Origin of the sequence: Haladaptatus salinisoli (assembly GCF_020614375.1) — an archaeon.
Taxonomy (GTDB): Archaea; Halobacteriota; Halobacteria; order Halobacteriales; family Haladaptataceae; genus Haladaptatus; species Haladaptatus salinisoli.
The window spans coordinates 1-54,177 of the sequence record NZ_CP085330.1; the positions used below are offsets into that span (position 1 = coordinate 1).

The window sequence follows — 54,177 nt, forward strand, 5'->3', positions numbered from 1 at the left end:
ACGGAGTTTTCCGGCTACGAGACGCCAAAGAGCGGAACACCACCACTGCTTCCGGATATCCAGAAAGATATCTGTATTTCTATCCGCATAGATAGCTATCTAGGTAGCTATCCGAATAGTTCAACCCTGTTGTCTGACGAGATTTTATGAGGGGTAAGCGTATAACGACCGACTGTATGAAACGGGCCATCACACTGTGGAGCGAATCCGGCGGGGTCGGCAAGACGACCATGGCGACCAACGTAGCCGCCGCGCTGGGACGACGGGGCGAGCGGGTGCTCGTGATAGACCTGGATCCCCAACTGGGCAGCTTGACCGACCACGTCGGCTACCAGGAGTTGAAGACCGGCGACCGGGACCATCTCGGCCACGTCCTTCTGGACGACGAGAAGGACGTTCGCTCGCTCATCGTGGAGGCGGGAGATTTCGACCTCCTGCCGTCGCACGAAGGGCTCGCGAACATCGAAAGCGAGATGGCCGCGCGAAACACCTCGCTTCGAGAGTTCCAACTTCGCTCCGCGCTCAAATCCGTGGCGGCCGAGTACGACTACTTCATCATCGATCCGCCCGCGACGCTGAACGTGCTCGTGGACAACGCGCTCGTCGCGGCGCGAAACGTCGTCATCCCCATCGAACTCACGCGAAAAGGGAGCATCTCCATCGAAGGGTTGGAAGATACGCTCGACAGCATGGAGCGCGGATTTCGAAAGTTCGACGACAGTTTCACGCTCGGAATCCTCGCCGTCGTCCCGAACGAAGTGGGCGACTCCAACATCTACCGGGACACGCGCGAGGAGTTGGAAGTCGACGGAAAACCGGTGACGCCGTTCGGCGTGCGAAAGCGCGACGTGTTGAAAGAGGCGTGGAAGAACCAGATGAGCGTGTTCGAGTTCGCGGAGAGCGACGAAACGCGCGACTTGCGCGAGTACGAACACGACCTCCTCTCGAACTTCGAGCACCTCGCTCAAATCATCGAGCACGGGACCGTCGAGATACCGGAGGTCGAAGCATGACCAAAGACGACCGCTACGGCGCGACCGACGACGACTACGGCGACGATTTCGACAGTTACGCCGCGGAAACGACTACGAGTGCCGACACCGACGCGACGAACGCGAACTCCGCGACGACCGACTCGAACACCGAGGCGCTCCCGTTCATCTTCGCCCGCAGAACCGTGAAAGCCGACCGGGAAGCAGTGCCGGTGTACGTCCAAGACGAGACCGCGGCGGAGATCGACGACCTCGAACGGGAACTGAGCCAGACGTTCGGCGGCGACAAGGTGATGGCGCTCGACGTACGCGAAGCTCTCATCCGTGCCGGACTGGAGAACGCGGACGACGTGCAACGCGTGATGGAGGAATGGGGGTACGGTCGTCGGTGACGAAGTAGCCTACGTCTTGCGGATATCTCGAAAGCTTTCTGAACATCTATCTACCAAGGTGGAAAGGTAGCTATCGAGTTAATACGGCTGTCGGAACAGATTAGCCAGCCGGTCCGGAGAAGCGAGTTCGAGAGGCGGGACAGGAGGAAGGACGGATCCTTCCGGTCGGCCGAGCCGGATTCCCCGGCGGCGTGGTCGGCCGACCGACTCGGTTCGGAGATTCGGCGGTAGCATCGAACCGACTCGCATCGATGGTTCGTGTGGCAGGCTCTCGATAATTCGTCCGAAGAATACCTTTTATTGTGCCACCGGTCGGAGAGAAGACGAAATGGGTTTTCACACGTTCGATCCGGAGCGGGCGAGCAAACTGGAGGACACGGAGCGATATCGATACGTCTCCCGCGACGAGTTGGTCGGGTATCTCGACGGGTCCGGTGGCGATATCGTCGCCGACCTCGGGAGCGGTACCGGATTCTACACTGACGATATCGCGCCCTTCGTCGACCGCGTGTTTGCCGTGGACGTACAGGAGGCGATGCACGACCGGTACCGAGAGAAGGGCGTTCCCGAAAACGTCTCGCTCGTCACGGCGGACGTCGTCGACCTGCCGTTCGAAGGCGGCGAACTCGACGCCGTGTTCTCCACGATGACGTTCCACGAGTTCGCCAGCGAGGACGCTCTGGCGGAAGTCGCCCGCGTCGTCCGACCGGACGGGCGTGCAGTCCTCGCCGACTGGAGCGCAGAGGGTCGCGGCGAGAGCGGGCCGCCGGTCGAGGAGCGCTACGCTCTCGAAACGGCGCGCGAGATGGTCGAGTCCGCCGGATTCGAAATTCGATGCGGAGTCGAACGACCGGAGACGTTCGTGCTCGTCGCCCGTCGCTGAGATGAACCGTCGATCCCTGCTCGGCGCGCTGGCGTTGGCTTCGAGCGCCGGGTGCGTCGAACATCCACTCCCGCCGCTCCGGGGCGTCGTGACGCGAAAGCGAGTCGTCGGCCCGTCGGGAGCACTGCTCGTCGTCACGCAAGACGATATCTCGGTGAGAAACCCGCGACTCGCGGACGACCTTCCGCGCGAAGGGGAGCGGGGCAACGCCTCCGTCACCGGGAAACAGCTCGAAGGACTTCCGGAGGTCGAGTTTCGGGTGAGGATTCGACACGGAAACCGAAGTTACGTCGACGGTATCGAAGCGGACGAGACGGAGGTGTATCGGACGAATCGAAGCGCGTTCAATCGACTGATGGTCGCCGACCGAATCGAGTTCCAGATCGGTGTGGTGAACCGACCGTCGCTGCTCACGCCGAGCCGCGTGGTTCGAACGGGGCGCATCGAGCGAAAGTGGGTCGTCGGCGTCCGCGAGAAGGAGACGGATCGCGGACGAAAACGGACGAAACGATACGAGTTGTTGAACGTCTCCGAGGACGGTATCGAGGCGAATCGGTCGGTTCTCGACGCCGACCGGACGGTAGGGACGAACGTCGATGCGAAGCTACGAGAACGGTTCGATTCCGTCGACTACCACCTCGTCGTCGCACACGACGGGCGTCGTCGAGTCTACCGGACGGAGCGACGACAGTTCAACCGAGCGCGGGTCGATAGGCGGAGGACGTTCGAAGTGGACGGCGAGTACGGCGGGCAGTTGGTTCGGTACGTTCAGCGGGACGCGAAGGGACAATAAATCACATTTCGCTATATTATTCCGCAGCGGTGTTCTCCGAGCATCCCGGTGTCGAAGAAGTACGTACCTTTTCCAGCCCACCCGCGGTCATCGGCGGCGGCCTCTTCGCCGGGAACTGTTCCCGCGCCGACTTCCGTATCGGCGGTCGCGCTCGTCGCCGCCGCGTTCGCCGCCGTACTGTACCTCCTCGTGGGGTTCGTTCTGCTCGGCATCGCCGTGTCGGTGGTGACTCCCTCGCTGTCCGCCGAGTCGTCCCGCGATGCCCGTTTCGCGGTGGCTCCCGCGCTGACTTCCTTCGTGGGGGCTTCCGGTCTCGGCCGTCGAACGCGAGGGGCGGCGCGTATCGAAGCGGTCCGACGCCTGACGACTACCTCGATCGGAGGTGCGCTGATCGAACCGCCGTCCGCTTCGAACGTAGCGGCTAGAGTCGGCACGGTCGGAGGACTCGCGTTCGCGGTCGTCTCCCTCGCGACCCCGTCGCCTTCTCGTCCGCAACTCGTCCCGTTTTCCGCCGTATCGCGGGACGGAGTTCCGGTCGCCCCCGTCGTCACGATCGGTTCGGTCCTTCCGGTCGTCTCGATCAGTTCGATTCCTCCGGTCGTTCCGATCGATCCGGTCATTTTGATCGTCCTGATCGTTCGGCATCGAACTCACCCGAGGGAAAGTTGGGCGCGCAGTTCCTTTGGCGTGGTGGCGCTCCGTCGAACCGCGGTTACGGCGACCGGTAGCCGACACGCCGAAGTCCGCCGAACGCTACCGCGAGCGGTCGCGGTGACGGACGCGAAACGTTCGGCTGTCACCGGGTGACACACTTAAACGTGTTCGGCCCTAACCTCAGGTAAGTCCGGTCGTCGGAGCGAGCCTCCGCGGTCGGAACGGAGCATGAACAAGGAGAAAACGTACGAGCAGTTGTACAGCGACGCCATCCCCTCGGTCGTCTCCGTCTACGTCACGCCGCGGAACGTCGCCGGACGGGCGCGGTCGGGCGCCGGGTCGGGGTTCGTCTACGACCGCGAGGGTCACATCGTCACGAATCACCACGTCGTGAGCGGTTCCGACGAAGTGGAACTCCGGTTCAGCGAGGGCGACTGGCGAACGGGACGGGTGGTCGGCCGGGACGTCGACACCGACCTCGCGGTCGTACGGGTGACCGACCTGCCGGAGTACGCGAACCCGCTCCCGATGACCGCGAACGAGCCGAAACCGGGGCAACGAGTCGCCGCCCTCGGAAATCCGATGGGTCTCGACGGAACCATCACCACGGGTATCGTCAGCGGGACGAATCGCTCGCTTCCGACGGGTAACGGGTTCGCCATCCCCGACACGGTGCAGACCGACGCCGCCATCAATCCCGGGAACAGCGGCGGCCCGCTCGTGACGCTCGACGGCGAAGTCGTGGGCGTCAACCGCGCACGGCAGGGCGACAACATCGGGTTCGCCATCTCGGCGGCCATCGCCGAGCGAGTCGTCCCCGACCTCGTCGACGACGGGTTCTATCGGCATCCGTACCTCAAGGTATCGACGCTGGACGTTTCCCCGCTCGTCGCGGAGGCGAACGGCCTTACGGAGACGGGCGGCGTTCTCGTCGTCGACGTGCGCCTCGGCCCGGCGAGCGGTGCCCTCGTGGGGTGCGAGGCGGTTCGCGTGCTCCGCGGACGCGAGATTCCGATCGGCGGTGACGTTATCGTCGGCGTAGACGACCGGCCCGTCCGCTCCCACGAGGAACTGATGCGCTACCTCATCACGGAAACCCAACCCGGCGAGGTGGTCGAGGTCGAACTCGTGAGAAACGGACGGCGGACGACCGAACCGGTAACCCTCGGAGAACGGCCGAAGGACTCCGGTCGCGGCGGCGTCAGCGTCGCCGTGGAGTGATCGTGAGCCGAGAAAACAACGGAAACGGTGGTGTTAATTCGAACCGTCGAGTGTTTCGGAAACAACGGAAATAGTGGGGTTCGACTAGCGGTCGGGGTCGAGGGGAGGCGGTAGGAGAGGGCGCTTACGGGAAAAAGACGTTGTTGCGAAGAGGACGAAGGGAGGAAAGAAGACGGTTAGAGAAAGGGGACGATTGGAGAAAGGGGACGATTGGAGAAAGAAGACAGGAGAAAGGGGACGGTTATAGGGAAGAAGACGGTTGGGGAAAGGAGACGATTACAGGAAAGAGAGGAGACTGCCAAAAAGGGAGTGGAGGCAGCCAAACAGCGGAAACGGTGGTGTCTGACGCCACGCCGTCAAGCGAAAACGAAGAGTAGTTCCGAGACGGGCCGAATTTGGCGCTGGTAGCCGAATCGGTAGCGGCGATTCGCGTCGTCGATTAGCTCTCGTTTTCTTCGACGAGCGATTGGTAGTACGGACGGATGCTCTCGTGGACGCCGGCGAGTTCGATGGTTTCTTCGAGCGCGCTGACGACGAGTTGCAGGTCCTGTTTCAGGGCGTGTTCGCGGTACTTACCGCCCGACATCCCCTCGTTTTTCTCCGTCGAGGAGATGACGCCGAGCATCGCGAGGTCCGCGAGATGGTCGCGCATTCGTCTGCTCGTGAGAGCTTCCGTGCCGATGTGGTTACACAACTGTTCGTAGCGCGGGCGGATGTCGCGCGACCGGGCGGGGGTGTTCCCCTCGGCTTCGATGGACGTGAGCGCGTAAAGGATGAGTCGGGCGTGTTGCGTGAGGTCCGCGACGCCCTCCATGATCCGGTCGCGTTCGAGTTTCCGCCGCGCCTCTTGGACGTGCTGGTCGACGACTTGTTCCGCGGCGTCCTTCCGCGCGAGGTCGCCGGCTTCGAGGAGCAGGTCGAGCGCTTGCCGGGCGTCACCGGCGTCCTGTGCACCGTAGGCGGCGCAGAGCGGAATCACGTCCTCCGCGAGCGCGCTCTCGTGGAACGCGACTTGATCGCGCTGGCGAAGCACCTTCTGCAGTTCCGTCGCGTTGTACGGCGGAAACGAGACCTCCTTCTCGCAGAGCGACGAACGAACTTTCGCCGACAGGGAGTCGCGGAACGAGAGGTCGTTGCTGATACCGATGAGTCCGATTTTGGCGTGTTCGAGGTAACCGTTGCTCCGCGCACGCGGAATCTGATAGAGGATGGAGTTGTCGTTTATGTGGTCGACCTCGTCGAGGACGATGATGATCGTTCCGCCGAGTTTGTCGAGTTCGTCCCACAGGAAACTGTACACCTGCGCCTGCGGGTAGCCGGTGTTGCTGATCTGGTCGGCGGGGTCGCGGAGCGTGTTGACGAGTCGAACCGCGACCTGATAGCTCGAATTGAGTCCATCGCAGTTGATCTCGATGACCGAAAGCGAAATATCGTCGTATCGGGCGGCGTCCTCTTGGAGCTGCTTGAGCAGGAATCGCGTCGCGGCGGTCTTTCCGACGCCGCTTTTCCCGTAGAGGAAGATGTTCGACGGTGCCTCGCCGTTGATTATCGGCTGAAGCGCGGCGTGATACTCCTCCAGTTCGTCGTCCCGACCGACGAGATTGTTGGGCGTGTACTCCTCCAGGAGAGCATCCCGATTTTTGTAGAGGGAGTTATCTCGGTCGAAACTGAACGATGACATTACCGAACCTTTTCACCGAATGGTATATAAAACTGGGCCGTCCGTTGTTTCTTCTGTTTCTCGGTGTTTAAGTATTCCGCGGGTCGAAAGGGGTGCGCTGTTTCCGATGTCCGTACCGAATTCGGTGTTCTGATTCCGTGTTCTTGTTCGATGTTTTGGTTCGGTGTTCCGGTTCGAGATTCCGATTCGAAGTTCCGGATCGACACCCGTCCTCCGCGTCGGTCTTCGTCGCCGATCCTCTTCGTTGACGGTCGTGATTTCCGCAGTTGTGATTTCCGCAGTTGTGATTTCCGCCGGTCATGACTTCTGATGTTCGAGACGTTCGATTGTCGTACGTCTGAAGGAGTGCACGACCGGAGGACGTTTCCCTTGTAGGCTCTCCCTGCGCGGAGTACGGACAAAGTACAGACGCGGCCGACTTCACCTAGCAGTCGACCGACGAGAAAGGCGGACAGCGGAAACGGCGGGGTAAGCGCGAGGTAAAAAGCGGAAAGAAGGGTTTGAAGCGGTTGCGGGGACGTATACGCGTCGAATCAGAAGGGACGCGTCTGCTCGACGTTCGGTGTTTCTCCCGTTCTTTATAAAAACACACCCGCCCCACGATTTCCTGTGTTTTGTCGGGGGGGAGGGTATGGTAGCGAAAAAAGAGCCTCTGAAAAGACGATAGTTTTATTAGGTACTCCGTTCAACCATATCCGTAGTACAAGAACATAGAGTAAGTTAAACTGAGTTCAACTAGATTATTGTTGTTTCCGTCGGCCGTCTTCCCTCCGATCGGCGGTTTTACCGTTATCGTCGGTATCGTTTCCCGCCGGTGTCGTTTCTCGTCGATATTGTTTCTCGTCGAGGCCCGCTTTCCGATTCTCGTCACCCTTCCCGCCCGACGAGAACAACGGAAACGACGGGGTGGGTGTTCGGCAACCGACGCTCGTGAACTCCGCGTTCGAATCGAACGTACGAAACGAGAGAATCGCTCACGTTCTCTCGGAATAACGCGCTCACAGCGTCTCGATCACTCCGACGCATTGCTGACGAGACTCGACTCGCGTCGTTCACCCGTTGCCGCTTATCACCGCCGCTCATCGCCGCGACTCTTCTACTTCCTATCGTCACTCGCTACCTCCCGTCGTCACTCACCGCCGTCTACCGCCGTTCGTCGCTCGTCCAATTACCTTCGACCAAACAGCGGAAATCACGGGGTCAGTGTTCCGGCAAATCGGCCCGTTACTCGAACTCCGCCCCCTGAATTCCGCCTCCTTGGTTCCATCTCCCCAGGTTCGAACCGGTCGAGAAACAGCGGAAACCGTGGGGTCGATTCGACACGAGGATGGCGACGCGACAACCGCGAACGGTTCGGACGCGGTCGATGCCGATTCGGACGCGTACGGCGCGCTCTTCGGGTGACGACTCGGTCGGGACTCCTTTCCCGGATTCGAACGACCCCCATCGTCGTCCGAGCGTCCGCATCGGAACTCGACCCTCGCTGTTCCGAACTACCGCCGTTCGAACCGTCAGACGACCGTTCTTCGACGATGCCGTCTCCGCCAGAACAGCGGAAATGATGGTGTTCGAGGAGCGCCGAACGGACACCGTCGGCGAAACGGATACTCGGCCTCGTCGCACGTTCCGCAACCGTCCGAACCGAAGCAGCCGAAGGGTCGAAGGACGAGAATCGAAGAGTCGGCAAACCGGCGAATCGGCAAATCAACAAATCGACGAAGCGGAAAATCAACAAATCGGCGAAGCGGCGAAACGACAAGTCGGAGAAACCGCAAATCGGCGGAACGGCGAAGCAGGTAACTCGAAATTCGCCGAACGATTTCCCCACCGAAACAACGGAAATCGCGGTGTCGCGGTCTCCGTCGTCGCGTTTGGAAGCTCCTTCTCGAAACCGTCGTTCGGCTCGAAAAACTCGACTCAAAACCTCTAACCCAAAAACCACCAAATCGAAAACACCGCCCGATAATCCGGCTCGAAACGACTCGAAAGGTCTCGACTCAGAGATTCTGCTCGACTTCCAAGATACGCGCGTCACACCCCTCGCAGGTCGCGGCCACGACCTCCATCGAGCGACAGCAGGATTCGACCGTCTCTTGTTCCGCCGCGATAGTGCCGCCGCACTCCGGACACGTCTCGAGGAAGATACGAAGACCGCTCAAGATGCGACTCTGGTTGTCCACGGTGAGTTCGTCCCAGTCGCCGTAGCGGCCGCTGAGGACGCGAGCAGCGGCGAGGTCGGCGACCAGCGCGGCGTGAGACTCCCACTGCCCGAGCCGTCGACCGTCGATTCGTGCGAGGAAGGCGCTGTCGTGTTCTTCGAACTCCAGATCCTCCTCGTCCGCGCCGAGGATGCGACTCAGGTCGCTCTTTTCGGCACCTTCCTCCGTGACGCGTTCCATGGCGTCGTGCCACGTCGTTCGGAACTCCTCGTCGAGACAGAGGTCGTCGATGTCTTCGCACGGGGCGATGACGTTCGCCTCGGTGAGCACTTCCTCGGGTTCGCGGTCGGTCTCCTGCGGGGCGGGCGTCGCCACCTCGTGCTTGTCGAACAGCCGCAGTAGCCGGTCGGGGAAGTACTTCTTCGTGAGCGCTGGCGTCCCTGGCACGAGATACCCGCGGAGGTAGATCGCTGCCAGACTGAAAGCGAAAAAAGCGACGCCGAGGACCGGCGTGACGAACATCAACCCCGCGCTAGCGAAGACGGCTATCGTCACGTTGACTATCGTACAGGGAGTACAGCGGTTCTCCCCCGTGTACTCCGGCTGCCGGAAACGGTCGACGAATCTCGGAAGCTCCGTACTCATTTCGTTCGCTACTATTCCGCTTCGACAATATATACTTATTGCTAAACACGTCTGAAAAAATCCGGAAAAGGCGAGAATCGGCGGAGAAGGCGAGGAAAGCGGGGAAGGCAAGAAAAGGCGGAGCAGACGAAGAAAGGTGAGGGAGGGCGAGGAAAGCGGGGAATAGACGGGAAAGAGGGGGAAAGCGGGAGAATAGACGGGGCGTCGTAAAAGGCGGACGTCGTCTCAGGCGACGGATCCGGAGACCCCCGCATCTCGCTATCACCGTTCTCGTCCCGGTTGCTACCGTCGTTCGGACGGTTCCGCACTCGGAAGGCGAATCGTCACGGCGCTCCCTCGCGGTCGGTTCGAGTCGAACGCGAGTTCACCGCCGAATTTCCCGACGACCCAGTTCGTCAACCAGAGACCGAGTCCGCTTCCGTGCTGAAGTGCCGTCTCCCGACCCTCGCTAAGCACCGACCGTTCTTCCTTCGGAATCCCCGGACCGTCGTCGGTCACGGTTACGTCTATCCACTTGCCTCGGTTCGATTCGACGGTCGCCGCCGCGATAGTAACGATGGGATTCTCCCGGTCGTTGTGTTCGACCGCGTTTTCCAGTATCTCGTTTACGACGGTATCCAGCGTCTTGTCGCCGTACACCCAGGCGGCATCCGGGAGGTCGGCGGTGAGTTTCACGTTCGGATACGATTCCCGGAGGTCGGAACAGGCGCGTTCGACGATGCCCGTGATTTCGGTGGTCGTCCTCGTTTTGCTCTTTCTGTCGAGCGTCTCCCCGATTTCGCGAGCCTTCTCGCTGACGTCGATCAGCTCGGTCGCTTTCCGTTTTATAATCTCGGCGCTCTCCGCCGTCTCCGGAATCGATTCCACGAGGTTGTCCGCGTGACCGAGTACGACGTTCAGGTCGTTCCGGAGGTTGTGGCGCAGAATACGGTTGAACACCTGAAGCCGCTGCTCTCGGCGGAGCAACTCCTGTCGCGTTCGAATCGAATTTATCGCGTACGCGACGCTGTTTCCGAACTTCGAGAGAACGCGCCGTTCGGTTTCGTCGAACGCGTGCGGGTGGTCGGCGTACACGTTCAGCACGCCGTAGACGGAATCCCCGTACTGGAGCGGAATCGCGGCTCTACAGCAGTAGTCACGCTCGAGCGTCTGTTCCCACCGTCGCTCGGGCGAGTCCGCGGCGACGTTCCGGTTGATCCGTATCTCCCCGAGTTCGACAGCGCGCGAGGCGGACTCGGACTCGGCTCCCGTCGTTTCGTCGCGGAACGCGGCGTCGGAACACCCTCCCTCGGTTTCGGCGGAGACGCGCGGAACGACCTTCCCGTCGTCCACGTCCCCTATCCACGCGTGGAGATACGATTCGGAGCCCGCGAGACGTTCGCAGACGGATTCTTCGATTTCCTCGCGGGTCGTGGCTTCGAGAAGCGACTGGCTGACGTCCCATATGAGGTCGTTGATGTCGAGCTGTCTGCGGACGGCTCGCTCGGCGCGTCGGTGGGAGACGGCGTTTTCGATTCGATTCGCGAGCGCGACGAACTGACGACGCCCCGTTCCTTTCCGGAGATAGTCGGTGACGCCGGCCGAAATCGCCTCGCTCGCCGTCTCCTCGCTCCCGCCCCCGGTCATGAGAATGAACGGAATCTCCGGGCTCGCCCGCCTGACCGCATCGAGCAGTTCGAGCCCGTTCATCTCCGGCATCTCGTAATCACTGACGACGCAGTCGAACTGCTCTCGTTCGAGGCGGGCCAGGGCCTCCGTTGGGTGGTTCTCGGTGTGAACCGTCACGTTGGGGTGTTCTTCCCTGAGGACGTTCGACGCGACCGTCGCGAAGAACTCGTTATCTTCGACGTGCAACACCCGGACAGGGCGACGTTCCATCCTACACTACTGGTCTTGCAGGTGACCGATAAATAACTTTGTCCTGTCTCCTGATTTCCAACCGATGGTATCAACTGACGGTCACCGACGGTCGTTTCCGCCGCCTCCGTCTCCTCCGCCGCTTCAACCGCGTTCGAGCGGGTTTATCCCGGCCGTTCGCGTAGGTGAAGCATGGATCCTCGAATCAGCATCGTCACGCTCGGCGTATCCGACTTCGAAGCGTCCGTTCGGTTCTACGAAGCGGGTCTCGGACTTCCGATGCGAGAACGAGCGGACGACTCCCCCATCGCCTTCTTCGAGTTGGCGGGAGCGTGGCTCGCCCTTTATCCGCGGGAACTGCTCGCCGAAGACGCGACCGTCTCCCCCGACGGAAGCGGGTTCGAGGGGGTTACGCTCGCCCACAACGTCGAATCGAAGGCGGAAGCGGACGCGGTTCTCGACGAGGCGGTCGCGGCGGGCGCGGAGCTAGTGAAACCGGCGCGCGATACCGACTGGGGAGGGTACTCCGGCTACTTCGCCGACCCCGACGGTCACCTCTGGGAGGTCGCGTGGAATCCCCACTGGGAGTTCGACGAGGCCGACGAGGCCGACTAGTCCTCGGACACCGCGTCGCCTTCCCATCCCTCGCTGTACACCGATTCGTCGGGAACCCCGATGTCCGCGAGTTTCTCCTTCGTTTCGACGACCATCTCCGGCACGCCGCAGAGGTAGAAGTCGGTGGAATCGGGGTCGGGAACCACCGCTTCGACGTGCTCTTGAACGTGTCCGGTTCGTCCCTCCCACTCCGCTTCCGAGAGCGAGTAGGCCACGGTGAGGTTCTCGTGTTCCGCTTCTAGCTGATCGAGCGTTTCGCGGTACATGATGTCCTCCTGCGTTTTCTCGCCGTAGAGGAAGGTCGCTCGCCCCTCGCCCGCTCGAAGGTACCGCTTTAGCATCGCCACCGTGGGCGTGATGCCGGTGCCGGTCGAGACGAACGCCACGTCGGTGTCGAAATTTCGGAGGTAGAGGTTCCCGCCGAGGTCCTCGATTCGGATCGTATCGCCGGGTTCCCGGTCGTGCATGTACACCGAGGCGGTGCCGTCGTCGTATCGCTTTATCGCCAGCGTGATGCTGTTCGTCCCCGGAAGCGACGTCGCGGTGTAGGGACGAACCACTTCGTCGTCCTCGTCGCCCCCTCCGCCCTCGCTGTTTCCGTCGCTGCTTCCGCCCTCGTCACCGCTTCCGTCCCCGTCGCCTTCCTTCTCCTCCGCGTCTCGTTCGAAGTGGAGGCGCGTGTGCTGGCCGGGTTCGAAATCGAACGGTTCGTCGTCGACCAACCGGAACTGTTTCACTCGCGGCGTCATCTGATGTATCGACGCGATTTCGACCTCTCGCATGGGTGATGCAAAGTCCGTGCGACCCGTAAACGAACCGGCCGAGAGCCCCCTCCCGAGGAGTTCACCGACTTCGCGGAGTGGCCGCAGGGCATAACTGCGACGGAGACTGAGCTATCCCATGGTAGACGTGTCCGACCTCCCCGACGACTTGCCCCGGAACAAACGGCGTTCCATGCGGCGAGTGCGGACGGTGAGCCGCCTGCTGGACGAGGCGTTCCGCGTCCCCGGCACGAACTTCCGATTCGGCCTCGACCCGGTTCTCGGCCTCCTCCCGGTCGGCGGCGACGCCGCCAGCGCGCTCATCTCGCTCTACATCGTCGTGGAGGCGTATCTGATGGACGTTCCCCGGCACGTTCTCGCCCGAATGGTTGCGAACGTCCTCGTCGACGCGCTCGGCGGGTCGGTACCCATCCTCGGGTCGCTCTTCGACGCCACGTGGAAGGCGAACCGCCGCAACCGCGAACTGCTCGAAAAGCACGTCGAACGCTACTGAAGTTCGCGCTCGGTTACGTCTCGTTCGCGAGGAGTTGGGCGACCGAAACCGCCGCGAACGCGGCGACGAGAATGACGCCCCAAACCAGGTCGGGAACCAACGAAATAGGTGGAACGCCGAGCCACGCCGCCGCCGCCGTCAACACGCCGACGGTGGTGATGCGGCGGTAGTAGCTGAACCACGGGACCTCGTCACCGACCTCCGACTCGTCCCCCCGCTTGGTCTCCGTCGCACCCTCTCCGTGGAGATCGAGGTAGGGGTCGAACTGGTCGGCCAGCGGCCCGCGCTCGACGATGCCGCGGCTCTTCTGGTACTCGATGATACCCTCGCTGTCCAGTTTCGGGAGGTGCGATTGGTAGAGCGCGATGTAGACGCGTTGGCGCTCGTCGGAAGTGAGCGCCTGGACCGTGGTGTCGTTCTCCCACGCGGCCACCTGTTCGGCGATGTCCCGCATCTCGACCGGGCCGTCCGTGTCCTTCAGGTAGCGCAGGGCGTCTCGGCGGCGTTGGGTCTGGAGGATGTGGAAGATCTTGTCGCGCGAGAGGGGTTCCGGACGTTCCGCTTCGGTACTCCCGAATCCGCCGGTCGTCGCCGAGTCGGATTCGACACTCATCGTCCTGCGGTCCGGTACGCGTCGCTTTCTCCTCGCCGTCTGTCGTTCAAGCCGGGATTGCCGCCGCCGTTTCTCGTTAGGCGCCGTCCTCGTCCCGGTAATCGGTCGTTTCGTTGCTCGCGTGCCATGTAGTTCAATATCTACGGTGGATTTTAAAAAGGTGTTGGGTCTGCGTCGGTGGTAAACGACCCGTTTCCGCTCCGTTCGCGCTTCGACCGTTCGGCGTTCGCTCGGCGTTCGAGACCGCTCTCCTCGTCGATCCAGTCACGAGTCTTTTAATACCTCGAAAGCGAAACTTTCTCCGACGATGGCGAGTTTCGATAGGGGAGAGTACCGGCGGGTCGTTCGACGGCTCGCGAACGACGTTCACGAGCGAATGGCCGCCGGAATGAGCACGCGCTCCGCCCTCTACCGCTCGGTCGGCGAGTGCGTCGTCGACCTCTGGAACTTCGACGTGTCGCTTCGCATCTGCGAACTCTCGGAGCGCGACCCCGAAATCGAGGTGGTGGCCGAGGTGGTCTCCGAAGACGCGAGCGACACGCACGCGGACTACGAGGTGTACGTTCGAGCGATGGCGTTCTCCGTCCTCTCGCAGGACGTCCGCGAGACGGTCGAAAACACCGTTCGGACGGACGCCGAAGTACCGAACTCCCGCGACGCGGGTGAACTCACCGAGTAAGGCAGTGCACTTACCCGTCGCGAGTCCATCCTTCCGCTATGTCCGACTCCGACCGCTCAGACGAGGAGTTCTCACCCTGTGCTAACTGCGGTGCGCTCGTCGACCTCGCCGACCACCACGCCACGGTGATCGTCGAGCGCGGCGTCACCGCCAACGAGACCGAGCGAGTGACGCTCCACTTCTGCAGCGACGACTGCTTGGAGGAGTGGACGGGACCGCTTCCGGAGTGACCGGGAGCGGTTTGCGGGCACCCGTCACGACACCCGAGTAACCGGCGCGTACCGCAAAAACGCTCTCCCTGCTTTACACGCTTTCGAATCCCACTCCCCGCATGGAGCTTCCGCGTCCCGAGTCGCCGTGGAAACGCGCCGCGCTCGTCGCGGGTGCCGTCGTCGGGTTCCTCGCGTTCTCGCTCGTCGGCTTGCCCGTCGCGCTGCTCGCGGTGGAGTTCGTCGTCGGAATCGCGGCGACGGTCGTCTCGGTACTCACCGAACCTCGTAGGGGTCGGCGTCCGGCATGAACCGCCCCAAATCGACCGTCTGCTGGTAGTCCGACGCGAGGATGGCGTTCAGCCTCGCTCGGAGTCGATCGGCGTCGCGCGGTCCCCACTCGCGCGGGTCTCGGACCGGCACGACGAGGAATCCGCGACCCTTGATTTCCTGCGCGTGGAGCGACTCCATGTCGACGTCCAACTTCTCCGCCTGCGCGGTGAACTCCCAGAGGACGTGTTCGGTCGCGCGCTCGCCGACCGGAAGCAGGACGTGCGCGGCGATGGCGCGGAGTTCCGCGTCGAAAAATCGCTCCATGTCGGCGTACTCCGAGGGAGTCGGTTTTCGACCGTCCGGAAGACAGCACATGTGGAGGTAACTCGCGAACAGGTTCGCCACCGCCGGTTCGTCGCTGTAGGCGTCCCCCAGAAAGCCCGCGTCGTTCAACACCGGTTGGAGGCGCTCGCCGACCTCGCTTCCGGTGAAGGGGACGCCGGTTTCGGCTCCGCCGTGGACGCCCGGATGGTCGCCGACGACGTGGAAATCGGCGTTCGCGTCGCCGTAGCCGAACACCGCGCTCGGTCCGCCGGGGGTACACTCGTACTCGCAGGGCGGGCGCATGCCGAACGGATTGCTCGTTCTATCCGTGACGTTCTGCACGGGACTTCGTAACACCGTGACCGTTAAAGGCGACGCGGTTTTCGGCTCGAATCGGCCGGTCGGCTTACGGGACTCGAAGTCGTATCGCCGGGGCATGGCGAACACCGACAGCGGTTCGATAGAACTGTCCCGACCGGAAGCGCGAACCGTCATTTCGGCGCTCTCGGAGTTCCAAAGCACGGGCGGCGGAACCGAGGGCGAGCGAGCCCTGAACGTCAGGGAGCACCTGAAAGAGGAGTTCGGGTTCGAGGAAGAGGAGACGCCGAGCGCGCTGTTCGAGCGGTTCGGCGAGGGATTCTTCGAGGACACGAGCAGCGAGACCGTCGCGCTGTCCGACCGCGAGGCGGAGACGACCGTCTCCGCGCTCTCGTCGTTCGAGAATCAAGCCCCCGACGAAAACCGCGAGACGCTCCGCGACGTTCGACGCCGGTTCGAAAACGAGTTCGGCGTGAGCGGCGCGCGGTAGCCTACTTCTCGCTCACTTCCAGCACCCGACCCGCCGCGATGGTCTGGCCCATGTCGCGCACCGCGAAGCTTCCCAGTTCGGGAATCTCCGAGGACGGTTCGATGGAGAGCGGTTTCTGCGGTCTGATGGTCACGACCGCCGCGTCGCCGCTCTGGATGAAGTCGGGATTCTCCTCCTCGACCTCGCCGCTCGCCGGGTTGATCTTCTGGTCGATGGCCTCGATGGTGCAGGCGACCTGCGCGGTGTGGGCGTGGAAGACCGGCGTGTAACCCGCGGTGATGACGCTCGGGTGCTGCATCACGACTATCTGGGCCGTGAACGTGTCCGCGACCTTCGGCGGGTCGTCCGCCGGACCGGCAACGTCGCCGCGACGGATGTCGTTCTTCCCGACGCCGCGCACGTTGAATCCGACGTTGTCGCCCGGTTCGGCCCGCGGTACTTCCTCGTGGTGCATCTCGATGGTCTTGACATCGCCGCTCACGTCGCTCGGCTGGAACGAGACGGAGTCGCCCGTGTTCAGGGTTCCCGTCTCGACGCGTCCGACCGGCACCGTGCCGATGCCGGAGATGGTGTAGACGTCCTGGATGGGCAGGCGGAGCGGCGCGTCCGTCGGCGGCTCAGGTTCGGGCAGGTTGTTCAGCGCTTCGAGGACGACGGCGCCGTCGTACCACGGCGTGTTGTCGCTGTGGTCGACGACGTTGTCCCCCTCCAGCGCCGAAACCGGGATGAACTCGGCGTCGTCGGTGTCGAAACGGACCTGGTTCAACAGGTCTTTCACCTCCGCGACCACCTCGCGGTAGCGGTCTTCGTCGTAATTGACCGCGTCCATCTTGTTCACGGCGACGATGAGTTCGTTGATGCCGAGCGTCCGCGCGAGGAAGACGTGTTCCTGCGTCTGCGGCTGGACGCCGTCGTCCGCACCGACCACGAGCACGGCGTTGTCGGCCTGCGACGCGCCCGTGATCATGTTCTTCACGAAGTCGCGGTGGCCCGGCGTGTCGACGATGGTGAAGTAGTACTCGTCGGTGTCGAACTCCTGGTGGGCGATGTCGATGGTCACCCCGCGCTCGCGCTCCTCGGCGAGGTTGTCCATCACGTAGGCGAACTCGAAGCCGCCCTTGCCCTTCTCCTCGGCTTCCTTCTTGTGCTGTTCGATGACGTGCTCGGGTACGCTCCCCGTCTCGAAGAGGAGTCGCCCGACCAAGGTGGACTTTCCGTGGTCGACGTGGCCGATGATGGCTAGGTTCTGGTGTGGTTTGTCTGGCATATCCCCATTCCCCGTATCTGATGTTCTCGGTCGCCAGCCACAAAAACGGTTGCGTCGAAATCGTCCGTTTCCGCACGCTAGGGGTCGAATTAACTCGCTCGCGGACGCCACCATCGCCGGAGAAAGTATTTATCACCGAACCGTGATGATGACGTTACCACATGTCCTCGCTCTCCCGGCGCGCGGTTCTCCGGTTCGGCGGTGCGACGTTCGCTTCCGGCGTGGCCGGGTGTTCCAGTCTCACTTCCTGGTCGGGACCCGATCCCCCGAAAATCGTGCATTTCGGAGCCATGAATTTCGACGACGAACCGCACACCGTCCGCGTGCTCCTCCGAAAGGACGGTAAATCGGTGTATCGGAAGTCGCTTCGCTTGAACGCCGGCGAACCGGCCGACCCTTCCGGCGGGGCGTTCGACGGGTATCCGACCGAGGCGGGTGCCGACGTCGTCTACGCGTGGCGGGACGACCAATCGAAAGAGGAGCGACGCGAACTCGATTTCGGCGACTACGGCACCGACTGCGTCGGCTTCAAAATCCTCGTCGGGTACCACGACGAACCCACTTCGGACGTTTCCATCTGGCGGACGGTGAACTGTAACGCGGACCGGTAGTACTCGGCAAATCGCCGCTCGCCGCTCCCCGCCGTTTTAAGCCGCTCACGCACCACTCTCGGATATGAAAGCCGCAGTTCTGAAAGCTTACGGCGAACCGCTTGCCATCGAGGACGTACCGGAACCCGACCCCGACGACCACGGCGTCGTCGTCGAGACCGAGGCCTGCGGAATCTGCCGGAGCGACTGGCACGCCTGGCAGGGCCACGGCGAGTGGGCGGACGACCAGGTTCCGGTCGGACAGATTCTCGGCCACGAACCCGCCGGACGGGTCGCGGCGGTCGGGGAGCGGGTCGAGAGCGTCCGCGAGGGCGACCGCATCGCGGTTCCGTTCAACCTCGGACGCGGCCACTGCGGCTACTGCCGGAACGGTCACGGCAACGTCTGCGAGAACGGCATCGCCCTCGGCTTCGAGGAGGCCGCCCCGGGCGCGTTCGCCGAACGGGTACACGTCCCCTACGCCGACTACAACGCGGTGCACCTCCCCGACGGCGTCTCGCCGGTCGAGATGGCCGGCCTCGGCTGCCGGTTCGTCACGGCGTACCACGCGCTCGCCCACCGCGTCGACCTGACGCCGGGCGACTGGGTGGCGGTTCACGGCTGCGGCGGCGTCGGCCTATCGGCGGTTCACGTCGCCGACGCGCTCGGCGCGAACGTCGTGGCGGTCGACGTGGACGACGCGAAACTCGACCGGGCGCGGGAACTCGGCGCGGACGAGACGATAGACGCCCGCGCGGAGGACGTTCCCGCGACGATTCGCACCCGTCTCGGCGGCGCGCACGTCTCCGTCGACGCGCTCGGCATCGCCGAAACGTGCCGAAACTCCGTCGATTGCCTCCGTCGTCGGGGCCACCACGTCCAACTCGGACTGACGACCGACGAGGAACGGGGCGAGATTTCCCTCCCGACGGACGCGATGACGATGCGCGAGATCACGTTCGTCGGTTCGCGCGGGATGCCGCCCTCGCGGTACGACGAACTCCTCCGGATGCTCGAACGCGGGACGCTCTCGCCCGAGAAACTCGTGACGAAGACGGTGTCGCTGGCTGACGTGCCCGCCCGCCTCGGCGCGATGAGCGAGTTCGAGACGACCGGAATCGAGGTCGTCGAGTTCTCGAACTGAGGCTACCGCGGGTCGTTCCGAGCGGTTTCAGCGAGAAAACGTAATTCACGGGTGGTCCGGGCGGAAGGTTCGGAGTACGAACTCCCCGGCCGGTCTCGGCCTCCTCCGAATCGCGCCCATCGTCCTCCTCCTGTCGGCCACTCCCGTCATCGGAATCTTCCTCATCGCGGGCGCGGCGACCGCCGACGCCGGATTGGTCGGGTGGGTCGGCATCGTCGTGATTCCGCTCGCGCTCCTCGGAATCGGACTGTACCAGCCGACCGGGGATCGGTCGAATCGGTGGCCCTCCCTCGAAGAACGGGCGTAGAAGGCGTCGCTCACACCGGCGCTTCTTCGAGACAGCGCACCTGCTCCCAGTCGCCCGACTCGTCCAGCCGGTAGAGCCGCTGGCGCGCGTCGGGGATGTACACCTCCTCTTTGACGGCACCGATCTCCGTCAAACTGTCCAGCGCGCTCCTGACCGTCCGCGCGGAGAGCCGCGACCGTTGGACGATCTCCTTTTGCGTGTGGGAGCCGTCGTACTCCAGAACTTTGAAAACGAGCTTCGCGCTCGGCGGGAGGTCGCACAAGCGAGCCAGCGTCTGCTCTTTCATGAACGGGACGACGGACGCCGACCACTAAATTACTCGCTAACTTGGAGGTAACCCAGTGTCGCTTGTGTCACCGGTAAAAGCGGAGGTTCTTTTATGGATGGCTGTGAATCATAAGGTATGCAGCCTGAACTTGCAAGTCGGGAGCGCGCGTCCGACGTAGACCTCCTCTTCTGCCGAGAGTGCGGAGAGCGTTTCGACGCCGACACCGCGACGGACGACGGCTGGCGGTATCGATGCCCGAACGACGACTGCGACGGAGAGGGGATTCGAGAGGACCTCTATCCGGTAGAGGACGTACTACCCTCCCGCCGATAATCGAGACGGCGTTCGACTATCGCTCCCGCTCGTTTTCTTTCGCGGATGCTCGATGGAAACCCTTTAAGTCGCCGCACTCCCCGGAGACGAACGTCGAATGCGGATAGACGGACTACTCATCCAGGTGCTCGCAACTCTCATGCTCGTCGCCGGGCTCTCGGTCACCGGCTACGCGCTCCTCCAACCGCCGCAGGGTGACACGACGTACACGCTCTCGGTCGAGCGGGTGAACGAGAACGAACCGGGCGTGCGCTCCGCGTCGGTGGAGTACGGCGACCTCTCGCGCGAGGCTCGCGTCGCCTTCGGGCGCGCGAAGCTCGACGGTTCGTACCGGTTCCCCGAGACGCCCCCGTCGCAGTTGGACGTCAACTCGTTCGTCGTCACCGACGACGCCGTCTTCGCGCTCGAAATCACCGAGCGCGAGCACATCACCGAGCGGATGGCCACCCTGTTCGGCGGGACGATAACCGCGCTCATCGGCGTCTTCGTCTTCGTCTCGTGGCTCGACGTGGTCAGCGGATTCCGATCCCGGACGAGCTAACTTCCGGTCAACTCCGCCACGTCTTCGACCAATCGGTCCGCGTACTCCCGTCTGATTCGGAGCGCCTCCTCGCGCGGGAGCGTCCACCCGTGTTCGATGCGGTCGGATATCGGGTGGTAGCGCGTCGTATCGAACCCCATCGTGGTCAGGTAATCCTGCACGCGAAGCGACCCGAGTCCCTCGTTGATGGCCGCGGTGCTGAGCTCTCGCACCTCGGGAAACGGCGGGATTCCTATCTTCTCCGTCCGAATACCCGTCTCACCGACGACGACGTCCTTGTACTCCGTCTGCTGGAGGAGGTTCGCGACGTCGCTCACGAGGCGCAGAATCTGACTCGGGAGGGCGGTGTCCGGCGCGCGCCACTCGACCGTCGGCGACCGGTGGCGGAGGCGAACCGGCGTCAGCACCGCGTCTTCGCGCTTGAAGTACTCGGAGAACGTCCCCGTTTCGATACCGCGCTCCCGCGCGATGAGTTGGAGGACGAAGTACTGCTCGTCGATGCGCTCTTCCCACTGGTCTTCGCTCTCGGCGTAGTCCCAGAGGTCGCGGTAGCGCGCGAACGTCGAGTGCGACTCGTAGCGATACACCGCGGCGCGCGAGGAACTCGCCAGTTTGCTCCCGTCGAAGTACGGCGACGAGGAGACGAGCGCGAGCGCCGGGTCGAGCGCCGTGAGCAGGTTCAACTGCCGAACGACGTTCCCCCGGTCGAAGTGGACGTGCGTCCCCGCGCAGTTCTTCGCGTACTCCATGTCGTCCCCGTACATCCGCTCCAGCAGTCGCCCGCGTTCGCTGGTGACGGGGAGCGATTCGCGGGCGAGCGGGGTTCCGAGCGGAACCAACGATAGGTCGCGTTCGTCCGCCGCGTCGCAGACGGTTCGCAGTATCGACCCGAACTCGCGGCGGAGTTCCTCCGCGTTCGAGACGGGCGGCGTCTGCACCTCTATCAGCGGCGCGACGAACTCGGGAACGACGTGCTCGCTCACCTCGGCGAGGCCGTCCGTGTCGGTCGCTAATTCCCCCGATTCGTCGATAACCCAGTATTCCGCTTCGAGTCCGATTTTCATCTTCCCCCTCCCCGGTCGGTGACCATCGCCGCCCACCTCGTCCCCTCCCTCTCGCACTTCTCGCCCCTCGCGTACCGCTGTGCCCGGCCTTTGGAGATTCGAACGTCACCGAACGATAGGTATTGTAGGACACTCGTCTGTTAATATCTTACGCGGATTATGTCCCTTCAGAGCCCCCAGAACGAGACGATTCCCGCCACCGTCACGACCGAGAGGAGCAACTGGAGCGGCGCGCCGATTCGGAAGTAGTCGGTGAACTTGTACCCGCCCGGCCCGTAGACGAACAGGTTCGTCTGGTAGCCCACCGGCCCGAGGAACGACGTGGAGGCGGCGAACGTCACCGCGAGGACGAACGCGAAGGGGTTCGCGCCGATGTCCACCGCCGCCTCGATGGCGACCGGAATCATGAGGACGACGCTGGCGTTGTTGCTGATGACCTCGGTGACGAGGCCCGTGGCGATGTAGAACACCCAGAGCACGGCGACGACGGGGAGGAACTTCGCGCTGGCGGCGACGAGACCGCCGAGCAGTTCCGCCCCGCCGGACTGTTCGAGCGCTATGCCGAGCGGAATGACGCCCGCGAGCAGGAAGATGACGTTCCACTCCACCGAGTCGTACAGTTCGGTGGGTCGCAGCACGCCGGTCACGACCATCGTCACCACGCCGCCGAGCGCCGTCACGAGGATGGGGAAGATGTCGAGCGCGGCGAGCGCGACCACGCCGAAGACGATGGCGAGCGCCGCCGGAATCTTGTCGGTTCGGTAGTCGGGGTCGGCCACCTCGTGCGCGACGATGAAATCCCGATTCGCGGAGAGGCGGTCGATGCTGTCCGCGGACGCCTGCACGAGCAGGGTGTCGCCGACGCGGATCGTTATCCGGTCGAGGCGGTCCCGGATGAGTTCGCCGCGGCTTCGAAAGGCGAGGACGGTGGCGTCGTACCGCTCGCGGAACGTCGAACTCTCCAGCGTCTCGCCGACGAGCGTGGAACCGGACGGAACGACCACCTCGACCAGCGTCTGCTCCTCGCCGGGTTGCATCTCCGCTTCAGACGTCGGCGTTCCGACGGGCGTCAACTCGTCCAGCGTCAGGAGCGAGCGGAGGGTCGACCGGTCGGTTCGGAGTTTGAGCACGTCGCCCGCCCGGACGGTCTTCTGGCCGAGGGGGTCGAGGAACGCCTCGTCGTCGCGGACGATCTGGAGGATGTCAGCGTCGAATATCGCCCCGTCGATGGCGTCCTCGACGGTCTCGCCGACGAACGGCGAGCCCTCTTCGACCCGCACCTCGGTGAGGTAGTCTTCCATCTCGTACTCCTCGATGTAGTCCTCCTGCGGCGGCACGCGCTCCGGCAGGAGTCGATGCCCGACGAGCAGGAGATAGAAGCTCCCGGTCACGAGGACGACGAGTCCGAGGCCGGTGAACTCGAACATCGAGAAGCCGTGGAGCGAGGGGTGCTCGTCGGCGAGGCGCGCCGCCACGTTGCTGGCGAGGATGTTGGTCGAGGTGCCGATGAGCGTGAGCATCCCGCCGAGCATCGAGGCGTACGACAACGGGATGAGCAGTTTCGAGGGTGACGTTCTCCCCTCGTGCGCGAGGTCGGTGATGACGGGAACGAGAATCGCCACGACGGGGGTGTTGTTCACGAACCCGGAGGCGGGGCCGGCGACGCCGATGGTGGCGAACAACTGCTTTCGGAGGTCGGTCCCCGCGAATTCGGCCAGTCGGCTCCCCAGTAGCTGGACGACCCCGGTCTGGCTAACGCCGGAACTCAGGATGAGCATCGCCAGCACGGTGATGGTCGCCTCGTTCGAGAACCCCGAGATTCCCTCCACCGTGTCGATTCCGGTCCACGGTTCGAGCACCATCAGCGTGACCATCACCAGGATGGCCGTCACGTCCACGGGCAACAGCTCGGTCGCGAAGAGCACGAGCGCGAGCACGACCACGGCGAACACCACCACCATGTCCGTCGTCACGCCCGCCCCGGCCTGCAACATGCTCGAAAATACGGAGGTACCTCGGAAAAAGCTTTCCAGACGACCCGCGGAAAAACGTTTTTGTAAGTTACAAGTGACGAAAACAACGGATTTGAAAAATATTTCGAGCGCTTTCGCATATCATCGAACACCGCTCTCCTTCAACCCGCGGTGAGCGTCGTCGCCGCTATCTTCGTCGGCGCGAACGTCGGCGGCTCTTCCCGGGAGTCGCTGTCGGTGCGCGCGTCGCCTTCGCGCTCGGCGCGGTCGCACTCCCGTAGGTCCGTCGTCCCCGCTCTTCGCCGCTCGTCCGGTCACTCGACCAGTCGCTCCATCGTCTCCCTCTCCCCCGGCGAGAGACCGTAGGCTCGATAGACGAGCCGGTCGATGGCGGCGTCCGTTCGCGCCAGTTTCTCGTCCAGCTCCGCGGCGCGACGGCGGGCGTCGAGGAACTCCGCCGCGCCGTCGGGCGTCGGCACGCGGAGCGATTCGAGTCGGTCGCGGAGCGAGATGGTCTTCGTCGCCCGGTCGGGGAACGCGTCGCCTTCGACCGCCGACGGGACGTACCACCTGAGCAGGTCGCGCCACGCCGCGTCGCCGTCGAACGTCAGCGCGGGAATCGGCTCGGTTTCGACGAATCCCCACGAATCGACGCCTTCGCTTCCTTCCTCTCCGCTCCCTCTTCCCTCCTCACCCCCTCCCGTCTCCCTCGCGTCCTCGCCGGGTCGATACCGCGCCGTGGCCGCGAAGACGAGTTTCCCGCCGCGTTCCTCGACCGACACCGAACCGAGTCGGAGACCGTCCCGCGCGCTCGTCGTCTCGGCCAGTATCGAGTCGCCGAGCGGTTCGGCGACCTCGCCGAACCGGGGTCCGTCCGCTTCCGGAAGTCGAACGTCGACGCCGTCCCGTTCGCGTCGGAGTTCGCCCATTCGGTTCGCGAGCGCGGCCAGCGCGTCGCGCTCGTCCGCTCCCGCAGGGACGGGCAACCGCTCAGCGAACATCGGTTTGAACCGGAGGTACCCCCCGCTGACGTGCGTGCCGCCGTACACCTGTCTGAACCAGCAGGCCGCCGCGGTCGAGTTGACGACCGCGAGGAGGTATCGAAGCGGGAGGTCGGAGCAGGGGCGCGGGCGAACGCTGTAAAGCGTGTTGAGGGCGTAGAAGCCGTCCGCGTCGTACGTCGCCGCCGGACGGTCGCTGATGTCCCGCAGCAGTAACTTCTCGCACTCGAAGACCCCTCGGTCGCGCAGGCCGCCGTACTCGTCCTCGCCGATGAGCGACGGATCGAACCGTACCCACTCGCCGTCCCACTCCAGCCCGTAGCGCGAGACGTCGCCGCCGCAGACGAGCTTCTCGCGGTCCGGCCCGGGGTCGTCCACGACGAGCTTCTCCCGCACGTTCCCGGTGTGGATTCCCTCGGTCAGCGAGACGTGTTCCCCGAGGTCGTCGTGCTCGCGCAGGAGTCGCTCGGCGACCGGGACGAAGGCGGGGTCGATGCCGACCGGAATCACCCTGTCGCCGAGTTCGTCCACGAACGACCGGGAGAGCGTCGTCTCCGTCGCTCTTCGGATCCCACCCGGCGAGTCGGCCTGCCGGACCCGAATCGTCTCGGTCGGCCCCGCGTCCGTCTCGACGGTGACGACGAGCGGGTAGACGCTGGCGTCCGCGAACACCGACGCCGCCGACACGTCGAGCAGTTCCACCAATCGGTGACGGTCGAGGAGGCGGTTCCGGAGCGTCCGCCCGTACCGCGCCGTGGTCCACTTGTTCGGAACGACGCACGCCACCCTGTCGCCGAGTTCCGCCATGCGCTCCAGAAACGGCACGTAGAGGTCGAACGACCCCGTCGCCGAGTCGTACCGCTCTTTGAGGTCGGATTTCGTCTCCGCCGGGATGTGTCGGCTCCGAACGTAGGGCGGGTTGCCCACGACCGCGTCGAATCGTCCCCCTCGGAGCACTTCCGGATCGTCGCCGGCGAGCGCGTCGCCGACCCGGAGGTTGTCGGCCGGCCAGACGCCCGTTTCCAGCCACACCGCCGACCGGGCGAGTTCGACCGCCAGCGGGTCCACGTCCACGCCGAAGACGCGGTTCTCGGCGACGTACCTCCGCGCCCGCTCCGCCGGTTCGTCGCGCGACTCCGCGAGGCGGTCGATGGCGCGGACGAGGAAGTGACCGCTCCCCATCGCGGGGTCGAGCACCCGGGCGTCCTCCGTCCCGTCGAGCGCCCGCGAGACGGCGTACTCGACCACGTCCTCCGGCGTGTAGTACGCGCCGACCGCCGCCCGGCGCGCCGGCGCGTCGACGAGCCGAACCCCGTCGTCGGTTACGGTCGGTTCGCGGTCGAGCAGGCGTTCGTACGCCCCGCCGACGTGACGGGTCGAGAGCGATTCCCAATCGACGTCGGCCGCCAGCGACGAGAGCCGCGCCTCCGTCGCCGGCGACAGCGATTCGAGTCGCTCCCGCTCCGCTTCGAGCTCCGGACCGGCGGCGAACGGCGGTTCGCTCCGCCCTCGCGCCGCCGCGAACGCCGCGACGAGAGCGCGAAACGTCCCGACCAGCGCGGCGTCGAACGCCCGTTCGATTTCGTCGTCCGGGTTCTCCGCGTCGAGTAACTCGTCCGTGACCAGTTCGAGGGCTCGCCGGACGACACCGTCCGGAATCTCCGACTCGCGTCCGTCGCCGCCGCGGAGCGCGTCCATTGGTTCCGAATCACTCCGTTGTCGGATAACTCTACTCCGCGTACAGCGAGTAGGCGATGGCGGCGAAGCCGATGACGGTGAGCGCGCTCTCGATGACGAGCACGAGGTCGCGGTTCACGGTGAACACCTGATCCGCGAGCCCCGCGAGAATCGCGCCGAGGGTGACGACGCCGAACCCCACCGCCAGGGACCGGAGCGCGGGCGACCCGGTTCGGCGGTACGCCTTGAACGCGAAGTACGTTATCACGCCGCCGAGGACGAGCGTGAGCGTCTTCAGGGCGATGACGAGTGGCGTGACGTTCATGTTTCCTTTCGCACCTCCTCCCACAGTCGTTCGAGGCGTTCGTCGGTCGTCCGCGGCGGTCGCTCTATCGTCACGTCGAACTCGCGGTCGTCCGTCAGCGCGATGTTCACGGACTCGACCGCGATTCGATACCGCGACGTGTGGTGCCCGTCTTCGCGGATTTCCGTCAGCTCCGTGACGAGCGAGGCGTCGCTCAGCGTGTCGAGCTTCCGGTAGAGCGTCGAAAGCGGGATGTCGGTCGAATCGGCGAGTTCGCGTGCTGTCATCGGGTTGTCTAGTTCCATGATAATTCGTCGGCAGGCGGGGTCATCGAGGGCGTCGAGTATATCCTGCAGTTCGGGCGCTTCGTCTGCCAAGTCCCGCACCATTCGGCCCCACCTTTCTCGGCTCGACACATAATTGGTTCGACTACTGCGAGCGTTCTCGTCCCCCGAGGATCACCGAAAAATCGCCCGAGGGAGCGGGAAACTACCCCACCATTTCCGCTGTTCACCGACGAAATCCGAGGAGTCGGTAATCGCGGTCGGGCGTGTACCCGCGGAAGAGCATGCTGTTCGCCAGCACGCTCACGCTGGAGAACGCCATCGCGCCCGCCGCGAGCGCGGGTTGCAGGAGGCCGAGCGAGGCCAGCGGAATCATCGCCGTGTTGTAGCCGAGCGCCCAGAAGAGGTTCTGTTTTATCTTCGAGAGCGTCCCCGCCGAGATGCGGACGGCTTTCAGCACGTCGCGCGGGTCGTCGCGCATGAGCGTCACGTCCGCCGCCTCGATGGCCACGTCGGTCCCGCTTCCGATGGCGGTTCCGACGAAGGCCGCGGCGAGCGCCGGGGCGTCGTTCACGCCGTCGCCGACCATCATCGCCCGCTTTCCGTCCGACTGCACCTCTTCGACCGCGGTCGCCTTCTCGTCCGGGAGCACTTCCGCGCTGACGCGGTCGCGGTCGATACCGACCCGTTCGGCCACGGCGCGGGCGGTCCGCTCGTTATCGCCCGTGAGCATGCGCACGTCCAGTCCGCGCGCTCGGAGGTCGGCGACGGCCTCTTTCGCGCCGGCTTTCACCTCGTCGGCGTCGGCGACCACGCCCGCCAGTCGTCCGTCGACCGCGACCAGCATCGCCGTCTTCCCCTCGCGTTCGAGTCGTTCCATCGCGCCCTCCGCGGGCGTCGGGTCGATTCCCTCGTCGCGCAGGAGTTTTCGATTGCCGACGAGGACGGTTCCGCGACTCGTCTCCGCCCGGACGCCGTGCCCGGGGACGTTCTCGAACGAGGTCGGCTCCTCGACCTCGACGCCGCGCTCCCTCGCACCCTCGACGACGGCTTCCGCGAGGGGGTGTTCGCTCCCGCGCTCCGCGCTGGCCGCCGCGGAGAGGACGAACTCTTCGGTCACTTCGGGGCGCGAACCGCTCTCGACCGCCTCGACGCCGCCGTCGGCCGCGGGTTCGACGGCGACCACGTCGGTCAGGCGCATCTCGCCCTCGGTGAGCGTCCCCGTCTTGTCGAAGACGACGGTGTCCACGTCCTTCACTCGCTCCAGCACGTCGCCGCCCTTGAACAGGACGCCGGTGCGAGCGCCGATGGCCGTGCCCACCATCGTCGCGGTCGGCGTTGCGAGGCCCAGCGCGCAGGGGCAGGCGATGAGCACCGCGCTGGCGAAGACGACGACCGCGAACTCGAACCGCGAGACGGCTCCGCCCGCCGCCTCGGGGCCGCCCGCGACCGGACTCCAGAGGGGGAGGGCGTTCGCGAGTCCGGCGAGCGTCTCGGGGAAGAGGTACCAGACGAGGCCCCAGAACAGCGCGTTGGCGATAACCGCCGGAACGAAGTAGGCGCTGATTCGGTCGGCGAGGTTCTGAATCTCGGGTTGGCGGGACTGGGCCTCCTTCACCGTCCGGACGATCTGCTGGAGGGCGGTCTCCTCGCCGACCCTCGTCGCCCGAACCGTGAGCGCGCCGTTCTCGTTGATGGTCGCGCCGATGACCTCGTCGCCTTCGCGCTTTTCGACGGGGACGGACTCCCCGGTGACCATCGACTCGTCCACCGCGCTCTCGCCGTCCTCGACGACGCCGTCGGTCGGAACCTTTTCGCCGGGGCGGACGCGGAGCAGGTCGCCTTCTTCGACCTCGTCCAGCGGGATTTCGCGCTCGTTTCCGTCCGAAATCACCGTCGCGGTGTCGGCTTCCAGTTCGAGCAGTTCGCGGAGGGCGTCGCTCGCCCTGCCTTTCGACCGGGCTTCGAGCCAGTTACCCATCGTGATGAACACGAGGATGAGCACCGCGCTGTCGAAGTAGGTTCCGCCGGGGACGAGATTCAGCAGGACGGCGACGCTGTAGAGGTACGCCGTGGTCGAACCGAGCGCGATGAGCACGTCCATGTTCGCCGTCCCGTTCCGCACGAGCGCCGTGTAGGAGTTCTCGTAGAACTCCCTGCCCAGCGCGACTTGCACGGGCGTCGCCAGCAGGAACTGCACGAGTCGGATATCGACGCCGAACAGCGTCTCGCCCAGAAAGTCGGGGAAAAAGAGGTGTTCGAACATGAAAAAGACCAGCGGAAGCGCGAGCACCGTCCCGAACAGCGTCAGGCGGAACTGCTTCCGAATCTCCGCGTCGCGCGCCGCTCGTCGGGCGTCTCCGTCCTCGTCCTCGGCGTCGTCCTCCCGGACGGACGCGTAACCCGCCGACTCGACGGCGTCGTAGAAGTCCGCGACGCTCGCTTCGGCGGGGTTGTACTCGACGCTCGCCTCGTCGGTGGCGAAGTTCGCGTCGGCGTGCAGGACCCCGGGAACCGCTTCGAGCGCCGCTTCGACCGACTCCGAGCAGTTCGCACAGGACATGTCCGATACGCCGACGGTCGTTCTCGCGCGAACCGGTTCGTATCCCGCGTCCTCGATGGCCGCGTAGACGTCCGCCAACGAAACCTCGTCGGGGTCGTACTCGACGGTTCCCTCGTCGGTGGCGAAGTTGACGGTCGCTTCCCGCACGCCGTCGAGCGATTCGAGCGCCTCCCCGACCGTTCCGGAGCAGTTCGCACAGCTCATGCCGCGGATTTCGAGTTGCGTTTTTTCCGTCACGGTCATCTCCTTGTCACTACCTACGGGGTTCTTATTCATGCACCTTGTCCTTTAGAAACCTCGAATAGCGATGCCAGAAACCTCCGATTCGTTCGGGCGAAGCGCCGAAATACATCACCGAAAAAACCGAAACCGGGTGTTCGCCTCGCTTCATCGGCAGTACACCGTCGTATCCGCGACGTTTTACGTAGAAACGAAGATAGCTTTCGGCGATACGTCGCGCCCTCCTCGCGTTCGCGCTCGCCCGCTCCGTCGTCACCGCCTGACGCACCTCTTTTTCGACGGCATGGGGTCGACTCCCGGTCCCGAAACCACCCGCTTCTCGGGCGACCTCGCTCCCGGGCTGTCGGCGGAAGGGATCACCGACCGCGCCGCCGGCGGCGACGCGTGGGGACCGGTTCACCGCTGCCGATTCGAGGCGACCGGCGTCGGGAACGGGAGTCGAGTACGTCGAACGGAGACGCTCGAAGCGACGAGCGTCGGCGCGACGCGGGTGACGCGGCCGCCGTGGTACGCGGAGGCGACGAAGAACACCTCGAAGCGGTGACTCACCGCTGCCCGGTCGGTGTTCGGTCCGCCATCGTCGCGGAACGCGCCTCTCGAACCGCCCGTCCGCCGAGCGCCGCCAGCAGTACCCCGACTATCGCGTCGCCCCAGAGGGGAAGCGGCCCGGCGCTCGCGACGACGAAGGGTCGCGTCGTCTGCCAGAGACCGAGCAGTCCGAGGAAACCGCCCGCCGCGATGCTCATCGACCGCCCGCGCCACGCGGAGACCGCCCCGGCGAGCGCGAGGAGCAACACCGCGACGCCGACGAGCATATCGTTCCAGAAGTTCTCGGCGAGCATCGCCTCGTAGACGACGAACGGTGCGACCAGCAACCAGATGCCGAGCGGTGCGCCCGCCACGACGGCCCTGTTCTTCCGCATTGCGTACCCTCCGAACGACGCTCCCGACGATAAGTCGAACGGCTACCGGATCAAATTAACTTTCATTAGTACAAGTACGGGTGATTTATCCGTCCGAGAGTCGTAGCGACGACCGATGCGAGACACCGCGACTCTATCGGATTCGTACACCGTCGTGAGCGAGATTCTGATGCCGAACGACGCCAACAACCTCGGACGGGCGCTCGGCGGGTCGATACTCCACTGGATGGACATCTGCGCCGCCATCGCTTCCCGTCGATTCGCCCGACGGCAGGTCGTCACCGCGTCGATGGACCACGTCGATTTCCTCGGTCCCATCGACCTCGGCGACATCGTCGTCGTCGAGGGGTACGTGTTCGAGACCGGGCGGACGAGCATGGACGTGTTGGTCGACGTTCGCGCGGAGCGACCGAGCGAAAACGAGGTGCAGGCCACCGCGACGTCGTTTTTCACCATGGTCGCGCTGGACGACGACGAACGTCCGACGACCGTTCCCGACGTCGCCTGTCCGACCGAGGACCAGGCGACGCTCCGCGACGACGCGCTTCGACAGCGTCGCGAGCGCCGGGAGTCGCTCGAAACCGCCCCTTAAGACCAGTCGAGCGACCCGGCGTCCCGGTACTCGGCGACGTTCGTCTCGAAGAAGTTCTTCTCCCTGTTCAAGTCGGTCGCCTCCGACATCCACGAGAACGGATTTTCGGTTCCGTACCGCGCGTCCATGTCGAGTTGGCGCAGTCTGCGGTCGGCGACGTACTCGACGTACTCCGCGAACTGCTCCGCGCTCATCCCGACGATTCCCTCGGGACAGGCCTCGCGGGCGTAGATCTTCTCCAGTTCGACGGCTCGCTTCACGAGCCGGTCAATCTCCGCCTCGAACTCGTCCGTCCAGACGTCGGGATTCTCTCGTCGAATCTCATGGATGAGGTCGACGCCGAACGCGAGGTGGAGCGACTCGTCGCGCATGATGTACTCGAACTGCTCGCCGACGCCGACCATCTTCCCCCGTCGTTTCAGGCCGAGCATCATGGCGAACCCCGCGTAGAAGAAGATTCCCTCCATGATGACGTAGAAGCCCACGAGGTCGCGGACGAGCGCCCGCACGTCTTCGGTCGTCTCGACGCTGAAATCGTCGCGGTCGACGGCCCGCGTCAGCTCGACGACGAACTCGTCCTTCTCGGCGATGGAAGGGATGCGGTCGTACATCCCGTACAGGTACTCGGGGTCGAACCCGAGCGAGTCGCAGCAGTAGATGAACGTGTCCGTGTGAATCGCCTCCTCGTACGCCTGTCGGAGCAGGTACTGGCGGCACTCCGGCGCGGTGACGTACTCGTAGAGGGCGAGCACGAGGTTGTTCGCGGTCAGCGACTCGGCGGTCGAGAAGAATCCGAGGTTCCACTCGACCAGCCGTCTTTCCTCGTCGCTCAGTTCGTCGCCGCTCCACTGCCGCACGTCGTCGCCCATCGGAATCTCCTCCGGGGTCCAGTTGTTGGCGACGCCCGCGCGGTAGTACTCCCGCGCCCAGTCGTAGTCGATCGGCAGTATCTTGTTCGGGTCGTGTTGGTTGTCGATGTCGAGTATCGTCATCGTTACTGGCAGGCATCGCAGGTCGGGTCTTCGACGCTCGGTAGGTCGTCCGACGCGTCGTTCGTTTCCGTCTCGTCGCTCGCTCGGCTTTCGTCGCCGGTTCGCGTCCCGTCGGTTCGGGTCTGCGTCTTCCCGTACTCGGCCGTGTCGACGGTGGATTTCTCTATCTGGCTCGCGCCGAGCGTCCGCAGGTAGTACGTCGTCTTCAGCCCGTGCTCCCACGCGAACTGGTACACGTCGTCGAGCAACTGCCCGTCGGTCGAGGGGAAGAAGACGTTGTGCGACTGGCTCTGGTCTATCCAGCAGGCTCGCCGCGCGGTCAGCCGAATCTGGTGACGCGGGTCGATTTCGAACGCGCCGCGGTGCAGTTCGCGGAGGTCGGACGGGATGGACTCTATCTCCCCTATCGAGCCGTCGTGGTACTTGATGCGGTCTACCATCTCCGCGTCCCACAGGTCGCGTTCCTTCAGGTCGTCGACGAGGTGCTCGTTGACGACGGTGAAATCCCCCGTGACGTTGGATTTCACGTACAGGTTGGAGTACATCGGTTCGATGGAGGGGGTCGTCCCCGCGATGGTCGAGATGGTCGCGGTCGGTGCGACGGCCATCGTGTTGGAGTTGCGCATCCCGTGGTCGGCGACGTGTTCGCGGACGCGCTCCCAGTCGAGGCGCTCCTCGAACTCGACCGGAATCTCGCGTCCCCGCTCCTCGGCGAGCAGTTCGACGGTGTCCTGCGGCAGGAGGCCGCGACTCCACTTCGACCCCTCGTAGCTCTCGTAAGTGCCCCGCTCTCGCGCCAATCGGGAGGAGTTCAGGACGGCGTGGTACGACACGAACTCCTGCGTTTCGCCCGCGAACTCGACGGCGAGCTCCGACCGCATCGGAATCCCCCGCTCCAACAACGCGTCGTGGAATCCCATCACGCCCAGACCGACGGGTCGGTGGCGCGCGTTCGACCGCTCGGAGTCCTCGGTCGGGTAGTAGTTCAGGTCGACGACGTTGTCGAGCATCCGCATCGCGGTTTCGACGGTGTCGGCCAACCGCTCGCGCCGGAGTCCGTCCTCGTCCACGTGCCGGGCGAGGTTCACGGACCCGAGGTTGCAGACCGCCGTCTCGTCCGTGCTCGTGTTGAGCGTGATTTCGGTGCAGAGGTTCGAAGAGCGGACGACGCCGGCGTGGTCTTGCGGCGACCGGACGTTGCAGGCGTCCTTGAAGGTTATCCACGGGTGTCCGGTCTCGAACAGGCGCGTCAGCATCGTCCGCCAGAGCTCCCGCGCCTCGACCTCCTCGTACTGCCGAAGCTCACCCCGCTCGGCCGCCCGTTCGTATGCTTCGTACCGCTCCTCGAAATCGGTCCCGTAGGCGTCGTGCAGGTCGGGAACCTCGTCCGGCGAGAAGAGCGTCCAGGTCCCGCCCTCCCGGACGCGCTTCACGAACAGGTCGGGAACCCACGCCGCCGTGTTCATGTCGTGGGTGCGGCGGCGCTCGTCGCCCGTGTTCCGTTTCAAGTCGAGAAACGCCGGGAAGTCGAGGTGCCACGGTTCGAGGTACGCGCAGGCCGCCCCCCTCCGCTTACCGGAGCGGTTGATGGCCGCGGTCACGTCGTTGCTTATCTTCAGGAACGGGACGATACCGCTCGACTCGACGCCCGTCGATTCGATGCGCGAACCGGACGCCCGGAGGTTCGTCCAGTCGGTTCCGATGCCGCCCGACCACTTCGACAGGCGGGCGTGGTCGCCGTATCGCTCGAAGATGTGGTCCAGGTCGTCGGCAACAGTCGTGACGTAGCAGGACGATAGCTGCGGTTGTGTCGTCCCCGCGTGGAACAGCGTCGGCGTCGAGGGAACGAACCGAAGCCTCGACATCGCCTCGTAGAACTCTTCCGCGCGCTCCCGTCGCTCGCTCGCCTCCTCCCGGAGGGCGAGCCCCATCGCCACCCGCATCCAGAACGCCTGCGGCAGTTCGACGGGCGCGTCGTCGATTCTGAGGAAGTATCGCTGCGAGAGCGTCTCCATCGCCATGTAGGAGAGCAGGTCGTCCCGCTCCGGTCGGAGCGCGTCGGCGAGTCCGTCGAGGTCGTACGAGAGCAGGCGCTCGTCCAACAGGTCCGCGTCGACGCCTCGGCGGACGTTCTCGACGAACGCCTCCCGGTACGCCCGTTCGTCGTCGCGCGAACCGACGACCCTGCGCCGATACCCCCGCCGAAACGCGTTCGCCGCGACGTCGTCGTACGCCGGGTCGCGCTCGATGCGCGCGCTCGCCGCCTTCGCCACGGCGTCGTACTTCTCCTCGCGGGTCGCGCCGTCGTACAGTTCCCGCTCTACTTCGCGGACGAGTTCCTCGACGGCCTCGTCCGCGACCGATTCGACCCCCGTTCGCGCCCGTTCCACTATCGAGCGAATTCCCTCGCTCGTCGTCGTGCTGTGACTCATTGGCTCCACCCTGCCCTGTCCGACGACGGAGGTATAAAGCTTTCCAACTAGACTTTCACTTTCTAAAGTCTAGTTGATTAACGTCGCGTCAGTTCGTCTCGTGTATCTTCTCGCCGCGGTTCAGTCGCTCGGCGATGACGTAGGTCTGTTCGGCCTCCCGGCGCGTCGGGAAGTGGGCGGCCATGTAGCGAGCCAGCGCGACGAGCGCCAGTTCCCGCTCGCGCTCGTCCTCGCGCAGGTCGAACTGGGCGAACGACGCTTCGAGGTTCTGGAGCGTGTGGAAACCGGCGTCCTCGCGGAGGAGTGCCCGGCCGAGCGTCCGCTTCAAGTCGGCGGGGTCGCCGCCCGCCGCGAAGTGCTCCGCGACGAGCCTCGCGGCGTCGTTCACGCCACCCTCCTCGTCGAACGTTTCGAGCAGCGTTTCGCGGAGGTCGGCGGGGTCGGCGTCCGACGACTCGACGTTCGGCAGTGGCGCGGGCGGCGTGTTCAGGAAGCGGTCGAGGTAGACGCTCATCGCGCCCGTCAGGACGCCGCGGTACAGCGCGGTCGAGCTCGCCCGCCTCGCGGCCCGCTGCACGGCGTTGTTGTAGGTGAAGGTGTGGTGGACGGTGTTCCAGTCGCTGAACTCGTTGGCCGTGCCGAACCGCGCGATTCGAACCACGGACGCGAAAGCGACGCTGTCGGCGAGTTGCTCGCAGGTCGCGCCGCCCCGAATCGCGTCCGTCAGCGCGTCGAGGCTGGCGTGCGGGTCGTCGGAGAGCAGGGTGTCCGCGAAGTCGTCGGGCTCTTCCCACGTCTCGTTCGCGCCCGCTTCGACCAGCGCCGGGAGGTCGTCGAAGACGTCGAACAGGAGGTCCGCGAGGTCGATGGGCTGGGTCCACGACGAGAGCTCTTCGCTCCGCCGAGCGTCGGTCAGCCGCGGGATGACGCTCGGCAGGACGGTCGAGGCGTGCTCCCAGCCGACGTGGTCCAGCAGTTCGAGGCTCTTGTTGACGAAATCGAAGCTGTGGCCCGCGTCGAGGTAGAGGTGGTCGGTCGCGGCGGCGTAGAGCATCTCGGCGACCCGCTCCGGTTCGAGCGTCGCGATGGCTGTTTGAAGGCAGCGTTCCGCGCCGTCGTCGTCGCGCACCTCGGCGCAGTCGCGGAACCACCGTCGGAGGCGCTCCGCGGGCACCTCCCGCGTCTCGAAGGAGGGCTGGTCGAAGTGCGGCGCTTCGCCCTGGCAGTCGGAGGCGACGTGGCGAAGCCCCGTGAACAGCGCCCGCGGGCGGTCAGCTTCCCGGAGGTCGGGGAGCACGTTCGCCATGCAGGAGTGGATGGTCAGCCCCGAACTCCAGCCCTGCTCGCGGTAGCGCGTTCCGAACTCCGCTCCGATTCGCAGGGGTTCGGACGCCGGTACGTCCTCGTTCGACAGGCCGATGACCGACTTGGCGACCACGAGGCGGAGGTTCTCCTCGAGGCCGGTTTCGAGCCGTCCCTTCCAGCGCTCTTCCGGCGGTCCGTCCGGTTCCGGGTGGAGGTCCACGTACACGCCGCCGTCGCGCTCCTCGACGGGGTACGCCTGCACGTCGTCGGCCCACGGGTCGAACGTGTCGCCGCACGAGAGTTCGAACCGGGCGTGGTGCCAGTGGCAGGTGAGAATACCGTCGTCGAGGCTACCGTCGCTCAACGGGAACCCCATGTGCGGGCATCTCAAATCGGTCACGTACGGTTTCCCCTCGTGCCAAAATGCGCCCAGAGAACGGCCGTCAACGTTGATTGCCATCTTCTCCTTTTCTTTCAGTTCTTCAATGTCAACTGCTTTTACGAAGTTATCGTTCGTCTCCGAACTCATGTTAATCACTACCATATGGGAAAGTGTAAATGTTCGCTCAAACGAATTCCTGTAAGAATACTGTGGTGATGCAAAAAAGCGTCCGTGATTCGGAAGGTGAGGAAAACTCACGGCCGTATGTCTCCCGTTCGTTGTGGTCGAACCGAAGAAAATAGCTCGTCCGGCATCGGTGAAACTCTCGGCAACTGACGGGGATTCGCGCCGAATAGAGAGGATGCATTCACGAGACGCTCAAAAAATATGGGATTTCGTCACCTCCGCCACGGACCGGCTGACGCCCACCAGCGAGGTGAGAGCGTCGTCCGCAGTGAGCGTACAGCGAGCCTCGAACGGATCGGTCGAGTCGTCGGAAACTGTTTTCCATATCGGTGGCGTGTTGCAGACGGGGTAACTATGACCACCGAAGAAAGCGAACGTCTGGCTCGGCGCATGCAGGAGGATGTTTGGAACGAGGGAGATCTGGACGCGATCGACGAGCTCCTGGCCGAAGACTTCGTCCAGCATTCCCCGTGGGAGGCGTCGGAACTGCACGGTCGGGGGGAGTTCAAACGACAGGTCGAGGAGTTCCACTCGGCGTTTCCCGACCTGGAGGGCACCGTGGACGAGGTGATCGCGGACGGTGACCGGGTCGCTAATCGGTTCACGATGCGTGCGACCCACGAGGGCGAGTTCATGGGCGTCGAACCGACGGGCGAGACCGTGGAACTCCAAGGGACGATCTTCGCTCGCGTCGAGGACGGGAAGATTGCTGAACGGTGGGTCGTCGACGACGTCTACGGTTTCCTAAAACAGCTTGGCAAAATCTCCGAGGGGTAGTCGTGCGTCCCCGATATAGCGGCTGTACCAGCGAGAATCGGGATACCCAGCGAGCCCATCTTCCGGGAGTGGTTCCCGGTACCTGTCTCTGATTTGTTCGTGGACTTCCTTTACCGCCCACGCTCGCCGTGAACGTTCGCTCGCTACACGTTACCAAACCCTTCCCTAAATCGGATTGCGTTACCTGTATGTTAGTTAGCGACGCCCTCTTGGAGTCGCTCGTACCGGTCGGCGAACTGCGACCGACACGACGGGCAACAGAAGTGGTACAGTTCGCCCTCGATGCGGGTGGACTCGCCCTCGCTCGTGACGGTGTTGCCGCACTCGACGCAGTCGGGCACGAACTCGATGGTCCCCGGTTGCGGGTTCCACTCGTCGTCCACGAGCAACTGCACGTCGTATTCGAGGACGGCGTCCTCCCCGATGGCGTCCGAGAGGAGCGTCTCGACCGCCCGTTCGCGGAGGTTCGTCTTGCAGACGAGGTGCGCGTCGGCGGTGACGAAGACGTGCTCGACGCCCTCGAACGACGCCAGCGACTCCTTGACCTCGTCGACGCGACCCGGCTTGGCGTTGACGGTGACGAGGAGCGAGAGACCGTCGGTGAGGATGTCGTGGTCGAGGTCGACCGTGAAGCGGCGGATGACCCCCAGTTCCTGCAGGCGCTCGACGCGGTCCGACACCGTCGGCGGCGAGAGTCCGACCGTCTCGGCGATTTCGTTGTACGGGCGGCGCGCGTCCTCCACGAGCAACCGAATTATCTCCCGGTCGGTGTCGTCGATTTGTCTCATTGCGCTTCGATTGAAGTGGGGTGATAAAACAGCTTTCGATATTTCGCTCCCCCCGTCGGTACAACCACTGTCTACTGTGTTCGAACACAAATTCCGCTCAGTAAATAAATGAATTATCCGACCGACGCGCGGCGAGGGAGGATTTCGCGACGAACTCGAAACGGAGAAAAAGGGCGAACGAGAACGTTCTAGCATGGTAACGACGATATCGGTCGATGGAATGAGCTGCGGTGGCTGCGAAGAGAACGTCGTCGACGCGCTCGAAGGCGTTTCGGGCGTCTCCGAGGCGAGCGCCGACCACGAAGCCGGAACCGCGACGGTCGAAGGTGACGCGAACGCCGACGAACTCGCCGCCGCCGTCGAGGACGCCGGCTACTCGGCTTCTCCCTGAAGCGTTGGTCCTTCCTCGCGCGCCTCCCTCCCTCGGTCGAGGAGCGCGCCGACGTTCACCGTCTCGCCGGTCGCTACGGACTCGTACGCCGCTTCCGTGAGCGCCGTCACCTGCAGCCCGAACCGCCCGGACACCGCAGGTTCCCGCTCGCCCTCGACCGCTTGCACGAACGCGACGAGTTTCCGCCGAGTGAGTTGGCGAAATCCGGTGGTCGATTCGTCCGCTCGGACGCGCGTCGTTCCGTCCGCGTCGACGACGGTCATCTCGCCGTCGTGGTAGTCGATGCGCCCGTCCGTCCCCCAGATGACGATTCCCTCGTGCGGGTCGTGCGCCGACCCGTCGCCGGTCACGCCGATGCTCGCGGTAATTGTCCGCCCGTCGCGTTCGAGCGTGGCGGCTAACGCGGAGTTGACGTCGACGTCGTGCCCCCGGTTGTCGGTCACCGCGGCGACGGACGCGGGGCGCGCGTCGGTCGTCCAGAGAAGCGCGTCGAGCAGGTGCGACCCGGAGTCGTACAACTGACCGCCGCCCGACAGGGAGGGGTCCGTTCGCCACGTTCCCTCCTGAATCGATATCCACTCCTGTCCGAGATAGCAGTTGACCGAGTGAACGTCGCCGATACGACCGCTCTCGACCGTCTCCTTCAGTTCGCGAAAGAGGGGGTGGAAGTGTCGCTGGTAGCCGACCTGGAGAACGCGGTCGAGTTTGCTTGCCGTCTCCACGAGGTCGACGGCGTTCTCGACGCCCGTCGCCATCGGCTTCTCGACGAAAACGTCGACTCCGGCGCGGAGGCAGTCCATCGCCTGCCGGTAGTGGAGCGTGTGCGGCGTGACGATGCTGACCCCGTCCAGTTCGTCCCCGTGCGCTTCGAGCATCGCTTCGTGCTCCGCGTACGCCGGCGCTCCGTGCGTCGATTCGAACGCTTCGCGCGACGCCGCCGAAACGTCCGCCCCTGCGACGATTTCCACGCCGTCGATGTCCGCGAGGATTTCGAGTTCGATGCTTCCGAGACCGCCGAGGCCGATAGCCCCCAGTCGCGTGCCCATACTCGTCCGCAGTATCTCGCGGTGATAAATGAATCGGATTCTGTGAACGACGGTCTCCGCCGACGAACCCCGTTTACGGACGAAATCGCCTCATCTGTCGAGGATACGTTTGTCGGCTTATCAGTCCTTCCTTTACACCTGATGACGTGTTTCGAATCGCCCAGAATACCTATTGAACGCCGCGTCGCCTAATTGATAGAAGGGTGATAAAATGGCCGATGTAGCAGTAATCCACATGGATATGATGGCGAAAGGAGGTGGAGAAGCGGTGGCGATGAACGTCCTCGAAGCGTTACAGGCCGACCACGACGTGACGCTACTGACGCTGACGACGCCCGACTTCGAGGAGCTCAACGACTACTTCAACACGGACGTCGACTCGGTTTCGGTGCGGAAGGCCGGTCACCTCGCGCCGTTCGTACACGAGACGTACGGATTGAAGTACTACGTCCTCCAGAACGCGCTTCTCAGTCGATACGCTCGGCGTCACGCGGACGAGTACGACCTGCTCGTCAGCACCATCAACGAACTCGGCCTCGAAACGGACTCCGTCCAGTACATCCACTTCCCGTTCGACTGGACGGTCAGCCTCGACAACCGCGAGCACATCTTCCACCCCACGGTAGAGGACGACTCGTTCTACGAGAAGCTCTGTACCCGAATCGCGGGCGTCAAACGGGAGGACATTCGGGCGAACACCCTCCTGGCGAACTCCCGCTGGACGGCGTCGGTCGTCGAGGACGCCTACGGGACGAAGCCCCGAGTGGTGCACCCGCCCATCGACACGAGCGAGTTCGAACCCCGCCCGTGGGAGGAGCGCGAAGACGGGTTCGTCACCCTCGGACGCATCGAGCGGAGCAAGCGCATCGCGGAGATGATCGAGATAATCGACGACCTCCGAGAGCGCGGTCACGACACCCACTTCCACGTCATCGGTCCGACGGTCGACGAGGAGTACCGAGAGGAGGTGGCGGCGATGGCGCGAGACCGTCCGTACGTCGAACTGGAGGGCGAGATTCCGCGGTCAGAACTGGTCGAACGAGTCTGCAACCACAAGTACGGCATCCACGGCAAGCGGTTCGAGCACTTCGGGATGGCCGTCGCGGAACTCGCCGCCGCCGGCGCGATTCCGTTCGTTCCGAACGACGGCGGACAGCACGCCATCGTGGACGACCGGGAGGAACTGCTCTACGAGTCGCCGTCCGACGCCGTCGAGAAGATGGACGGCGTGCTCTCGGACCCGTCGCTCCAGCGAGACCTGCGAACCCGCCCCGACGAGATACGCCGTCGGTTCGGACGAGAACGCTTCCGCGACGAGATTCGCGCCGTCGTGACCGACGCGCTCAAGGGGTCGGACGGCCGCCGCTCCGGCGTGCGGGTCGAACTACCGGACGACGTGGCCGAGAGCACCGATTAACGCCACCGCGAGTACACCGCCTCCAACGAGTCGACCGTCACCTCCCACGAGTAGTTCTCCTCGGCGTAGGTCCGGCAGGCGCGGGACGCCGACCGACGAGCCTCCGTCGATAGCTCCGCCCACGCCATCATCCGCCGCGCCAACGCCTCGGGAGCCGCCGCCTCCGCGAGCACCGGCTCCGGAACCCCGGCGTTCGATTCGAGACCGGAGAGCAACTCGACCGTCCCGCCGACCGGCGTCGCCACCGCCGGAGTTCCGCTGGCAAGTGCTTCGAGCGTCGCCAGCCCGAATCCCTCCAACTCCGTCGTCGGCAGGACGAACAGGTCCGCGGCGGCGTACGCGCTCGGCAGCGCCTCGTCCGGAACGTATCCGAGAAACGTCGTCTCGTCGGCGACGCCGAGTTCCGCCGCCGTCCGCTCCAGTTCGTCCCGGAGCGGCCCGTCCCCGGCGATGTACAGTCTGGCGTCGGGGCGGTCCGCGACGACGCGCGAGAACGCTTCGAGCAGCAGGTCGTGGCCCATCCGCGGACTGAGCCGACGCACGGTGAGAAACGACGGCGCTCCCGTCAACCGCTCGAACTCGCCCGAATCGGGCCGGAACGTCTCGACGTCGACGCCGCCCGGCACGACCTCCGATCGGGCGGCCTCGCCGTACGTCTCGCGCATTCGGTCGCGCATGAACCCGCTCAGTGTGACGACGCCCCTCGTCCGGTCGAGTACGAACCGCTCGACGGCGGTTCGAACCTTCGCGTTCAGTTCCCGACGCGCCGTCGATTCGTCGGCCTCCCGCGTCCGGATTCGGTACTCGGTCGGCCACGGACTGTGGAACGTGGCGGTTCGCGGAACCTCGTCGTCGGCGCAGAGATGCACCAACAGCGACGTGACCGGCCCCTGAAAGCTGAGCAGGTCGAACGGTTCCTTCTCGCTCGCCTCCCGGACGAACTCGTCGACGCGCCCGAGCGCCGCCGGAACCTGCGGGAGAATCTCGTCCGCCCGCCGGTCGGCGATCTCGATGTCGTACCGATACACGTCGATCCCCTCGACCGATTCGCGGCGCGGAACGTCGCCCCGCCGTCGGGTGACGACCGACGCGCGGTGGCCGCGCTCGACGAACCGTCTCGCGGTCTCGTAGACGTAGCGCCCGGTGCCTCCGGAACCGGGGTCCGGATAAAAGTCGTGGGCTCCGACGAGTACGTGCATGGTCGTCGTTCTACGTCCGCGCTCTAATGCACACCGGCCATTGCTTAGTTGACCCACCCCGCCGAATAGCAACAGGGGACTACAATGGTGGAATATGATTTCAACGACAAGGTAGCGTTCGTGACCGGCGCGGCCCGCGGACAGGGACGTTCGCACGCGCTCCATTACGCGAAACACGGGGCCGACGTGGTGGCCACGGACATCTGCGAGACGAACGAACGGTCGGGCTACGAGATGGGCGACAAGACCGAGTTGGACGAGACGGTCGAACTGGCCCGCGAGGAGGGGGCCGACGTCGTCGGCGTCCAACTCGACGTCTCGAAGGAGGGCGACGTGAAACGCGGCGTGGAGCGCGCCGTCGAGGAGTTCGGCAAGATAGACATCCTCGCCAACAACGCGGGCGTCGCGCCCGCCGCCGGACTGCTGGAGATGGACGAGGAGACGTGGGACTACGCGCTCGACGTGAACCTCAAAGGGATGTGGCTCTGCGCCAAGCACGTCGGACTCCACATGGCCGAACGAGGCGAGGGCGGACGCATCGTCAACACGTCCTCCACGGCGGGACTCGTCGCCTCGCCGGGACTCGGCCACTACACCGCCGCCAAACACGGCGTACTCGGGCTGACGAAGACGCTCGCCATCGAACTCGCGCCCCACGACGTGACGGTCAACGCCGTCTGTCCGACCGCGGTGGACACGGCGATGGTCGGCGGCATCATCGAGAACATCGACGACGACCTCGCCGAACTCGCGGAGCAGTCCGGTCCCGACAACGTGCTCGGGGATATCGTGCAACCGGAGGACGTGAGCGCGGCGTTCATGTGGCTCTCCAGCGACGAGGCGCGCTACGTGACGGGAATCGCGCTCCCGGTCGCGGCCGGGGCGACGGCGCTCTGAACGCGTCGAGCGACCCCCGAATCGGAACCCGTTCCGTGCCGGAAGGCGAACCTACTAAGCGGTCGCCGACCGACTCTCCACATGGACGACACGTACGTCGATAAGGGATTGGAGAACGTCGTCGCGGCCGAGACGCGGCTCTCGTCCATCGACGGAGAGGCCGGGGAACTCGTCATCGGCGGCTTCCCGCTCGCCGAACTCGCCGCGAACGCGACGTTCGAGGAGACCGTCTTTCTGCTGTGGAACGACCGCCTGCCGACGGCGGACGAACTCGACGACCTCCGGGACGACCTGCGGGAGCACCGCGCGATTTCCGACGAGACGCGGAACCTGCTCCGCGAAGCCGCCGACCGAGGGCAATCGGCGATGGACGCCCTCCGGATGGGCGCGGCGAGCGCCACCCTCGCCCGAACCGACGGCGAGAGCCCGGAGCGGGACGCCCTCGTCGCCGTCGCGCAACTCCCGACCGCGGCCGCCACCTACTGGCGGTACCGAACGGGAGAGGAACCGCTCGACCCGCGTTCGGACCTCGGCCACGCCGCGAACTACCTCTACATGCTCACCGGCGAGGAACCGAGCGACGCGGCGACCAGAGGGTTGGAAACGTACCTCAACACGGTCGTCGACCACGGCCTGAACGCCTCGACGTTCGCCGCTCGCGCCATCGTCTCGACCGAATCCGACGTCGTCTCCGCGGTCACCGGAGCGGTCGGTTCGCTGAAGGGGCCGCTCCACGGCGGCGCTCCCGGCCCGGTGTTGGACATGTTGTTCGACGTCCGCGACACGGGCGACCCCGAGGGGTACGTCGAGGAGACCCTCGACGCCGGGGAGCGACTGATGGGTTTCGGCCACCGCGTCTACCGGGTGCGCGACCCCCGCGCGGAGGTGCTGTCGGCCGCCGCCGAGCGGTTCTACGCGGACGACGGCGACGAGGCGTTCTTCGAATTCGCGCGGGAGTTCGAGGAAACCGCCGTGGACGTGCTGGCTGAGCGCAGACCCGATCTCACCCTGCAAACGAACGTCGAGTTCTACACCGCCGTCCTCCTGAACGGTATCGGCGTGCCCCGCGACCTCTTCACGCCCACCTTCGGCGTCGCCCGCGTCGGCGGCTGGACGGCCCACTGCCTCGAACAGCTCGAGGACAACCGAATCGTCCGCCCCCGCGCCCGGTACGTCGGGGAGACCGGTCGGACGTGGACGCCCGTCGAGAACCGGTAGCGCGGCGAGCCGATCGAACCGCGACCGCCGAACCGTTCGGTCAGTATGGGTGGGTGTCGGGCCCCTCGGGGAACGTGTACGCCGACAGCCACGGCGGCGGTTCGCGGTCTTTCGCCCACCGGAACAGGTCGCGCTTCTCGTTCGCGTAGTAGAGCCGGTACGCGTCGACGTAGTCGTCCGCTTTCCACTCGCCCGTGGCCTGCGGCGGGTCGCCGGGGTCGCCCGGCCAGTCGAGCCCCGCGATCCGGTCCCCATCGAGTCGGCGGACGGTCGCCCACGAACCGTGGAACTCGTCCTCCGTGTGGTCCCATCGATACCGCCACTCGTCGTGGGCGCGGGCCGTGTACTCGCGGAGGTACTCCCAGTTTTCGAGCGCCCGCGCGGCCCACCGCGTCAGCGGATGGTCGGGATGGGTGAAATAGAGGTCCTCGCCCTCGTATCCGCGAAGCTGCGCCGCCGTCGTCAGCACCATCGAGCACTCGAAGACGCTGCTCGTGACGTGGCGGTCGACGAGCCACCGAGTCGCCCGTTCGAGGTCCCTGTCCAGCCAGAACGCGTTGACCACGGCGGAAACTACGTCCCCGCTCGAATTATGTCCACCGGCCGGTTCGACGGAACGTCGGCGTTCCCGGATTCCCGCGGTCCTCGTAGCCGAGCGAGCGAAGCGCGTACAGCAGGTCGGTGCGGGCGTACGACTCGCGGGCGGTGACCGGCCTGCCGTCCTCGGTGAACTCGGCGGTTCGCTCGGCGACGTCGTCGAGTTCGACCGTCGGTTCGTCCTCCAACGCCAGCTCGACGGCGGCGTCCGGGCCGCCGAGGGCGTACCGTTCGACCTTCGACTCGACCCTGCTCCGGAGGTCGCGGAGCGTCCGGCGACCGCAGCGCTCCGGGCTGCGAATCTCCTTCGCGTGCTCGACCAGCCCCCGGTTCGCCGCGATCGCCTCGTCCCAGTCCTCCACGGCGCGCGCGGCGAGCGATTCGAGGGCGTCCGCGTCGGCGACGAGCGGGTGTCCTTCCGGAACGCAGTCGTATATCCACGGCTCGTCGCGCAGGAGGAGCACCTGTCCGCTGGCGGCCTGCTCGAACGGCGTCCGGGCCATCGTCTCGTACTCGCTGGCGCAGACCGCGATATCGCCCTTTTCGAGCGCCCACTCGTACGTCTCGCGGGACGCCTCGGAATGGGCGTCCACCCACTCGCGGCGGCGGTACTCGTCCGGAATCGACTCCATGCTCGTCATCAGCGTCCGAACGCCGAACTCGCGGTACAGCGTCTCCGCCACCGCCAACACCTCGTCGGCGTGTTTCTTCGACCACAGCGACCCCGCGACGTGGAGCCACTCCGGTTCGTCGCCGTACCGCTCCTCGAACCTGTCGAACTCGACGGGGCTGCCGCTCTCTATCGCCCCGTCGAGCGCGGACTCGACCACGTCCCGCCGGAGGTACTCGCTCGCATGCTCTCGAAACGCCGCCGCGTCTATCCCCGCCGTGAACCAGATGCCGTCCGCGAACGCGGTTCCGCAGAGCTCCATCCGCATCTGATAGGCGTCGCGGTATCGACAGTACCGGTACTTGAACGGCACCTGGAGGTCGTGCACGTTCGCCACCACGTCGAACGGTCGAACCTGCGCGGCCCAGTGGTCGGTGTGGTCGAGCAACCACTTCTTGAGCGTGAACCGTCCGGTTCGAAGCTGGTCTACGACCACGTCCACGTACGCCCCCTGCTCGTGGACGGCCGCTTCCAGCGCCGTCAACTGGTCCTCCGTGTAGCCGTTCTCGGTGAACATCGACCCGCGCGGGTTGTCGGCCATGAACGGTTCCGCCTCGACGAGCGTCACCCGCTCGCGGTCGGCCAACACGTCGCCCTCGTCGTAGTTCGCTCGCTCGCGCGGCGGCAGCAGCCAGTAGACGTGCATCGTCTCGTCGCGGCGTAGCCACTGTTCGACCCACGAAACGGCGTCGTTGAGCGTTCCGCTGCTGCTCGCGTCCTCCGGCCGGTACACCTCCGGAACGATGAGTACGCGCATCTCGCTGTCCTCGCGTGACGGTTTCGTACCACGGACTGGGGCTTGAATCTGCGGGCCTTCGAAACGTTTAGACGCGCACCGACCAATCTCGGGGCATGAGCGACCTGTTGGTTCGCGCGGCGCGCGGCGAGCGCACCGAGCGACCGCCCGTCTGGTTGATGCGACAGGCCGGACGGTACATCCCCGAGTACCGCGACATCCGCGAACGATACACGTTCAAGGAAGCGATCAAGACGCCCGAAGTGGCGGAGCGAATCACCCTGCTCCCGTGGAAGCTGTTCGAACCGGACGGTCTCGTCATGTTCTCCGACATCCTCACCGTCCTCGAACCGCTCGGCTTCGACTACCGCATCGAGAGCGGCGTCGGTCCCGTCGTCTCGAACCCCGTCGCCGGCCCGGACGACGTCCCCGCGGAAGCGAGCGACGTGGCCGCCGAGGTCGACTACGTCGGGAAACTGCTCGAACGACTGCGGGGGAGCGTCGGCGACCGAACCAGCATCATCGGCTTCGCCGGCGGTCCGTACACCCTCGCTTCCTACGTCGTGGGCGACGAACCCGCTTCGCGCGACCCGATTCGACGCTTCCGGGCGAACCATCCCGAGGCGTTCCGCGACCTGCTCGAAGCGTTCACCGGCGTCGTGGAGGAGTACGTCGCGTATCAGGTCGAACGCGGCGCGGACGTGGTGCAGGTGTTCGACACGTGGGCGGGCGTGCTCACCCCCGACGACTACCGGGAGTTCGTGCTGCCGCTTCACCGGCGCATCTTCGACGCCATCGACGTGCCGTCCATCGTCTTCGCACGCCACCCCGGCGGGAAACTCGACTTACTGGCTGAGTCGGGCGCGGACGTGGTCGGACTCGACTGGACGGTCGACATGGCCGACGCGCGGGCGGAACTGGGCGACGTTCCCGTGCAGGGGAACCTCGACCCCTCGTACCTGCTCGGCGACGCGGAGTTCGTCCGGCGGAAGACCCGCGAGGTCATCGAGAAGGCGGGCGACTCGGGACACATCCTGAACCTCGGCCACGGCATCGACCGGACGACGCCGGTGGAGAACGCGAAGGCGTTCGTGGAGACGGCGAAGGAAGTCGACCGCTAGTTCATCGCATCACCGGGGCGAACTGGTTCCGTTCTCGCTCATAAACTTACGCCCGAGTCGCCAGCGACTCGGCCAACCGCCGGGCTTCGCGAATCCGACTCGGCACGCCCATTCTGGCGGTGTAGTTCGTCGCGAGGTGAATCCCCTCGGGCAGTCGAACTTCGTCGAGCGCGTCCCACGAGGCGTCGTAGGCCGGGAACCCGCGTCGGAGGCGGGCGACGCTCAGCACGTCCGCCTCCGCGTCCATCACGTGCTCGAACTCCGTCGCCGCGATTTCGCCGAGCGTCTCGTCGCTCTCCTCGACCAGTTCGGGATTCCTCATCCCGCCGAGGAAGACGGTATAGACCCCGTCCCGCCCGAACATGCTCGCGTTCCACGAGACGCCGAGCGTGTCGAGACCTTCGTCGTGCCGAACCTGATAGCCGAATCCCTCCCGGTCGCAGTCGGCGCGGAGGTGCACCAGCGCGAGGGGGTTGTAGTTCAGTCGCGCGAGGGCGCTCGCGGATGTCGGCGCGAGGGTCGAAAGCAGGTCGGCGCTCGCGTCGGCGGGCGCGGTGACGACCACCTCGTCCGCCGCGAGCGCCTCGGATTCGGTTTCGAGGAGGTAGCCGTCCTCGGCTTCTCGAATCTCGGTGACGGGCGTTTCGAGGCGGACGTTCTCCGCGTGGGCGTCGTACAGGGCTTCGGGGAGCGTTTGCACCCCCTCCTCGAAGGAGATGGCGGGCGCGGAGCTTCCGCCCGCCATCGCTCGCTTCAGGGCCGGTTTGAGCAGCGAGCCGTGCTTCCGTTCCATCTCGAGAACGCCGGAGAGCGCGTGCTTGACCGGCATCCGCTCGGGTTCCGAGCCGTAAATCCCGCCGAACAGCGGGCCGATGAGGTTTCGATACGCCTCCTCGCCGAACTTCCGGGTGAACAGTTCGGCGGCGGTTTCCTCCGGGTCCGCGGGGGCCGTCTGCGGCTCCTTCAGCGCGTCGAGTTTCCCGCGCCACGTGAGCAGGTCGGTTCGCCCGAACTCCTCGACGGAGAAGGGCGCTCGCCGGAGCTTCCCCCGCGCGTAGACGAAGAGCTTCGTCTCGCCCGCCTCGATGACTTCGTCTTCCAGTCCCAGATCGGCGACGAGTTCGGCCACCGGTTCGGTTCTGCGGAGTCGCTGCGGCCCCCACTCCAACAGGTAGCCGTCGACCCGCCCGCTCCGGATGACGCCGCCCGGTTCCGAGTCGGCTTCGAGGACGACGTGGTCGACGCCCCGACGTTCGAGGTGGTGGGCGAGCGCGAGTCCCGTGACGCCGGCGCCGACGATGCCGACCGTCATCGGCCGAAGGGGGCGTTCAGGCACAGCGCGCCCGGGGAGTCCGTACACCGGCACCGGCGGAACTGGTAGTACGACGGGTCGAAGTCGGCGACGAACGGTTCGACGAGGTCGGCGAGCACGCCCGCGAATCGCTCGTCGTCGTGCGGAACCGGAACGCGGTGGAAGTCGAGTCCCGCTTCCTCCGCCTCCTCGCGGAGTTCGTCGTCCAGTTCCGACAGCGTCTCGCTCTGTTCGTGCATGAAGCTGATGGGTTCGACCACGACGCGCTCCGCGTCGACGTCGGCGACGACGTCCTCGACTTCGGGTTCCGTCCACGGAATCTCGCGGTTGCCGTGGTTCTGGAAGCCGAGCGAGTACGACTCGACGCCGAGTTCGCTCGCCATCACGTCGCAGAACTCCTCGACGTACCGGTCGTAGCGACTTCCCTCGTCGAGGTAGTGGGTCGGCGTTCCGTGCGCGGAAAAGAGAAGTTCGGTGTCGTCGTCGGCGAGGTCGAGTCCCGCTTCGGCGGCGTACGTCCGGACGTTGTCGGCTCGAATCCGGTTGTACGTCGGATGTCGGTGCCAGCCCGTTATCCGGTGTATCGGGACGTCCCAGTCGCGTTCCGCGACCGCGTCCGCGAGTTCGTCGAGCGACGCGACGGTCGTCGACGCGCCGCAGAGCGGGTAGACGGGGAGGCCGACGAGTTCGTCCACGCCGTCTTCGTGCGCCCGCTCGACGGCGTCCGCGATGAACGGTTCGGTGAACTGCATCCCGACGTAGGTCGTCGCGTCGAACCCGCGAGCGTCGAGTTCGGCCTCCAGCGCCTCCGCCTGCGCTTTCGCCTGCGGGTCGAGCGGCGACCCGCCGATCTCCTCGTACTCCTCGACGAGGCCGGGGGCGCGACGTTCGGCCAGTTGTCGAGAACGCTTTCGCGCTTCCGCTTCGGTCGTGTCGCCTTCGAGGTCGGCGTTGTTCACGAAGATGCGCTCCAGATACCCGAGGACGTTCTCTCGCGTCGGTTCGGACGGTTCTCCGAAGTTGAGCACGACGACGCCGGTGGTCATGTTCGATTCTCGGGACGGACGCGCCGAATAGTTGTCGTTTGCCGACCCGGCGGATCGGCGCGGCCTTTTCTTCGGCGGTCCCCGTCGGGTCGATTCCGCTACCGGCCGCGAAACGAGGTGGTATTTTCGTTTACTTCTCGCATTTTAGTCAGTTCGTTCGGTTTCCGCTCGTTTCTTCGTGTCTGAGACGTTTTACGAGGCGGAATCGTCCCGTTTCCGAACAGTCTCCCGCCGTCGGCGATGGGTCGGAATCGGCGGGCGCTACGGCGCGTTTTCGGCGCTCGCCGGAAACGGCGGATTTCCGCGTTCGATCCTTTTATCGCAGCTTTCTGACGTAATCCGCCCCTCCCTATCGCACGGGACACCTGCCGAAGTTCTATTCTATCGGTTCCTACACAAAAATTGGAAGATATTTCGCCGTCCTTACTTTTTGCAACGTATTTCACCCTACATACCAATAAGTAGTTACATATGGTCGACGCTCGTGTACTCTTCCCGGATGTCAGAGAAATCAAACGTCACGCGGCGACGCTTTTTGAAGTCGACGGGGGGTGCGGCGTCCGCCGTCGCGCTCTCCGGTATGGCCGGGACGGGCGGCGCTCAGCAGTCGAATCAACAGGGAGGCGACAGGACGCTCCAACTCATCAACTCCACGATGACCACCCTCGACCCCATAAAGGCGACGGACACCGCCTCGGGGACGGTCATCCAGCAGGTGTTCGACCCGCTGATGAACTATCCGGAGGGGAAAATCGCGGTCGAGAGCTTGCTGGCGAAGAAACAGGAGGTGTCGGACGACTTCACGACGTACACGTTCACGCTGAAGCAAGGCGCGCGGTTCCACAACGGGAAGGAGGTCACGGCGCAGGACTTCGTCTACTCGTGGGAGCGACTGGCCGCCTCGTCGAACTCCCGACGGTCGTACTTCATCCTCGAGTCCGTCGGAGTGAAACACCAGACGACCGGCGACGGGAGCTACAAACCCGGGTCCCTCGCGGTCAACGCGAGGGACAAGTACACGCTGGAGATGGAACTCCAAAGGCCGTTCCACTCCACGCTCGAGATGCTGTCGTACACCTCGTTCGCGGCGATTCCGGAGGGTCTCGTCGGCGATATTCAGGGTTATCAGGGGGAGATGCCGTACCAGCGGTTCGCCACCAGCAACCCCATCGGTGCAGGACCGTTCAAGTTCGACCGCTGGAGCAGTAACAACGAGGCGGCCGTCACGCGGTTCGACGACTACCACCGCGGAAGGGCCGACGTCGCCGGCGTCCGGTGGAGCATCATCGAGGACGACCAAGCCGCCTACACGTACCTGATGAACCAGAACGCCGACGTGGGATTCAACGAGCAGATTCCGACGGCGCAGTACGACCCTAGCAAGGTGACCATCCAGAACACCGACAAACTCGGCCGCAGGTCGGGCACCTACGGTCCGGTGCAGAACGGCGAGACGATGGACTACCTCGCGGTGCCGACCATCAACTCCTTCTACCTCGGATTTAACACGGCGAACGTCGAGAAAGCGGCGCGCCAGGCCGCGGCGTACGCGCTGAACCAACAGACCACCGTCGATCAAGTGTTCAAGGGGCGCGGGGAGGCCGCGTACCACTTCACGCCGCCGCGCATCTACCCCGGCGGTGCGAACGCGTACGACCAACACGCGCGGAACAACTACCCGTACGGCTACAACGAGACGCAACTGGAGCAGGCTCGACGGGTGATGGAGCAGGCGGGGTACGGAAACAACAACCGGTACCAGTTCACGCTGACGACCTACGAATCGACGACGTGGCAGGAGATAGCGAAGGTACTGCGGGACCAACTGCAAGCGACGCACATCGACCTGCAACTGGAGCAGGCTCCGTTCTCGGTTCTGCTCAACCGCGGTCGGAGCGGGAGCCTGCAGGCGTACACGCTCGGTTGGATCATGGACTGGCCCGCGCCGGACAACTTCCTGCAACTGCTGTACCCGCCGCGGACGGACACCTCGCAGTCCGACCCGCTGGCGTACACGAACTGGTCGGGGACGCAGGCCGCGAAGCGGGCGACGCAGGCGTGGGAGCGAATACAGAACAACCCCGCTCCGACCGACCAGGCGAGGCAGACCCGGAATCGAGCGTACGTCCAGATAGAGGAGGCGAACTGGGAGGACGTGACGTTCCTGCCGGTGTACCACCGCACCGACGAGCGGTTCTCCTATCAGTCCATCAGTCTCCCGAAGTTCGGCGCCGCCGGCGCGAGCAGGCAGATGTACGACACGACGACCTGACGGCGAGTCCGCGAGTTAGAGCCACTCCGCGGCCCACGTCTCTATCTCCTCGAAGATGGGACAGAGCGAGCGACCTTTCTCGCTCAGGCTGTAGTACGTCGCTATCGGCGCGTCCTCCTCGGTGCGGCGGCTGACGAACCCCGACTCGCGCAGGTCGTCCAGCACGCGAGAGAGCGTCCGCGAACTCGCGCCGGTGGAGCGTTTGAGTTCGTTGAACCGTTTCTCGCCGTCCAACAGGTCGTAGAGGACGACCAGCCGCCACTGCGAGCCGATCTGCTCGAACGACTCGACGACCGAACACGCGCCCTCCTCGACGGTTTCCGATGACATCGGTGTAATCGGGTTACGCCTACGCCCGCGAAACCATAAATCGGTTCGGGTTCGAATCAGGTAACGAAATGATACTGCGGTCGGACGCGAAGCGCCACTCCCCCCGCGAACCGTGACGGACGCGCCGTCCACCGGATTGTACCACGTGACGAAAGGCTGCGCCGACGTGGAGCGAACGCGGGAGTTCTGCGAGGACGCCCTCCGCGAGCGGCGCGACCACCTCCGGTCGCGGGGCGTCCGCGTCTCGCCGAGTGGAGCGGACGAAAACAAAAATATATTTATCTTTCTAACGTGACAGAATCTGGTATGGAACGAGCGCTAGCCGTCGTCGAAGCGTCCGAGTCGGCGAAGAATCTGGTTCGGGAGGCGGGCGAGTTCGCGGCGGGCGTCGGTGCGAGCCTCGTCTTGCTCCACGTCACGACCACCGAAGAGTACGAGAACACGCGCGACTCCCTGGAGCGCATCTCCGCACTTGAAACCTCGTACACCGCCGGACAGGCGCTCGAAGGGGCCCGTCAGTTCGCCGCGGACATCGGGCGGGAAGTGCTCGACGGTGTCGACGCGGAGTACGAACCCGTCGGACGCATCGGCGACGAACGCGACGAGATTCTCGCCGTCGCCCACGAGTACGGGTGCGACCACGTCTTCCTCGCGGGGCGAAAACGGTCGCCCGCCGGGAAAGCCATCTTCGGCGACCGAACTCAGTCGGTCATCCTCGATTTCGACGGCGCGGTCACCGTGGTCACGGAGTAACCCTCGTTCTGTTCGAATCGCAATTGGTAAGTTGTTCACTAGTTACTCTATAACCGAATGCTTGGCCGACTGCTCACGGGCGGGCCGGTTTCGGAGCCGATAGCCCTGTCCCGGGACGACCTCTTTACCCTCTGTCGCGTCGAGCGTCGGCGGCACGCCATCGCCGTCATGGCCGAGGTGGAAACCGCGATTCCGATGCGGACGCTCGTCGAGGAGGTGACGGCCCGTGAGTTCGGTCCGAACGCGACGACCAACCAGCGAACCACCGTCTACACGACGTTCTACCAGCAGCACGTCTCCGTGCTCGAGGACGCAGACGTGCTCTCCGCGCCCGACGGCCCGAGCGGCGTGCTCTACCCCGGCGAGAACGCGCCGCCCATCGCCGAACTGCTCACTTACGTGGACGAGATATCCGACTGACCCGCCGCCTTCACCACTCGCTTCCGAGCCGCCTGCGCGCGACGAGGTAGCCCGCGTGGGTCCGCCACCGCCTTCCGCTCTCCGCGTGCTCGACCCGGTAGCGCGCCCCGCAGGCCCCGCACCGCCGCCGCGCCGGACGTTTCACGGCCTCCGACGCCCGGTAGCGGCGGGCCTCCCAGTCGCAGGACGAGCAGACGAGTCGGAGGCGCGCGTCGGCGAACGACCGGCAGTGTCGGGGCGCGTCGAGTTCCCGCGCCTTCTCCGCGAACCGCGAGCCGTGTCCCGACTCGCCGTACCGCTGGAACTCCCACGCGTGAACCAGTTCGTGGCGGATGGTTCCGGTGAACTCCGCCCAGCCGAACGCGCGGTAGGCGTCCCACGTCAGTCGAATCGTCACCCGGCCGGTTCCTCGGTGGTAGACGCAGGCCCCCGCCCGGCGCATCGCTCGTTCCGAACACTCCCAGTCGACGGCGGAGAGGTCGACCTCGACGGGAACCGTCTCGGCGTAACTGGCCGCGGCGTCGAGCAGTTCGTCGCGCGTCGTCGGCTCCATCCGGCGGTGGTTCTCATCCCCGGGTCATAACTTTCCCTCTCGCGGCCGAAGCGCTCGCATGGAGACCGCCGAAACCCCGCGGCCGGAAACCGCCAAGGAGCGACTCGTGCGGACGTTCTGGGAGCGACACTCGAATCCGAAGAGCGGTTGGACGCGAGCACTCTCCTATCCGGCCGTGATGGTCGCGCTCTAC

The 54,177-nt window shown here is 64.9% G+C and carries 58 protein-coding genes (1 of these 58 only partly in view); 28 read left to right on the top strand and 30 right to left on the bottom strand.

Translation table 11 applies throughout. The features are described 5' to 3' along the window. Window positions 1-176: 176 nt before the first annotated feature. The 4 genes from LIX00_RS20460 (at window position 177) to LIX00_RS20475 (ending at window position 3,060) form a co-directional block, all read left to right on the top strand. Window positions 177-1,013 (top strand): ParA family protein, encoded by an 837-nt coding sequence (locus LIX00_RS20460; protein WP_227356886.1) that lies wholly within the window; start codon window positions 177-179, stop codon window positions 1,011-1,013. Beyond that, complete coding sequence (locus tag LIX00_RS20465) at window positions 1,010-1,384, top strand: DUF7970 domain-containing protein (RefSeq protein ID WP_227356887.1); 375 nt, start codon at window positions 1,010-1,012, stop codon at window positions 1,382-1,384. Before LIX00_RS20460 ends, LIX00_RS20465 begins: the two co-directional genes overlap by 4 nt. A 328-nt stretch (window positions 1,385-1,712) precedes the next feature. Continuing rightward, window positions 1,713-2,267, top strand: a complete 555-nt coding sequence (locus LIX00_RS20470) for a class I SAM-dependent methyltransferase (protein WP_227356888.1) — start codon at window positions 1,713-1,715, stop codon at window positions 2,265-2,267. Between the two features lies 1 nt (window position 2,268). Continuing rightward, on the top strand, window positions 2,269-3,060 hold the full coding sequence (locus LIX00_RS20475) for a hypothetical protein (protein ID WP_227356889.1): 792 nt from the start codon (window positions 2,269-2,271) through the stop codon (window positions 3,058-3,060). Between the two features lie 11 nt (window positions 3,061-3,071). Here LIX00_RS20475 and LIX00_RS20480 read toward each other — a convergent pair whose 3' ends face one another. Further along, window positions 3,072-3,680: a hypothetical protein gene (locus tag LIX00_RS20480; RefSeq protein WP_227356890.1), complete on the bottom strand. Its 609-nt coding sequence runs from the start codon at window positions 3,678-3,680 to the stop codon at window positions 3,072-3,074. Window positions 3,681-3,942: 262 nt separating this feature from the next. Here LIX00_RS20480 and LIX00_RS20485 point away from each other — a divergent pair, with 262 nt between their 5' ends. Then, complete coding sequence (locus LIX00_RS20485; protein ID WP_227356891.1) at window positions 3,943-4,935, top strand: S1C family serine protease; 993 nt, start codon at window positions 3,943-3,945, stop codon at window positions 4,933-4,935. A 439-nt stretch (window positions 4,936-5,374) separates the two neighbouring features. Here LIX00_RS20485 and LIX00_RS20490 read toward each other — a convergent pair whose 3' ends face one another. From LIX00_RS20490 to LIX00_RS20505, 4 genes are all read right to left on the bottom strand, one after another. Next, complete coding sequence (locus tag LIX00_RS20490) at window positions 5,375-6,616, bottom strand: orc1/cdc6 family replication initiation protein (protein WP_227356892.1); 1,242 nt, start codon at window positions 6,614-6,616, stop codon at window positions 5,375-5,377. A 1,224-nt stretch (window positions 6,617-7,840) separates the two neighbouring features. Beyond that, window positions 7,841-8,083, bottom strand: coding sequence for a hypothetical protein (locus tag LIX00_RS20495; RefSeq protein ID WP_227356893.1), 243 nt, complete (start codon window positions 8,081-8,083; stop codon window positions 7,841-7,843). A gap of 530 nt (window positions 8,084-8,613) precedes the next feature. Continuing rightward, the gene (locus tag LIX00_RS20500) at window positions 8,614-9,420 is read right to left on the bottom strand and encodes a DUF8054 domain-containing protein (protein ID WP_227356894.1); all 807 of its coding nucleotides are present in this window, start codon (window positions 9,418-9,420) and stop codon (window positions 8,614-8,616) included. A gap of 282 nt (window positions 9,421-9,702) precedes the next feature. Beyond that, entirely contained in the window at window positions 9,703-11,298 is a 1,596-nt protein-coding gene (locus tag LIX00_RS20505) for a response regulator (RefSeq protein ID WP_227356895.1), read from the bottom strand. A gap of 171 nt (window positions 11,299-11,469) precedes the next feature. Between LIX00_RS20505 and LIX00_RS20510 the strand changes: the two genes are divergently transcribed. Then, the gene (locus tag LIX00_RS20510) at window positions 11,470-11,892 is read left to right on the top strand and encodes a VOC family protein (RefSeq protein ID WP_227356896.1); all 423 of its coding nucleotides are present in this window, start codon (window positions 11,470-11,472) and stop codon (window positions 11,890-11,892) included. Here LIX00_RS20510 and LIX00_RS20515 read toward each other — a convergent pair. After that, complete coding sequence (locus LIX00_RS20515) at window positions 11,889-12,674, bottom strand: ferredoxin--NADP reductase (RefSeq protein ID WP_227356897.1); 786 nt, start codon at window positions 12,672-12,674, stop codon at window positions 11,889-11,891. The genes LIX00_RS20510 and LIX00_RS20515 overlap by 4 nt on opposite strands. 118 nt (window positions 12,675-12,792) lie before the next feature. On the opposite strand from LIX00_RS20515, the gene LIX00_RS20520 reads away from it, so the two are divergent. Beyond that, window positions 12,793-13,167: a DUF4112 domain-containing protein gene (locus LIX00_RS20520; protein ID WP_227356898.1), complete on the top strand. Its 375-nt coding sequence runs from the start codon at window positions 12,793-12,795 to the stop codon at window positions 13,165-13,167. Between the two features lie 13 nt (window positions 13,168-13,180). On the opposite strand, the gene LIX00_RS20525 is transcribed toward LIX00_RS20520, so the two are convergent. Further along, complete coding sequence (locus tag LIX00_RS20525; RefSeq protein WP_227356899.1) at window positions 13,181-13,780, bottom strand: DUF7344 domain-containing protein; 600 nt, start codon at window positions 13,778-13,780, stop codon at window positions 13,181-13,183. Between the two features lie 307 nt (window positions 13,781-14,087). On the opposite strand from LIX00_RS20525, the gene LIX00_RS20530 reads away from it, so the two are divergent. The 3 genes from LIX00_RS20530 (at window position 14,088) to LIX00_RS20540 (ending at window position 14,979) form a co-directional block, all read left to right on the top strand. After that, window positions 14,088-14,459, top strand: a complete 372-nt coding sequence (locus LIX00_RS20530; RefSeq protein ID WP_227356900.1) for a hypothetical protein — start codon at window positions 14,088-14,090, stop codon at window positions 14,457-14,459. Between the two features lie 38 nt (window positions 14,460-14,497). Continuing rightward, entirely contained in the window at window positions 14,498-14,689 is a 192-nt protein-coding gene (locus LIX00_RS20535; protein WP_227356901.1) for a DUF7576 family protein, read from the top strand. Between the two features lie 101 nt (window positions 14,690-14,790). Then, complete coding sequence (locus LIX00_RS20540; RefSeq protein WP_227356902.1) at window positions 14,791-14,979, top strand: hypothetical protein; 189 nt, start codon at window positions 14,791-14,793, stop codon at window positions 14,977-14,979. On the opposite strand, the gene LIX00_RS20545 is transcribed toward LIX00_RS20540, so the two are convergent. Continuing rightward, window positions 14,945-15,607 carry a uracil-DNA glycosylase family protein gene (locus LIX00_RS20545; protein ID WP_227356903.1) on the bottom strand — a complete coding sequence of 221 codons (663 nt, stop codon included), beginning with the start codon at window positions 15,605-15,607 and terminating at the stop codon, window positions 14,945-14,947. The two genes, LIX00_RS20540 and LIX00_RS20545, sit on opposite strands and share 35 nt — an antisense overlap. Before the next feature lie 16 nt (window positions 15,608-15,623). Between LIX00_RS20545 and LIX00_RS20550 the strand changes: the two genes are divergently transcribed. Then, window positions 15,624-16,073 carry a hypothetical protein gene (locus LIX00_RS20550; protein ID WP_227356904.1) on the top strand — a complete coding sequence of 150 codons (450 nt, stop codon included), beginning with the start codon at window positions 15,624-15,626 and terminating at the stop codon, window positions 16,071-16,073. 1 nt (window position 16,074) lies between these two features. On the opposite strand, the gene tuf is transcribed toward LIX00_RS20550, so the two are convergent. Further along, window positions 16,075-17,340, bottom strand: a complete 1,266-nt coding sequence (gene tuf, locus LIX00_RS20555; protein WP_227356905.1) for a translation elongation factor EF-1 subunit alpha — start codon at window positions 17,338-17,340, stop codon at window positions 16,075-16,077. Window positions 17,341-17,630: 290 nt separating this feature from the next. On the opposite strand from tuf, the gene LIX00_RS20560 reads away from it, so the two are divergent. Further along, window positions 17,631-17,951 carry a hypothetical protein gene (locus LIX00_RS20560; protein WP_227356906.1) on the top strand — a complete coding sequence of 107 codons (321 nt, stop codon included), beginning with the start codon at window positions 17,631-17,633 and terminating at the stop codon, window positions 17,949-17,951. Between the two features lie 64 nt (window positions 17,952-18,015). Further along, a complete protein-coding gene (locus LIX00_RS20565) occupies window positions 18,016-19,074 on the top strand; it encodes a zinc-dependent alcohol dehydrogenase family protein (protein ID WP_227356907.1) in 1,059 nt (352 codons plus the stop codon). 45 nt (window positions 19,075-19,119) lie between these two features. Here the strand turns inward: LIX00_RS20565 and LIX00_RS20570 are convergent, their stop codons facing one another. Both LIX00_RS20570 and LIX00_RS20575 read right to left on the bottom strand, forming a co-directional pair. Further along, window positions 19,120-19,395 carry a hypothetical protein gene (locus LIX00_RS20570; RefSeq protein ID WP_227356908.1) on the bottom strand — a complete coding sequence of 92 codons (276 nt, stop codon included), beginning with the start codon at window positions 19,393-19,395 and terminating at the stop codon, window positions 19,120-19,122. Further along, complete coding sequence (locus LIX00_RS20575) at window positions 19,392-19,667, bottom strand: MarR family transcriptional regulator (RefSeq protein WP_227356909.1); 276 nt, start codon at window positions 19,665-19,667, stop codon at window positions 19,392-19,394. Before LIX00_RS20575 ends, LIX00_RS20570 begins: the two co-directional genes overlap by 4 nt. A 117-nt stretch (window positions 19,668-19,784) precedes the next feature. Here LIX00_RS20575 and LIX00_RS20580 point away from each other — a divergent pair, with 117 nt between their 5' ends. Both LIX00_RS20580 and LIX00_RS20585 read left to right on the top strand, forming a co-directional pair. Further along, window positions 19,785-19,982 (top strand): HVO_2901 family zinc finger protein, encoded by a 198-nt coding sequence (locus tag LIX00_RS20580; RefSeq protein ID WP_227356910.1) that lies wholly within the window; start codon window positions 19,785-19,787, stop codon window positions 19,980-19,982. 97 nt (window positions 19,983-20,079) lie between these two features. Next, complete coding sequence (locus LIX00_RS20585) at window positions 20,080-20,523, top strand: DUF7979 domain-containing protein (protein WP_227356911.1); 444 nt, start codon at window positions 20,080-20,082, stop codon at window positions 20,521-20,523. Here LIX00_RS20585 and LIX00_RS20590 read toward each other — a convergent pair. The 6 genes from LIX00_RS20590 to LIX00_RS20615 all read right to left on the bottom strand — a co-directional run bounded on the left by LIX00_RS20590 (window position 20,520) and on the right by LIX00_RS20615 (window position 29,632). Then, the gene (locus tag LIX00_RS20590; RefSeq protein ID WP_227356912.1) at window positions 20,520-21,644 is read right to left on the bottom strand and encodes a glutamate-cysteine ligase family protein; all 1,125 of its coding nucleotides are present in this window, start codon (window positions 21,642-21,644) and stop codon (window positions 20,520-20,522) included. The genes LIX00_RS20585 and LIX00_RS20590 overlap by 4 nt on opposite strands. Before the next feature lie 110 nt (window positions 21,645-21,754). After that, window positions 21,755-23,581 (bottom strand): SLC13 family permease, encoded by a 1,827-nt coding sequence (locus tag LIX00_RS20595; RefSeq protein ID WP_227356913.1) that lies wholly within the window; start codon window positions 23,579-23,581, stop codon window positions 21,755-21,757. Window positions 23,582-23,874: 293 nt separating this feature from the next. Beyond that, window positions 23,875-26,259 (bottom strand): Eco57I restriction-modification methylase domain-containing protein, encoded by a 2,385-nt coding sequence (locus tag LIX00_RS20600; protein ID WP_227356914.1) that lies wholly within the window; start codon window positions 26,257-26,259, stop codon window positions 23,875-23,877. A gap of 31 nt (window positions 26,260-26,290) precedes the next feature. Continuing rightward, window positions 26,291-26,563 carry a DUF7521 family protein gene (locus LIX00_RS20605; RefSeq protein ID WP_227356915.1) on the bottom strand — a complete coding sequence of 91 codons (273 nt, stop codon included), beginning with the start codon at window positions 26,561-26,563 and terminating at the stop codon, window positions 26,291-26,293. Beyond that, window positions 26,560-26,931, bottom strand: a complete 372-nt coding sequence (locus LIX00_RS20610) for a transcriptional regulator (RefSeq protein WP_227356916.1) — start codon at window positions 26,929-26,931, stop codon at window positions 26,560-26,562. Before LIX00_RS20610 ends, LIX00_RS20605 begins: the two co-directional genes overlap by 4 nt. 121 nt (window positions 26,932-27,052) lie before the next feature. Next, window positions 27,053-29,632, bottom strand: a complete 2,580-nt coding sequence (locus tag LIX00_RS20615) for a heavy metal translocating P-type ATPase (protein ID WP_438267112.1) — start codon at window positions 29,630-29,632, stop codon at window positions 27,053-27,055. A gap of 280 nt (window positions 29,633-29,912) precedes the next feature. On the opposite strand from LIX00_RS20615, the gene LIX00_RS20620 reads away from it, so the two are divergent. Continuing rightward, on the top strand, window positions 29,913-30,173 hold the full coding sequence (locus LIX00_RS20620) for a hypothetical protein (RefSeq protein WP_227356917.1): 261 nt from the start codon (window positions 29,913-29,915) through the stop codon (window positions 30,171-30,173). A 1-nt stretch (window position 30,174) separates the two neighbouring features. On the opposite strand, the gene LIX00_RS20625 is transcribed toward LIX00_RS20620, so the two are convergent. Then, a complete protein-coding gene (locus LIX00_RS20625; protein ID WP_227356918.1) occupies window positions 30,175-30,552 on the bottom strand; it encodes an SPW repeat domain-containing protein in 378 nt (125 codons plus the stop codon). A 115-nt stretch (window positions 30,553-30,667) separates the two neighbouring features. Between LIX00_RS20625 and LIX00_RS20630 the strand changes: the two genes are divergently transcribed. After that, window positions 30,668-31,144 (top strand): acyl-CoA thioesterase, encoded by a 477-nt coding sequence (locus LIX00_RS20630; RefSeq protein WP_227356919.1) that lies wholly within the window; start codon window positions 30,668-30,670, stop codon window positions 31,142-31,144. Here LIX00_RS20630 and LIX00_RS20635 read toward each other — a convergent pair. From LIX00_RS20635 to LIX00_RS20645, 3 genes are all read right to left on the bottom strand, one after another. Beyond that, a complete protein-coding gene (locus LIX00_RS20635) occupies window positions 31,141-32,136 on the bottom strand; it encodes a ribonucleotide-diphosphate reductase subunit beta (RefSeq protein ID WP_227356920.1) in 996 nt (331 codons plus the stop codon). The two genes, LIX00_RS20630 and LIX00_RS20635, sit on opposite strands and share 4 nt — an antisense overlap. A gap of 2 nt (window positions 32,137-32,138) precedes the next feature. Further along, a complete protein-coding gene (locus LIX00_RS20640) occupies window positions 32,139-34,568 on the bottom strand; it encodes a ribonucleoside-diphosphate reductase subunit alpha (RefSeq protein ID WP_227356921.1) in 2,430 nt (809 codons plus the stop codon). Window positions 34,569-34,656: 88 nt separating this feature from the next. Beyond that, the gene (locus tag LIX00_RS20645) at window positions 34,657-36,402 is read right to left on the bottom strand and encodes a Rieske (2Fe-2S) protein (protein WP_227356922.1); all 1,746 of its coding nucleotides are present in this window, start codon (window positions 36,400-36,402) and stop codon (window positions 34,657-34,659) included. Window positions 36,403-36,795: 393 nt separating this feature from the next. Between LIX00_RS20645 and LIX00_RS20650 the strand changes: the two genes are divergently transcribed. Beyond that, a complete protein-coding gene (locus LIX00_RS20650) occupies window positions 36,796-37,218 on the top strand; it encodes an ester cyclase (protein ID WP_227356923.1) in 423 nt (140 codons plus the stop codon). 191 nt (window positions 37,219-37,409) lie between these two features. Here LIX00_RS20650 and LIX00_RS20655 read toward each other — a convergent pair whose 3' ends face one another. Next, a complete protein-coding gene (locus LIX00_RS20655) occupies window positions 37,410-38,006 on the bottom strand; it encodes an AsnC family transcriptional regulator (protein ID WP_227356924.1) in 597 nt (198 codons plus the stop codon). Window positions 38,007-38,199: 193 nt separating this feature from the next. On the opposite strand from LIX00_RS20655, the gene LIX00_RS20660 reads away from it, so the two are divergent. Continuing rightward, window positions 38,200-38,397 carry a heavy-metal-associated domain-containing protein gene (locus tag LIX00_RS20660; RefSeq protein ID WP_227356925.1) on the top strand — a complete coding sequence of 66 codons (198 nt, stop codon included), beginning with the start codon at window positions 38,200-38,202 and terminating at the stop codon, window positions 38,395-38,397. Here the strand turns inward: LIX00_RS20660 and LIX00_RS20665 are convergent. Further along, window positions 38,379-39,443 carry a Gfo/Idh/MocA family protein gene (locus LIX00_RS20665; RefSeq protein WP_227356926.1) on the bottom strand — a complete coding sequence of 355 codons (1,065 nt, stop codon included), beginning with the start codon at window positions 39,441-39,443 and terminating at the stop codon, window positions 38,379-38,381. The genes LIX00_RS20660 and LIX00_RS20665 overlap by 19 nt on opposite strands. 211 nt (window positions 39,444-39,654) lie before the next feature. Between LIX00_RS20665 and LIX00_RS20670 the strand changes: the two genes are divergently transcribed. Continuing rightward, window positions 39,655-40,860 carry a glycosyltransferase family 4 protein gene (locus LIX00_RS20670; RefSeq protein WP_227356927.1) on the top strand — a complete coding sequence of 402 codons (1,206 nt, stop codon included), beginning with the start codon at window positions 39,655-39,657 and terminating at the stop codon, window positions 40,858-40,860. Here the strand turns inward: LIX00_RS20670 and LIX00_RS20675 are convergent. Continuing rightward, window positions 40,857-42,059, bottom strand: a complete 1,203-nt coding sequence (locus tag LIX00_RS20675; RefSeq protein WP_227356928.1) for a glycosyltransferase family 4 protein — start codon at window positions 42,057-42,059, stop codon at window positions 40,857-40,859. The genes LIX00_RS20670 and LIX00_RS20675 overlap by 4 nt on opposite strands. Window positions 42,060-42,143: 84 nt before the next feature. Between LIX00_RS20675 and LIX00_RS20680 the strand changes: the two genes are divergently transcribed. Both LIX00_RS20680 and LIX00_RS20685 read left to right on the top strand, forming a co-directional pair. After that, complete coding sequence (locus LIX00_RS20680; protein WP_227356929.1) at window positions 42,144-42,956, top strand: mycofactocin-coupled SDR family oxidoreductase; 813 nt, start codon at window positions 42,144-42,146, stop codon at window positions 42,954-42,956. A gap of 81 nt (window positions 42,957-43,037) precedes the next feature. Beyond that, a complete protein-coding gene (locus tag LIX00_RS20685; protein ID WP_227356930.1) occupies window positions 43,038-44,174 on the top strand; it encodes a citrate synthase in 1,137 nt (378 codons plus the stop codon). 40 nt (window positions 44,175-44,214) lie between these two features. On the opposite strand, the gene LIX00_RS20690 is transcribed toward LIX00_RS20685, so the two are convergent. Then, a complete protein-coding gene (locus tag LIX00_RS20690) occupies window positions 44,215-44,739 on the bottom strand; it encodes a hypothetical protein (RefSeq protein ID WP_227356931.1) in 525 nt (174 codons plus the stop codon). 25 nt (window positions 44,740-44,764) lie between these two features. Continuing rightward, window positions 44,765-46,198 carry a hypothetical protein gene (locus LIX00_RS20695; protein WP_227356932.1) on the bottom strand — a complete coding sequence of 478 codons (1,434 nt, stop codon included), beginning with the start codon at window positions 46,196-46,198 and terminating at the stop codon, window positions 44,765-44,767. Window positions 46,199-46,293: 95 nt separating this feature from the next. Here LIX00_RS20695 and hemE point away from each other — a divergent pair, with 95 nt between their 5' ends. Beyond that, window positions 46,294-47,298, top strand: a complete 1,005-nt coding sequence (gene hemE / locus LIX00_RS20700; RefSeq protein WP_227356933.1) for a uroporphyrinogen decarboxylase — start codon at window positions 46,294-46,296, stop codon at window positions 47,296-47,298. A gap of 46 nt (window positions 47,299-47,344) precedes the next feature. Here the strand turns inward: hemE and hemG are convergent, their stop codons facing one another. Both hemG and hemH read right to left on the bottom strand, forming a co-directional pair. Continuing rightward, window positions 47,345-48,634 carry a protoporphyrinogen oxidase gene (hemG, locus tag LIX00_RS20705; RefSeq protein WP_227356934.1) on the bottom strand — a complete coding sequence of 430 codons (1,290 nt, stop codon included), beginning with the start codon at window positions 48,632-48,634 and terminating at the stop codon, window positions 47,345-47,347. Then, entirely contained in the window at window positions 48,607-49,656 is a 1,050-nt protein-coding gene (gene hemH, locus LIX00_RS20710) for a ferrochelatase (protein WP_227356935.1), read from the bottom strand. The genes hemG and hemH overlap by 28 nt, the downstream gene beginning before the upstream one ends. 499 nt (window positions 49,657-50,155) lie before the next feature. Between hemH and LIX00_RS20715 the strand changes: the two genes are divergently transcribed. Then, window positions 50,156-51,928 (top strand): ABC transporter substrate-binding protein, encoded by a 1,773-nt coding sequence (locus LIX00_RS20715; RefSeq protein WP_227356936.1) that lies wholly within the window; start codon window positions 50,156-50,158, stop codon window positions 51,926-51,928. Window positions 51,929-51,943: 15 nt separating this feature from the next. On the opposite strand, the gene LIX00_RS20720 is transcribed toward LIX00_RS20715, so the two are convergent. Then, window positions 51,944-52,258 (bottom strand): winged helix-turn-helix transcriptional regulator, encoded by a 315-nt coding sequence (locus LIX00_RS20720; protein WP_227356937.1) that lies wholly within the window; start codon window positions 52,256-52,258, stop codon window positions 51,944-51,946. A gap of 145 nt (window positions 52,259-52,403) precedes the next feature. Between LIX00_RS20720 and LIX00_RS20725 the strand changes: the two genes are divergently transcribed. The 3 genes from LIX00_RS20725 to LIX00_RS20735 are packed head-to-tail and all read left to right on the top strand — an operon-like array spanning window position 52,404 to window position 53,431. Further along, on the top strand, window positions 52,404-52,553 hold the full coding sequence (locus LIX00_RS20725; protein WP_227356938.1) for a hypothetical protein: 150 nt from the start codon (window positions 52,404-52,406) through the stop codon (window positions 52,551-52,553). Window positions 52,554-52,564: 11 nt separating this feature from the next. Further along, window positions 52,565-53,011, top strand: a complete 447-nt coding sequence (locus LIX00_RS20730) for a universal stress protein (RefSeq protein WP_227356939.1) — start codon at window positions 52,565-52,567, stop codon at window positions 53,009-53,011. Window positions 53,012-53,068: 57 nt separating this feature from the next. Beyond that, on the top strand, window positions 53,069-53,431 hold the full coding sequence (locus LIX00_RS20735) for a DUF7344 domain-containing protein (RefSeq protein WP_227356940.1): 363 nt from the start codon (window positions 53,069-53,071) through the stop codon (window positions 53,429-53,431). 10 nt (window positions 53,432-53,441) lie between these two features. Here LIX00_RS20735 and LIX00_RS20740 read toward each other — a convergent pair whose 3' ends face one another. After that, complete coding sequence (locus LIX00_RS20740; RefSeq protein WP_227356941.1) at window positions 53,442-53,984, bottom strand: SprT-like domain-containing protein; 543 nt, start codon at window positions 53,982-53,984, stop codon at window positions 53,442-53,444. A gap of 58 nt (window positions 53,985-54,042) precedes the next feature. On the opposite strand from LIX00_RS20740, the gene LIX00_RS20745 reads away from it, so the two are divergent. Then, on the top strand, window positions 54,043-54,177 hold the beginning of the coding sequence (locus LIX00_RS20745; protein ID WP_227356942.1) for a DUF6653 family protein. Its footprint extends 351 nt past the window's final position; only the first 135 of its 486 coding nucleotides appear in the window; its start codon is at window positions 54,043-54,045; its stop codon lies off the right edge, out of view.

What these genes read in the sequence shown, in the direction of transcription:
- LIX00_RS20605 (WP_227356915.1), bottom strand. Translation starts at nt 26,563, where the DNA reads ATGAACGTCACGCCACTCGTCATCGCCCTGAAGACGCTCACGCTCGTC.
- LIX00_RS20480 (WP_227356890.1), bottom strand. Translation starts at nt 3,680, where the DNA reads ATGACCGGATCGATCGGAACGACCGGAGGAATCGAACTGATCGAGACG.
- LIX00_RS20530 (WP_227356900.1), top strand. Translation starts at nt 14,088, where the DNA reads ATGGCGAGTTTCGATAGGGGAGAGTACCGGCGGGTCGTTCGACGGCTC.
- LIX00_RS20630 (WP_227356919.1), top strand. Translation starts at nt 30,668, where the DNA reads ATGCGAGACACCGCGACTCTATCGGATTCGTACACCGTCGTGAGCGAG.
- LIX00_RS20655 (WP_227356924.1), bottom strand. Translation starts at nt 38,006, where the DNA reads ATGAGACAAATCGACGACACCGACCGGGAGATAATTCGGTTGCTCGTG.
- LIX00_RS20670 (WP_227356927.1), top strand. Translation starts at nt 39,655, where the DNA reads ATGGCCGATGTAGCAGTAATCCACATGGATATGATGGCGAAAGGAGGT.
- LIX00_RS20495 (WP_227356893.1), bottom strand. Translation starts at nt 8,083, where the DNA reads ATGCGGACGCTCGGACGACGATGGGGGTCGTTCGAATCCGGGAAAGGA.
- LIX00_RS20485 (WP_227356891.1), top strand. Translation starts at nt 3,943, where the DNA reads ATGAACAAGGAGAAAACGTACGAGCAGTTGTACAGCGACGCCATCCCC.
- LIX00_RS20580 (WP_227356910.1), top strand. Translation starts at nt 19,785, where the DNA reads ATGCAGCCTGAACTTGCAAGTCGGGAGCGCGCGTCCGACGTAGACCTC.
- LIX00_RS20640 (WP_227356921.1), bottom strand. Translation starts at nt 34,568, where the DNA reads ATGAGTCACAGCACGACGACGAGCGAGGGAATTCGCTCGATAGTGGAA.
- LIX00_RS20625 (WP_227356918.1), bottom strand. Translation starts at nt 30,552, where the DNA reads ATGCGGAAGAACAGGGCCGTCGTGGCGGGCGCACCGCTCGGCATCTGG.
- LIX00_RS20645 (WP_227356922.1), bottom strand. Translation starts at nt 36,402, where the DNA reads ATGAGTTCGGAGACGAACGATAACTTCGTAAAAGCAGTTGACATTGAA.
- LIX00_RS20475 (WP_227356889.1), top strand. Translation starts at nt 2,269, where the DNA reads ATGAACCGTCGATCCCTGCTCGGCGCGCTGGCGTTGGCTTCGAGCGCC.
- LIX00_RS20585 (WP_227356911.1), top strand. Translation starts at nt 20,080, where the DNA reads ATGCGGATAGACGGACTACTCATCCAGGTGCTCGCAACTCTCATGCTC.
- LIX00_RS20615 (WP_438267112.1), bottom strand. Translation starts at nt 29,632, where the DNA reads ATGACCGTGACGGAAAAAACGCAACTCGAAATCCGCGGCATGAGCTGT.
- LIX00_RS20685 (WP_227356930.1), top strand. Translation starts at nt 43,038, where the DNA reads ATGGACGACACGTACGTCGATAAGGGATTGGAGAACGTCGTCGCGGCC.
- LIX00_RS20735 (WP_227356940.1), top strand. Translation starts at nt 53,069, where the DNA reads ATGCTTGGCCGACTGCTCACGGGCGGGCCGGTTTCGGAGCCGATAGCC.
- hemE (WP_227356933.1), top strand. Translation starts at nt 46,294, where the DNA reads ATGAGCGACCTGTTGGTTCGCGCGGCGCGCGGCGAGCGCACCGAGCGA.
- LIX00_RS20720 (WP_227356937.1), bottom strand. Translation starts at nt 52,258, where the DNA reads ATGTCATCGGAAACCGTCGAGGAGGGCGCGTGTTCGGTCGTCGAGTCG.
- LIX00_RS20505 (WP_227356895.1), bottom strand. Translation starts at nt 11,298, where the DNA reads ATGGAACGTCGCCCTGTCCGGGTGTTGCACGTCGAAGATAACGAGTTC.
- LIX00_RS20510 (WP_227356896.1), top strand. Translation starts at nt 11,470, where the DNA reads ATGGATCCTCGAATCAGCATCGTCACGCTCGGCGTATCCGACTTCGAA.
- LIX00_RS20560 (WP_227356906.1), top strand. Translation starts at nt 17,631, where the DNA reads ATGAATTTCGACGACGAACCGCACACCGTCCGCGTGCTCCTCCGAAAG.
- LIX00_RS20730 (WP_227356939.1), top strand. Translation starts at nt 52,565, where the DNA reads ATGGAACGAGCGCTAGCCGTCGTCGAAGCGTCCGAGTCGGCGAAGAAT.
- LIX00_RS20470 (WP_227356888.1), top strand. Translation starts at nt 1,713, where the DNA reads ATGGGTTTTCACACGTTCGATCCGGAGCGGGCGAGCAAACTGGAGGAC.
- LIX00_RS20665 (WP_227356926.1), bottom strand. Translation starts at nt 39,443, where the DNA reads ATGGGCACGCGACTGGGGGCTATCGGCCTCGGCGGTCTCGGAAGCATC.
- LIX00_RS20490 (WP_227356892.1), bottom strand. Translation starts at nt 6,616, where the DNA reads ATGTCATCGTTCAGTTTCGACCGAGATAACTCCCTCTACAAAAATCGG.
- LIX00_RS20520 (WP_227356898.1), top strand. Translation starts at nt 12,793, where the DNA reads ATGGTAGACGTGTCCGACCTCCCCGACGACTTGCCCCGGAACAAACGG.
- LIX00_RS20525 (WP_227356899.1), bottom strand. Translation starts at nt 13,780, where the DNA reads ATGAGTGTCGAATCCGACTCGGCGACGACCGGCGGATTCGGGAGTACC.
- LIX00_RS20610 (WP_227356916.1), bottom strand. Translation starts at nt 26,931, where the DNA reads ATGGTGCGGGACTTGGCAGACGAAGCGCCCGAACTGCAGGATATACTC.
- LIX00_RS20540 (WP_227356902.1), top strand. Translation starts at nt 14,791, where the DNA reads ATGGAGCTTCCGCGTCCCGAGTCGCCGTGGAAACGCGCCGCGCTCGTC.
- LIX00_RS20515 (WP_227356897.1), bottom strand. Translation starts at nt 12,674, where the DNA reads ATGCGAGAGGTCGAAATCGCGTCGATACATCAGATGACGCCGCGAGTG.
- LIX00_RS20595 (WP_227356913.1), bottom strand. Translation starts at nt 23,581, where the DNA reads ATGTTGCAGGCCGGGGCGGGCGTGACGACGGACATGGTGGTGGTGTTC.
- LIX00_RS20600 (WP_227356914.1), bottom strand. Translation starts at nt 26,259, where the DNA reads ATGGACGCGCTCCGCGGCGGCGACGGACGCGAGTCGGAGATTCCGGAC.
- LIX00_RS20460 (WP_227356886.1), top strand. Translation starts at nt 177, where the DNA reads ATGAAACGGGCCATCACACTGTGGAGCGAATCCGGCGGGGTCGGCAAG.
- LIX00_RS20635 (WP_227356920.1), bottom strand. Translation starts at nt 32,136, where the DNA reads ATGACGATACTCGACATCGACAACCAACACGACCCGAACAAGATACTG.
- LIX00_RS20660 (WP_227356925.1), top strand. Translation starts at nt 38,200, where the DNA reads ATGGTAACGACGATATCGGTCGATGGAATGAGCTGCGGTGGCTGCGAA.
- LIX00_RS20695 (WP_227356932.1), bottom strand. Translation starts at nt 46,198, where the DNA reads ATGCGCGTACTCATCGTTCCGGAGGTGTACCGGCCGGAGGACGCGAGC.
- LIX00_RS20565 (WP_227356907.1), top strand. Translation starts at nt 18,016, where the DNA reads ATGAAAGCCGCAGTTCTGAAAGCTTACGGCGAACCGCTTGCCATCGAG.
- LIX00_RS20620 (WP_227356917.1), top strand. Translation starts at nt 29,913, where the DNA reads ATGGGGTCGACTCCCGGTCCCGAAACCACCCGCTTCTCGGGCGACCTC.
- LIX00_RS20715 (WP_227356936.1), top strand. Translation starts at nt 50,156, where the DNA reads ATGTCAGAGAAATCAAACGTCACGCGGCGACGCTTTTTGAAGTCGACG.
- LIX00_RS20535 (WP_227356901.1), top strand. Translation starts at nt 14,498, where the DNA reads ATGTCCGACTCCGACCGCTCAGACGAGGAGTTCTCACCCTGTGCTAAC.
- LIX00_RS20675 (WP_227356928.1), bottom strand. Translation starts at nt 42,059, where the DNA reads ATGCACGTACTCGTCGGAGCCCACGACTTTTATCCGGACCCCGGTTCC.
- LIX00_RS20465 (WP_227356887.1), top strand. Translation starts at nt 1,010, where the DNA reads ATGACCAAAGACGACCGCTACGGCGCGACCGACGACGACTACGGCGAC.
- LIX00_RS20680 (WP_227356929.1), top strand. Translation starts at nt 42,144, where the DNA reads ATGGTGGAATATGATTTCAACGACAAGGTAGCGTTCGTGACCGGCGCG.
- hemH (WP_227356935.1), bottom strand. Translation starts at nt 49,656, where the DNA reads ATGACCACCGGCGTCGTCGTGCTCAACTTCGGAGAACCGTCCGAACCG.
- LIX00_RS20500 (WP_227356894.1), bottom strand. Translation starts at nt 9,420, where the DNA reads ATGAGTACGGAGCTTCCGAGATTCGTCGACCGTTTCCGGCAGCCGGAG.
- LIX00_RS20575 (WP_227356909.1), bottom strand. Translation starts at nt 19,667, where the DNA reads ATGAAAGAGCAGACGCTGGCTCGCTTGTGCGACCTCCCGCCGAGCGCG.
- LIX00_RS20650 (WP_227356923.1), top strand. Translation starts at nt 36,796, where the DNA reads ATGACCACCGAAGAAAGCGAACGTCTGGCTCGGCGCATGCAGGAGGAT.
- LIX00_RS20740 (WP_227356941.1), bottom strand. Translation starts at nt 53,984, where the DNA reads ATGGAGCCGACGACGCGCGACGAACTGCTCGACGCCGCGGCCAGTTAC.
- tuf (WP_227356905.1), bottom strand. Translation starts at nt 17,340, where the DNA reads ATGCCAGACAAACCACACCAGAACCTAGCCATCATCGGCCACGTCGAC.